Below are 57671 nucleotides of genomic sequence, written 5' to 3'. Positions count from 1 at the left end.
ACGTTGAACGTCGCGCGGTCGTCGATCCGCAATCCGGACCTAGTGAGCGCGGCGAACGCCTCGGTGTCCTCGAAGTGGTACGGCGGCAGCCTCCACACCTCGTTGGACGTGTGCCGGATGATGCGCTCGCTGTCGCGTTCGTAGTCGGTGAAGAACCAGACCACGGAGCAGGAGTCGAGCGCGCCGGCGAGGTCCGGGACGGCGAGTTCGTCGTCCCACAGCGACCCCCGGCTCGCGGCGGTGGTCCCGAGCCCGATGTCGCGGGTCCCGTCGAACGCCTCCGGCCGCACGTCCTTGACGAGCCGCAGCGACGTGGGGTTCCACGCCGGTTTGTCGAACAGCACGCAGTCACCGGGCCGGAGGTGCTGCCCGGCGAAGACGTTGACGGTGCTGAAGTCCATGCCGCTGGGTTTCGCCCACTGCTCGCGCTGGGCGACGTACCCCGGCGACGCGGCGACCGCGAACACGGCCAGCACCGCGGCGGCCTGCCACCATCTCCGGGTCAGCGCGGCCAGGCAGAGTCCGCCGATCAGCGCCACCGCCGGCGTCGTGAACGTGAAGTACCGCGGGAGGTACACCGGGCTGCGCAGCAGCGAATAGGCGAGCAGCAGCGCCATCGGCACCGCGACCCACGGCAGCGCGACGGACAGCACCGGGGGCAGCCGGCGACCGCGCACCAGGGCCGCCGCCCCGGCCGCCACCAGCACGGCGAACAGCACCGCGAACCACGGCGCGCCGACGAACCACTGGTACTCGGCCACGGCCCGCGGCAGGTGGCCGTCGAGCGGCGGGATCCACGCGACCTGGACCGCTTCTCGGCGCACCAGCGCCACGAACGGCGCCGCGACCGCCATCCCCACCGCCACAGCCGACGCCCATCCGAGCCAGGACCGCCGGGCCGCGCGCAGCAGCAGGAGCGTCAGCAGGTGCGCGGGCACCAGCGTGAGGAGGTAGACGAACAACACGATCGACACGGCCAGGCCCGCGGCGTACAGCGCCCACAGCCACCACCGCCGGAGTCTCAGTGCGGCAAGGAGAATCACGGTCAGCCAGACCGCGGCCGCCGCCGTGGCCGCGTACCCGCGGGCCTCCGCGGCCGCCCACGTGACGCTGGGCAGGATCACGAACAGGAGCCCCGACAGCACCGCCACCCGCCGGGTCGAGATCAGCGCACCGAGCACCACCACACCCGCGCCCGCGGCGCCCACGGCCAGGGCGCTCGGGAACCGCGCCGAGAACTCCGAAGCCCCGAACACCGCGAACCAGTACCGCATCGCGACGTAGTACAGGCCGTGCACGGCGTCGATGTGGCCGAGCAGGTTCGACAGGTCCGCCCGGGATCGCTGACTCGAATACAGCGTCGCGACCTCGTCGTACCAGAACGACGGACGCCAACTCCACGCCGCACCGAGCAGCACACCGACAGCGAAGACGAGCAGCGAATCCCGCGACAGCCCACGCACATCGCGGGCCGGCGACGGTCCGGGCAACGTCACTGACCGTACAGGCGAGCCCAGTTCTCCCGGCTGGTGAGCTGCGGCAACGCGTCCCGGTACTGACGCTGCGTCGACGCCGCATCCTCGCGGAACCGTTTCATCAGCTTCGCGGTCCGGGCCGTGAGTTCACGCGCGGTCTCCTTGTCGCGGCGGCGCACCCGCACCCCGGACTGGGAGGCGTCGGTGATGACGGCGGTGTCGAACAGCGACACGTGCCACCAGTGCGCCTCGGCCACAGGGATACTCGCGACACCGTGCTGGGTGCGGCCGAGCCACTGGTACGCCGCACGCTTGGCGAGGACGAGGTCGATCTTGCTCTTGTCCGGCTCGAAACCGGCGTACCGGGTGACGAGGTCGGAGTTGCGGACACCGGGAATGTTCGTCGCGGGATGCTTGACGGTCTCAGGGAACCGCTTGCGCTCCTCCCGGATCGCCGCCAGCACGGCCTGACCGCCGTCCTCGAGGACCTTCGGACCCTCGAGGAAGTCCTCGATGCCGCGAATCATGGTGTACGCCAACCCGTACTGCATCGACACGAGGTACTGGGTGATCTCCCGCGTCATCATCTTGCTCAGCGACTTGGCGTCGAAGTCGCTGTGCAGCGCGGCGGCGATCAGCGAGTTGCGGATGCTGAAGTATTTGGCCCAGTCGTCGCGGTCCTTCCAGTGGAAGTCCGCGTGCCACACACCGGCATTGGGCAGCGTGACCGTGACGAATCCGGCCGCGCGGGCGCGGATACCGTACTCGATGTCGTCCCACTGGAAGAACATCGGCAGCGGGAGCCCGATCTGCGCGACCACCTCGGCGGGGATCAGGCACGACCACCACGCGTTGTAGCCGGCGTCGACGCGCTTGTGCTGCTTCTTCTTCAGCAAGTTGATGTCGTGCCGCGACCCGGCCGCCCAGCGGCCCGCCTTCAGCTTCGACAGGTCCGCTTCCTCCGCGCTGACGTGCAAGTGCTCCGGGTTCATCAGGTACAGCATCTGCGCGCCGACGAGCGTCGGCTCGGTGGTGACGTTGGCGAACGCGTTCATCCGCAGGATCGACTCCGGCTCGCACAAGATGTCGTCGTCCATCAGGATCAGGTTGGCGTGCTCGTTGATGCCCGACACCTCGTACATGCCGCGGGTGAAGCCGCCGGCCCCGCCGAGGTTCGGCTGCCGCAGGTAGACGAGCTTGTCGCCCAGGATCTCGGCGACCTCGGTGAACTTCTCCCGGTCCGACACGTGGTCGCTGCCCTGGTCGACGACGTACACGGCGTCGATGCCGGACGCCATCGTCGGGTCGTTCGCGATGGCGGCGACGGTCTCGGCGCAGTCGTCGGCGCGGTTGAACGTGCAGATCGCGATCGCGGCGGGACGGATCACCGACGGCGCGGCGACGGTCCACTCCAGTTCACTCACGGCGAGGGCGCCGTCGACGGCGGTGAACTCCACCCACAGGGAGCCGCCGTCGAGGTAGGCGTCGAGCTTCGCGGACAGAGTCGCCGTGCCCGTGCCGTCGATCTCCGTCGTCGACAGGATGCGGGAGTTGCCGCCCGAATCGGAGCCGCGCAGCGCCACCACGGCGCGGCCGTCGGCCTCGTGGCGGAAACCGACGGTCACGTCGGTGACCGTGGTCCAGCGCTGGTAGTAGCTGGCCGCGAACCGGCCGAAGTAGGTGTCGGTGTCGACCGTCGCACCCTTCTCGAGGTGCACGACGTGCCGCTCGCGGTGGGCGCGCCCCTTGACGATCCTGGCGTACAGGTCGTCCTTCACCCGGGTGGTCGGTCCCGTGAACAGACCTCGCGCCACCACCAGGCGGTCGGGTGCGCGATGCTCGGTGAGAGCACTCCGGACCGCGGCCGTGCTCCCGTCCACAGGTGCTACCGACGCAGACTCGTTCATAGTGCTCCTACTGTTCCCCGCGAGAGGTGGGCTGGACCGCACCAACGCGACGGCACGATCCTCTTCTCGGTTCGCAGGGTATCAACCTCGCGAAGCGCTCCCCGACCATGCGAGGCGACCTCCGTCCCGGTGACGGGCCCGCAGCCGGAACAGTCCCACCCCCATCGCGAGCACATCGGCCCTGGATATGCGGGTTTCGTGGCTGTCGTGGTCGGCGCTCAGACGCACCGGCACCTCGACCGGGACGAGGCCCGCGCGCTCCGCGAGGTAGACGAGTTCGGTGGTGAACAGGAACCCGGGCTCGACGAGGTCGGGGACCAGGCCGCGAATCAGGTCTCCGTCCATCAGGACGGTGCCCTGGGGGTCGCCGGTGCGCATCCCGAGGACCACCCGCCGCAGCGCCGCGAAACCCCACGTCAGGGTTCCCCGAAGCGCGCCGCGCCGCACCTGCGAGTCGGGGTGGGCCTTGGACCCGATCAGCACTTCGGGCAGCCGGCCGTCGTGGCCGTCGGCGAACTTCTCCGCGCCGTCGAGGTCGTCGAATCCGAACGGCAGGTCGTCGGCGGTCAGCAGGACGTGCGCGCCGCGACTCGCCTCGGCGCCCGCCCGCAACGCGTTGCCCATGCCTTTCTCGCTCCGCAGGACGGTGAGCGTCACGGGCCCGGGCGCCCAGTCCGCGGCGAGGCGGGTGCAGATGTCCACGGTGCCGTCGGTGGAGCCGTTCTCCACGACGATGATCTCGACGTCGTGACCGGCCAGTCGTTCGGCCACCCGGCGGACCGTCTGCTCGATGACGGCGGCGGAATTGTAGGCGGGCACGACCACGGAGAGCGCCTTCGGCGCACGTGCGCCTTTCTGGTCGTGGGAACAACCGAAAAGGCGCACGGGCGCAGCCTAACTCGTAGGCTCGGAGTCCGTGGCACCCTCCGCGTCCGTGTCCTCGACGTTCACCCGATCGATACGCGGCGTCCCCGAATGGGCGGTGGCACTCGCGGTCGCTTTGGCTGCCGCTGCCGTCGCCACGATTCCCCGGATCGTGTACGACCGCTTCTACTACGGCGGCGACATGCTCGAATCGTTCGTGCCGTCCTGGCACCGGATCGGCGGGGAACTGCTCGCCGGGCGGTGGCTCGCCGTCAATCCCGACGCCTGGATCGGCGGCAACTATGCGGGCGAGGCCGCCTACGGTCTCTACAACCCCGTCAACCTCGCCAACTACATGCTGGCCGCGAAGTTCGAGGACCTGTCGGTCGCGTCGTTCGTGATCATGGCCGAGTTCCTCGCGCTGTTCGCCCTCGGGACGTACCTGCTGTGCCGCGAATACGGCGCCCGCCGCGGTCCCGCGGTCCTCGGCGGGCTGACGATTCCGTTCAGCGGTTTCACCCTGTTCTACGAGGCGGCGGGCTGGCCGTCCGGGATGATGGCCGTCGCGTGGGTGACGCTGTTCTGGTGGTCGGCGCTCCGCCTCTCCCGCGGTCGCACGAATCCGCTGATCACGTTCCTGATCGGCGCGCTGACGGTGAGCATGGGCAACCCGTACGCCGCGCTCGGCGCCGTGGTGATCCTCCTCGGCCTCGGGATCGGACTGCTGATCCAGCGGGACTTCTTCCGGTTGCTCGTGCTGGTGATCACCGGCGCGTGCGCGGGCACCGCCGCGCTGGTGACGTACCTGCCGCTGTTCCTCAGCGTCGACGTCACCACCCGCGCCGGCAGCACCGGCATCTTCAACGACACGTTCCTGCAGCCGCAGATCGGCGGCCCCGCGGGAATGAGCAGCCCGTCGTATCTGCCCGTGATCATGACGTTCGGGGGTCCCGTCGAGGTGATCCCGTCGCTGTACCTCGCGTGGTTCGTGCTGCCGCTGCTGCCGTGGTTGCCGTGGGGACGGATCCGCGCACTGTTCGCGTCCCCGGGGTTCCGCCGCGCGCACGGGCGACCGCTCGTCAGCCTGGCGGTCATCACGGTCGTCTACTTCCTCTTCACGTTCGGACCGTCGAACGTCGGGATGTTCCGGTGGCCGATCCGCCTGGTCGAATACCTGTACCTGTGCGTGGTGATCGGGCTATCTCTCGCGCTGTCGCTGGGACTGTCCCGCGACCGGGTGCGCCAGCGGGTGACGGCGTCGGCGGTGCTGATCGCGCTGGGCTTCTACCTGGCGTTCGCGTCCTCCCCGGCCCTGACCGGCAGGCACGCGCTGTTCACGTTGCTCGTCGCGGCGCTGTGCGCGATCGCGTACTTGGCCTGGCGCACCCTGGGCCCGAGCGGTCTCGTCGCCGCACTCGTCGTGGGAACGGTGGCGGTGACCGCCGCGCAGGTCTGGTCCCTCACCCACGACGTCGACCGCGACAGCCGCGTCGACCCGTCCAGCACGTCGCTGCTGTCCACGCAGACCGACCGCTACCAGGGCACCGTCCTGCAACTCGCCGACCTGGCCGACACCTCCCCCGACGACGTCACCGCGGGCCGGATCCTGTTCGGCAACGAGATCATGGCGTCGTCCGCGGAGGGCAGCATCAACGCGTACACCGGCATCGGGTTCACCGAGTTCCAGGAGGCGCTGTGCATGGACTACCGGGGCGCCGTCTGCCCCGGTGTGTACGGGGCGCTGTGGCAGCCGGTGAACGCGGACATTCCGATTCCGCTGATCGACTACCTGCGGGTGTCGACGCTGGTGGTGGAGCACCGCCTCGTGCCCGAGGTGGAGACGGCACCGCCCCCACCCGGCTGGCACGTCACCGAACGCAACGACTCCCGGACGGTACTGCAGCGTGACCGGCCGCTGCCCCTGCCCGGGCGGGTGTCGTTCGCGTCCGACGGCGTCCGGGTGCTCGTCTCCAACACCGACGCGGCGACGGAGACCGTGCGGGTGACGGGCAGCGGCGGCACCGTCTCGTTCGCCCGCCTCGCGTGGCCCGGCTACTCGGCCACCGTGGACGGCGAGCCCGTGGACGCGACCGCGGGCTGGCACGGTCTGCTCGAGGTGTCGGTGCCGCCGGGTGACCACGAACTGGTGGTGACGTTCCGGCCGCCGCGGCAGAACCTGTCCGCCGCGGCGTTCGGCGCCGCGACGGTCGTGGTGCTGATCCTGTCCGTCGTCGACCCGGTGGTGCGCCGCCGGAAGCTCAGCGGGGCGACCACCCGGACGACGTGAACGCCGATACGTCGGTGGAGCCGGATCCCGCGGCCGCCGCGGACGACAACGCGTCGGCGATCAGCTGGTGGCCGATCTGGTTCGGGTGGTCGCCGTCGTCGGCCAGCAGTCCGGTGGGGTCGCCGTCGCCCCACGTCCCCTTGAACGTGCTGAACAGGTCGACGTACGTGGCGCCCTCCGCGCCCGCGACCCCCGAGATGACGTCGTTGGCGCGCAACGTCAGCGCGGCACTGTCCCGGAGGAATTGCGGGCCGTACAAGTCGCGGGCCACGTCGCCGTCCGGGAAGACGTCCCAGTACCCGGTGACCAGCACCGCGGTCGGCTGACCGGCCCGCAGTTCGGCGATGCGGCCGAGCACGGACGTCAACGTGGTCTGCAACTCCGGCAGCACCGGCGCAAAGCAGCCGAGCCCGTCGTCGCCGCCGCAGTCGCCGTCCAGGTAGTCGTCGAGTTCGGTGTAGAAGTCGTTGGCGCCGATCGTGACGGTGACGAGATCGGCGGCACTCACGGCGTCGGCGTCGTATGCGCCGGGTTCGAGGGAATCGAGCAGGTCGGTGCTGGTCCAGCCCCCGACACCCAGGTTCGCCACCTGGACGGGCACGGCGTTTCCGTCCGACAGCTGATCGCCGAACAGCTCCACGAACGGCGTGCATCCGGGGCATCCGTCGCCGGCCGGGATCGAATCGCCCAGGCCCACGAGGGTCGCGACCGCGGGCGACTCCGGCTGTGGCTGCGGTTGCGGCTGCGCCACCGGCGGTGTCGTCGACGTGGAACAGCCGGCGAGGAGCGGAATCAGTACCGCTACGGGAACACCGAGAATCCAGCGTCGCACGGGGCCTCCCCATCACGTCCTGCGCCTCGGAGGTAGCGCTCGTCACCGGTCCGCACGAATTCTACCGACGGTCGGTGCCCTACGCCGTTCCCCGCGGAACGGTCCGCACGTGCGCCCGCTCGCCCTGGGGACCGAACAGGCTGAGGATCTCCACCGGCTGCGGTCCGGGATTGCCGAACCAGTGCGGCACGTGGGTGTCGAATTCCGCGACCTCCCCCGGCGTCAGGATCACGTCGTGTTCGCCGAGCAGCAGTCGTAGCCGGCCGGACAGGACGTACAGCCATTCGTAGCCCTCGTGGACCTGCAGGTTCGGTATTGCGGCCGGGTCGCCCGGCGGGATCACGTGCTTGAACGCCTGGATCCCGCCGGGTCTGCGGGTGAGCGGGATGATCGTCGTGCCGTTGCGGTCGAGGGGCCGCAGGTGAACGCGCGGGTCGCCGGTGGCGGGCGCGTCGACCAGTTCGTCGAGGGGCAGCTGGTGGGCGCGGGCCAGCAGGAGCATCAGTTCGAGGGTGGGTTTGCGCTGGCCGGCCTCCAGCCGCGACAGGGTGCTCACCGAGATCCCGGTGGACTCGGAGAGCTGGGCGAGGGTTGCGCCGCGCTGCTGCCGCAGTGCTTTGAGCCGCGGTCCCACGGCGTCGAGGACGCCGTCCAGATCGGGTAGGTCGTCGTTCACACCACCCATGTTGCCACACCGGCAAACATTCTTGCCAGGATCGCGATATCTCCGGACAGTGGACGTCACGAGGTCGACGAACGAAGGAGAACGCGATGGAAGACAGTTACGACGTGGTGGTCATCGGCGGTGGCGCGGCCGGACTCAGCGGGGCGCTGACCCTGTCGCGGGCCCGCCGATCCGTCCTCGTGATCGACGCGGGCGAACCCCGCAACGCACCGGCCGGGCACATTCACAACTATCTGGGCCGAGAGGGCACCCCTCCCGGTGAACTCCTGGCGATCGGACGCGAGGAGGTCGCCGGATACGGTGGGGAGATCGTGACCGGCACCGTCACGTCCGCCGAGAAGATCCGGGACGGGGAGTTCCGGGTGACGCTCGCCGACGGCCGGACCGTCGGGGCGCGGCGGCTGCTCGTGACCACCGGTCTCGTCGACGTTCTCCCCGACGTCCCCGGGGTGGCCGAACGGTGGGGACGCGACGTACTGCACTGTCCGTACTGCCACGGGTGGGAGATCCGCGACCAGCCGGTGGGCGTCCTGGCCGGCAGTCCTCTGGCGGTGCACCAGGCGCTGATGTGGAGCCAGTGGACCGATCGGGTGACGTTGTTCCTGAACGACGCGAACGAGCCCACCGGCGAGGAGTACGAGCAACTCGCCGCCCGCGGTGTCGCCGTGATCGACGGCGCGGTGGCCGGACTCGAGGTGCGCGGCGACCGGCTGACCGGTGTCCGACTGCGCACGGGCCGGGTCTTCCCCCTCGCCGCCGTGGTGGTCCCGCCGCTGTTCCGGGCCCGCGCCGACTTCCTCACGACCCTCGGCCTCGGCACCACCGAGATGGAGATGGCCGGGCACGTGATCGGCACCGCCGTCGCCGCCGACGCGACCGGCGCCACCGCGGTTCCCGGGGTGTGGGTGGCCGGCAACGTCGCGGACCCGAAGGCGCAGGTGATCGTCGCCGCCGGAGCCGGACTGACCGCCGCCGCCACCCTCAACGCCGACCTCATCGCGGAAGACACCCGCCTGGCCGTCGCCGGAGCGCTCAGCCGGTAGCCGACACGGTCGCCTCGTGGACCACGCGGTGCGCGGGCAGGATCGACTCGCGCTCCGCGTCGGCGTCCCCCTCGCCGCCGACCAGCCCGACGTAATGCGCGAGCTGGGCGGCGAGGGGTTCGTCGCTGTAGCGGATGGTGGGGATCTCGATCACGGTCTGCTGCTTGTACCCGTCGGCGGGCAGGTCGTCGTCGATGTGCCGGTAGATGGTGATGTCGCGGCGAAGGAGGTCGATCTCGATCAGACGGTCCGGCTCCAGCAGCGACAACTGCCGGACCTTCCGCTGACTCACCCGGCTGGCCGAGATGGTGGCCACCGCACCGGATTCGAAACGCAGCACGGCCTCCGCGCAGTCCTCGGCCTCGTTGCGCCGCGAACTGTCGTGGAAGTACCCGAATTCGGCTTTCACCCCGACGGGCGGTGATCCGACGAACCCGATCGCGAGGTCGACGTCGTGGATCAGCAGGTCCGTCGCGACGCCGGTGGGGATGCGGGAGACGAACGGCGAGTGCCGGATTCCGTTGACCTGCCACACGTCACCCGCGAACTCGCGGGCCGTCCGGACCGCCGGGTTGAATCGCTCGAGCAGACCGCACATCAGCGGGACGCCCGTCGCAGCGGCGCGTTTCACCAGATCGGTGCTCTCCTCGTACGTTGCGGCGAGCGGCTTTTCGACGAGCAGCGGCTTCCCGAGATCCAGGACGCGGCCCGCCACCTCGTAGTGTGCGGGGGTCGCCGCCGCGACGACGACGGCGTCGATGCCGTCCAGGTCGTCGAAATCCGCGGCCCACGCGGCGCCGAACCGTGCGGCGACGTCCCGTCCGTGTTCTTCCCGCGGTTCCACGAGCAGCGCCAGGTCGCACAGCGGCGACTGCGCGAGAACGCGGGCGTGCAGCGAACCCATCTTCCCGGATCCGACGAGCGCGATCCGCGGTCGCGTGGACGTCATCACGCCTCCATCGCCTCGCGGACCGCCGCGACGATCCGGTCGACGTCGTCGGTGGAGAGCGCGGCGTGAACGGGGATGCTGAGGCACCGGCGGGCCACCGACGTCGCGATCGGGGTCGGCGAGACGATCACCCGGGGATGCTCGCGGTAGCAGTCGTAGTCGTCGACGGTTCTCGGGTAGTAGACGCCGCTGCCCACACCGCGATCGCCCAGACGCCGGGCGAGGGTGTCGCGGTCGACCGGTGCGTCCGGCGCGAGGACGACGGTGAACTGGTGCCACACGTGCCCGCGGCCCGCGAGTTCCGAAGGCAGAACCAGACCTTCGACGTCCTTCAGCCCGGTCCGCAGCGCCTCCGCGTTGCGCCGGCGCGACTCCACCTGCTGCAGATACGAACCCAGTTGCGGCAACCCGAGACTGGCCTGCAGATCCGTCATCCGGAAGTTCTGGCCCGCCATCTCGTACTCGTAGCGCCTGCGCATGCCCTGATTCCGCAGCACCCGCAACCGGTCGGCCACCGCGTCGTCGTCCGTCGTGACCATCCCGCCCTCGGCGGTGGTGAGATTCTTCGTGGCGTAGAACGAGAAGCAGCCGAGCCCGAAACTGCCCGCGCCCCTGCCGTCGAACGTGGCGCCGTGCGCCTGCGCGGCGTCCTCGACGACGGCCAGTCCCCGGGACTCGGCCAGCGGCATCAGCGCACCCATGTCCGCGGTCTGCCCGTACAGGTGCACCGGCATCAGCACCCGGGTGCGTTCGTTCACGCACTGCTCCGCGACGTCGGGGTCGATCGCGAAGTCGGCCTCCCCGATGTCGGCGAACCGTGCCGTCGCGCCGGCGTCGAGGATCGCGTTGAGCGTGGCCACGAACGTGAACGGGGTGGTGAGCACCTCGTCCCCGGGCTGGAGGTCCAGCACCCGCAGTGCCGCGATCAGCGCGGTGGTCCCGCTGTTGACGGCCACCGCGTGCCGGGTGCCGACGAGTTCGGCGAACCCCTCCTCGAACCTCGCGACCTTCGGTCCCTGCGCGACCATCCCGGATCGCAGGGTGTCGAGGACCTCGCGCTCGACATCCTCTCCGAAGGAAATACTCGAGATCGCGATCACGGTTCCTCCGATAGATTGACGTGCAGTTCACACCGTCTTCACAGATTGCAACCCCTTGAAGGTTCCCACGGTCTGCACGGCTCCTGGAAGGAATCCGAAACTTTCATGACCATCGGTGAAAACTGCGAGATCCACCCGACCGTCGTGATAGGCCACGGCGTCACCGTCGGGGACCGGGTAAGCATCGGACCGTATGCCGTCCTCACCGGCCCCCTCGACATCGGCGACGACTGCTGGATCGGCGCCCACGCGACGCTGGGGGCGCCGCCGGAGTGGATCGGGAAGACGCATCCGCGCACGTGGACGGAGGTGAGCCCGCACCGGGGTGTGGTGATCGGTGCGGGCACCGTGATCCGGGAGATGAGCGCCGTCCAGCAGGGTGCCGAGCGGCCGACGACCATCGGGCGCGGCGGATTCGTCATGAACCACACGTCCGTCGAGCACGACGTCCGGATCGGCGAAGACTGCGTCCTGTCACCGTCGAGCACCCTCGGCGGCCACGTGACCCTCGGCGACGGCGTCAATCTCGGCATGAGCGCGGTGGTGCATCAGCGGCGGGTGATCGGGGCCCGCGCGATGGTCGGAATGGGATCGGTCGTCGCCAAGGACATTCCGCCGTTCGCCACGGTGTTCGGCAACCCCGCCGCCCTGCGCGGCGCCAACCGGGTGGGGATGAGCCGGTCCGGGATCGCCGACCGGGACATCGAGGCGGTGGAGAACCTGTTCGCCTCGGGGCGGCTCGAGGCGGACGCGGAACTCCCGCCATCGCTCGCCGACGCGTTCGCGTGGTGGCGGGAGTTGGCGGTGAAACCGCTCGTTTCCTGATCCTGCGCCCGCCGATTGCTATCGTCGGAACCGAACGCTGCACTGCTGCAGCGCACTGCCGGTGAGGGGGTGGTTCTCGTGGACACCGATCCCGAGATCGTCCCCGACCGCGGCGGCCGCACCGTCCTGATGAACACGCTGCGGATCCTCGTCACTCTCGCGATCGTCGTCGCCGTCGTGTTCGCCGTGAAATCGCAGTGGGCCGAGGTCCGGGACACGATCACCCAGCTGGACTGGTGGGCGCTCGCCGTCTCCGCGGTCTTCGTGTTCCTCGGCATGGGCGCGGCGGTGCGCGCGTGGCAGCACGCGCTCGGCGCCCTCGAACACCCGATTCCCGCCTTCGACGCCGCCCGCTGCTACCTGGTCGGCCAGCTCGGCAAGTACCTACCGGGCAGCGTGTGGGCGTTCGTGCTGCAGACCGAACTCGTCCGCCGGGCCGGGGTGTCGCGTGCCAACGGATTCGTCGCCGTCCTCGTCACCGTCGGGCTGAGCATCACGTCCGCGCTGGTCGTCGGGCTGCTGGCGCTGCCGGCCCTGTTCCACATCAGCAGCGTCGCGGCGGTCGCCGTGATAATCCTCGTCCCCATCGCCCTCGTCTGCTGCTATCCCCCGATCCTCACCCGGCTGGTGAACCTGGCCCTGCGGATCCTGCGGCGCGCCCCGCTGCACCGGCAGTTGACGATGCACAAGATCGGGCGGGCCCTCGGCTGGTGCGCCGTCAGCTGGGTGCTGTACGGCGTGCATCTCTGGTTCCTCGCGTCGAGCACGTCGGGATTCGCTGTGGGCACCCTGGTGCAGTGCATCGGCGCGATCGCCCTCGGCATGTGCGCCGGCGTGCTGGTCGTCGTCGCGCCGTCCGGCATCGGGGTCCGCGAGGCCGTCGTCGTCGCGGCGCTGTCCCCGTTCATGGACAGCGGGGTGGCGCTCGGGCTGGCCCTCGCGTCCCGCCTGGTGTTCACGCTGTGCGAGGTGCTCGCCGGCTTCGTCGCCGCGGTTGCCGGTTCGCGTTCACTGCGCAACGCCCTCGTGCACGAGGATTCCCGGGTGCCGCAGCCGTCGTGAGGAGACCGCGATGACGGACGCCTGGGAGGTCGATCCCGCGTACGAGAACTACATCGGTCGCTGGAGCAGGCTGGTCGCGCCGCAGTTCCTGCGGTGTCTCACCGCGGGTCCGGGCGACGTCTGGTGCGACGTGGGATGCGGGACCGGCGCCCTCGCCCACACCGTTCTCCGCCTCTTCGATCCCGCCGGGGTGGTCGGGGTCGAGCCTTCGGAGCCGTTCGCCGCGGCGGCGCGGGCGGGCGCGGACGATCCCCGCTTCGACGTGCGGCCGGGCACCGCCGAAGCGATCCCCGCCGCGGACGGCGAGTTCGACCGCGTGGTGTCCGGGCTGGTCCTCAACTTCGTGCCGCATCCGGTCGCGGGGCTCGCCGAGATGCGCCGCGTCACCCGGGCGGGCGGGACGGTCGCCGGGTACGTGTGGGACTACGCCGAGGGCATGCAGATGATTCGCGTCTTCTGGGATGCCGCGCGCGAACTCGACGAGGCGGCCGCGACCCTCGACGAGGGGGTCCGCTTCCCGCTCTGCCGGCCGCAGCCGCTCCGCGACGCGCTGGCCACCGCCGGGTTCACCGAGGTGGCCGTGCACCCGCTCGACGTTCCCACCGTGTTCGCCGGCTTCGACGACTTCTGGCGGCCGTTCCTGGGCGGTCAGGGCCCCGCGCCCGGCTACTGCATCTCGCTGCCCGCCGGGCGTCGAACCGCGCTGCGCGACCTGCTCGATACCCGCTTACCGCGCGACGACGCCGGGCGCATCGCACTGACGGCGCGGGTGTGGGCCTTTCGCGGAACCGTCAGCCGATGACGGATTCCGTAGCCGCGTAGGCCTTCTCCGCGGATTCCTTCTGCGCCCGCCACCACGACTCGTTGTCGCGGTACCACCGCACGGTGGCCTCCAGCCCGCTGCGGAAATCCTCGTACTTCGGCGTCCAGCCCAATTCGGTGCGCAGGCGCGTCGAGTCGATCGCGTAACGCAGGTCGTGGCCGGGGCGGTCGGTGACGAAGTCGAGGTCGTTCGTGTCGCGGCCGAACAGTTCGAGCAGCGTCCCGACGACGGTCCGGTTGTCGACCTCGCCGTCCGCGCCGATCAGGTACGTCTGGCCGAGACTGCCCTTCTCCAGAATGGTCCAGACGGCCGCGTTGTGGTCGTCGACGTGAATCCAGTCGCGCACGTTCTTCCCGCTGCCGTACAGGCGGGGCCGCACCCCGTCGATCAGGTTGGTGATCTGGCGCGGAATGAACTTCTCGACGTGCTGGAACGGGCCGTAGTTGTTGGAACAATTCGACAGGGTGGCCCGCACCCCGAACGACCGGGCCCACGCCCGCACCAGCAGGTCGCTCGACGCCTTGGTGGCCGAATACGGGCTCGACGGGTTGTACGGGGTCGACTCGGTGAAGCGCTCGGGGTCGTCCAGCTCGAGGTCGCCGTACACCTCGTCGGTGGAGATGTGGTGATACCGGACGTCGTGGGCGCGGACGGCCTGCAACAGCGAGAACGTGCCCATCACATTCGTCTGCACGAACGGCGTCGGATCGGCCAGCGAATTGTCGTTGTGCGATTCCGCGGCGAAGTGCACCACCGCGTCCGCCTCCGCGACCAGGCGATCCACCAGCGCGAAATCCGCCACATCACCGTGCACGAATGCGATGCGGTCGGCCACCGCGTCGAGCGAGCGCCGGTTGCCGGCGTACGTCAAAGCGTCGAGCACCGTCACCTGCACGTCCGGCCGCTCGGCGACCGTCAGGTGCACGAAATTCGCACCGATGAACCCGGCGCCGCCGGTCACGAGAAGCCTCATGTGCACCCACCCTAGTGGCGAGCCCGAGTTTCTATCCGGCGCGAACACTGGAACACTGCGCACATGCGCGGAATCATCCTGGCAGGCGGCACCGGGTCCCGGTTGCACCCGATCACTCTCGGAGTGAGCAAGCAACTGGTCCCGGTCTACGACAAGCCGATGATCTACTACCCGCTCTCCACCCTGATGCTGGCCAACATCCGGGACATCCTCGTCATCACCACCCCGCACGACGCCGAGCAGTTCCGCCGGCTCCTCGGCGACGGCTCCCAGTTCGGGGTGAACCTCACGTACAAGGTGCAGGAGGAGCCGAACGGCCTGGCGCAGGCGTTCGTCCTCGGCGCCGACCACATCGGCGGCGAATCCGTGTCCCTCGTGCTCGGCGACAACATCTTCTACGGCCCCGGTCTCGGTTCGCGGCTGAACCGCTTCGAGAACATCGACGGCGGCGCCGTGTTCGCCTACTGGGTGTCCGATCCCAGCTCGTACGGTGTGGTCGAGTTCGACGACACCGGCCGCGCCATGTCGATCGAGGAGAAGCCCGCCACCCCGAAGTCGAACTTCTCGATCCCCGGGCTGTACTTCTACGACAACGACGTCGTCTCCATCGCCCGCGACCTGAAACCGTCGGACCGCGGCGAATACGAGATCACCGACGTCAACCAGGCCTACCTGCAGGCCGGACGGTTGCAGGTCGAGGTGCTTCCCCGAGGAACGGCATGGCTCGACACCGGCACCGTCGACTCGCTGCTCGAGGCGGCGAACTTCGTGCGCACGCTCGAACACCGGCAGGGGCTGAAGATCGGCGTCCCGGAAGAGGTCGCGTGGCGCCGCGGGTTCATCACCGACGCCGAACTGTGTTCGCGTGCGGAGACTCTCGGCAAATCGGGGTACGGCGACTATCTTCTCGAACTTCTCGAACGCGGCAAGGACTGGTGACGTGGAGTATCGGGAACTGAAGGTCCCCGGCGCCTGGGAGATCACCCCACGGCAGTTCGGCGACGACCGCGGCGTGTTCCTCGAATGGTTCAAGGGCTCGGAGTTCGAGGCCGCCGTCGGGCATCCTCTCGAACTCGCTCAGGCCAACTGCTCGGTGTCCGCCGCCGGTGTCCTGCGCGGTATCCACTACACCGACAATCCGCCCGGGCAGGCGAAATACGTCACCTGCGTCAATGGCGCGTTCCTCGACGTCATCGTCGATCTCCGGGTGGGGTCGCCGATGTTCGGGCAGTGGGATTCGGTGCTCATCGACGACGTCGACCGCCGCGCCGTCTACCTCCCGGCCGGCGTCGGCCACGCGATCCTGTCCCTCGAGGACGCGTCCACGGTGATGTACCTGTGCTCGATCGAGTACACCCCGGCCCTCGACCACGACCTGCACCCGCTCGACCCCGACCTGGGCATCGACTGGCCCACGACGGGCCGGGACGGCAGCCCGCTGACGTTCCAGCTGTCCGAGAAGGATTCGGCGGCGCCGTCGCTGAAGCAGGCGATCGACGCCGGGCTACTACCCCCCATGTGAGTGTTTTCGTGTGCCCGGGTACACGAAAACACTCACATGGGGGTGACCTTCGTCGTCGTCGACCACCCCCGGCCGGGTATCGCCCTGGTCACGCTCAACCGCCCGGAACGCATGAACGCGATGGCGTTCGACGTGATGATCCCGTTCCGCGACGCGCTGGAGGAGATCAGCAACGACAACTCGGTCCGCGCGGTGGTCGTCACCGGCGCGGGCCGCGGCTTCTGCTCCGGCGCCGACCAGAGATCCGCGGGCCCGCTCCCCCACGTCGACGGTCTCACCCCGCCGACCGTGGCGCTGCGGGCCATGGAGATGCTCGACAACGTGGTGCTCTCGCTCCGCCGAATGCATCAGCCGGCGATCAGCGCCGTCAACGGCGCCGCCATCGGCGGTGGGCTGTGCCTGGCGCTCGCCTCCGACATCCGGATCGCAGCGGAGGACGCGTACTTCCGCGCGGCCGGCATCAACAACGGACTGACGGCCAGCGAACTGGGGCTGAGCTACCTGCTGCCCCGCGCGATCGGTTCGTCCCGGGCCTTCGAGATCATGCTGTCCGGGCGGGACGTGCACGCCGCGGAGGCGGAGCGGATCGGACTCGTGTCGCGGTGCGTGCCCGGCGAGGACCTCCTGGACGAATGCTTCGACCTCGCCGAACGCATGTCGCGCTTCTCCCGCCCGGGCCTGGAGCTGACGAAACGCATGGTCGGGACTCGACGCCGCCTCACTCGAAGCCCACATCCACCAGGAGGGTCTCGGCCAGCTGCTGGTGCGACTGCTGACCGACAACTTCGAGGAGGCCACCGCCGCGCGGAAGGACAGCGCGAACCGCAGTTCCGGGACCGACGCTAGGGAGTATCTTTCGGACATGTCGAAGCCACCTCTGACACCGAAGGCCGCCGAGATGTTCGCCCGGCCCAATTACGCCACCATCGCCTGCGTCCGGCCCGACGGGCAGCCCGTGTCCGTGGCCACCTGGTATCTGTACGAGGACGGCAGGGTGCTGGTCAACATGGACGCCGAGCGCAAGCGCCTCGACTACCTGCGGGGCGATCCCCGGGTCAGCCTCACCGCGATGGATCCCGGCGACTGGATCACCCACGTCAGCGTCCAGGGCCGGGTGGCGGAGTTCGTCGACGACGAAGACCTCGCCGACATCGACCGCCTCGCGACGCATTACAGCGGCAAGCGGTACCCCGTCCGCGACCGGAAGCGGGTCAGCGCGTGGATCGAGATCGACACCTGGCACGGCTGGGGGTCGTTGAAACAGTCCTGACCGAGTCCGCGACGACGACACCCGGGCATGACGACGCCCCGCGCCGCAACGGTCCTCGCCGTGGCCACGGCGGTGATCGGCAGCCTGCTGCTGAGCGCACCGACGGTCCGCGAATCGGGGCCGCCCGCGGCGACGGTGGCGCAGCCCGCCCAGCCCGCCGCGCCTCCGCCACCGCCGCCGGCCGTCCTGCCCCCGGAGGAGGTCGAGGCCAGGGTGATCCCGGCGATCGTCACCCTCGTCGCCGACTCGGGGCTCGTCGAAACCGCGGGGACGGGGATCGTGCTCACCCCGGACGGCGTCGTCCTCACCAATCATCACGTGATCGACGGCGCGCTCGACATCAGCGCGGTGAGCCTCGGTAACGGTGCGGAGTACGTCGCGGACGTGCTCGGTTACGACAGTTCGCGCGACATCGCGGTCCTCCGGCTTCAGGGCGCGGGCGACCTCCCCGCCGCGACCCTCGCGAAGGACACCGCCGTCGGCATCGGCGACCCGGTCACCGCGGTGGGCAACGCCGAAGGGGGCGGAGTCCCGGTGGCGGCGCGGGGTTTCGTCACCGATCTCGGGCAGGCGATCACCGCCCGCAGTTCCACCGACGGTTCCCGGAACCGGCTGAACGGGTTGATCCAGATCGACGCGGCGGTCCGGCCCGGCGACTCCGGTGGCCCGCTCGTGAACACCACCGCCGCCGTCATCGGCGTGAACACCGCGGGCAACGCCGACTCCGATCCCACGAAACCCGCTCCCGCCCAGCCGAGGTCGTATGCGGTGCCCATCGACACCGCGATGACGATCGTCGATCAGGTCCGCGCCGGGACGGCATCCGCCACCGTGCACATCGGCGACACTCCCCTCCTCGGGATCAGCGTCACCGACAACGCCCGCGGCGCCGAGGTCCTCTGGGTCAGCATCGGCACCCCCGCCGACGACGCGGGCATCGAGATCGGGGATGTCGTCACCGAATTCGACGGAATTCCCATCCGCTCCTCGGACGACCTCAGCGGACTCATGATCGCGCGGCACCCCGGCGACGCGGTCGAAGTGCGCTGGCTCGACGAGGCCGGACGTGCGCGGTCGACGAAAATCGTCCTGGAGAAGGGCCCGCCGCGGTAGTCAGGCGGTCTTGTCCCGGGCGACACCGTCGTCCGGCCGCACCCGCGTCGCGACGAACCGCGCGATACGCCGAAGCACCACACGGCTTTCCGGCAGACCGGGCCACAACGCCGGAAACGCATGCACCTGACCGTCCCAGATCTGCAGCGTCGTCGGCACACCCGCAACGCTCAGCCGATGCGCCATCAGCTCCGAATCCGACCGTAGCACCTCGCCTTCCGCGGCGAACAGCAACGACGGCGGCAAGCCCTCGAGCGCGCCGTTCACGGGTGACAGCGCAGGGTCGAGCACGCCGTCCACCTCGCCGCCCAGCTTGCCGATGGTGACGAGCGCCTCCACGGGGGCGAACACGTCGCGGGCGGCGTTGGCGTGCACCAACTTGTCGGCGCAGTCCAGGTCCAGCAGCGGCGACAGCCCGACCAGTCCGGCAGGCAGATCGACGCCCTCCTCGCGGGCCTTCAACACCGTCGCGAACACGAGGAACCCACCCGCCGAATCACCGGCGAACACCGTCCCGTCCGCGCGGGCTCCGTTCTCCAGCAACCACTTGTACGCCGTCAGACAGTCGTCGACGGAACCGCTGATGTTCGTGTCGGGCAGTTGCCGGTAGCCGACATGCATCACCGGCAGTCCGGTCAGCTTCGCGATCGTCGCGACCACCGGCCGGTGCGTGTTCAGCCCGCAGCACAGGAACCCGCCGCCGTGGAGATAGAGGACGACGCCGTCGCTCAGCTCGGGTGAGACGCCCGGGGCGCGCACGATCTCCGCATCGAACCCGGGCAGCCGCACCTTCTGGCGGCGGATACCGGAAGCGGGGCGGATCCCCGCCGCGAGGTCCAGCAGCGCGGCCCTGCGGATCGCCGACTCGTTGATCGGCGCCATCCGCACCACGGGCCGGAGAAACCATCTGCATGCCTGGTAGAGAACCTGGGATTCAATACTCGGACCCGCCAGCCGCGCCCCCGAACGGTATTGGACGGTCGGTGTCCCGTTCCGCTGCTGCGCAGACGGCTTGCGGTCGTTCGGCACAGATTTCATGCCTTCTCCCCTGGTCGCCGATACCCGTCGTCGTTGACGGATACGTAAGTTCAACCTTGGAGTAACCGCCACGCTCGTGTGTCGCTGATGGCGGCTTCGGCCCCAAGTCGTTATGCCCGGTGCCCGAATCGTTACCGGCGGGTCGGCTCAGCCGAAATCGAGGTCGTCCAGCTCCTCCACCACGGTGACCTTGCGTTTGCGGCCACCCCTCATCCGGCCGATGCCGCGGCGGCCGCCGGTGTCCGCGTTGCCGGAGGGCAGGATCCGCTGCGGCGCCACCCGGGGGCGCGGCGCCTGCGCGACCGGAGGCAACACGGGGTCGGACACGACGAGGGGCGCACGGGGCGGCGGTGCCGCGACCACGGGCCGTGGTGCCGCGGCGGGCGGGGCGGCGGCAGGCTTGGCGGGGACCGGGACCGGGGCCGGCGGCGGTGCGATCGGCGCGGCTGTGACCGGCGGGGCGGCGACCCGCACGGAGACCTGTTCGCGGCGGGGCAGGCCGGTGTCCCGCAGATCCACGTCGTCGAGCCCGGTCACCCACCGCAGCCGGTGGTCGAGACCGCGGTCCTGCAGCTCGGCCCAGATCTCGTCGTGCCACGCCCCGGGCTCGCCGCTTCCGAACCCCCGGGAGTTCACGCTGACCCACACCACGTCCTCGGACGGACGGCGGTCCGCGATGTCCAGGACCGTCAGCCAGTTCACCGTGGCCGTGTAGCCGCGCCGCTTCCGGTCCACATACGGGCGGCGGCGCTGCAGTTCACGGGCGGCAACCTCGAGGTGCGAGGTGTACGCCGGCTCGATCACGTCGCAGCCCATCGCCTCCAGCTGCCGGGCGAGCGAGTCGACGTAGCCGTCGGCCTTGGCACGCGCGGCGTCCACGAACGCCGACAGGTCGTCGCGGAGCCCGAGCCGGTCGTACATCCGCGCCTGCACGGTGAGGGCCTCGATCATCGCGACCGACTCCCGCTGGTACCGGTGGGCGACCTCGACGAGGACGAGTCGGGGGACGAGCACACGGCTGCCCCGGTCGAGTGCGTCGCGGACGAACGTCTCGAAGCGCGCGTCTCGCGTGACGGCCGAGGTATCGAGAACAATCAGCATTGATCGATTCTCACCGAACGCGTCGGCAACGCCAGGGAAGTTGCTGAGTCGTTACCGAAACACCAGACCAGTCGGTATCGCAGCACCCGCCGGGGCATTGCCGACCAGTTGCCGGGCCGCCTCAGTGGATCCTGAAGATCACCGCGCGCTGCACCACGAAGTTGATGACCGTCGCCGTGCCCTGCGCGATGACGAACGCGAGCGGCAGACGCCACCATTCGTCGGGGAATGCGTGGTACATCACCCAGTTGAGGCCCACCTGCACCGCGAACGTGACGGCGTACAGGATCACGACGGCGACGAAGCGAGCGCGACTCGGCTCGGCCTTGAACGTCCACCGGCGGTTGATCAGGTACGCGGTGGTGGTGCCCGCGATGAAGCTGATCGACTTCGCCACGTTGACGGGCAGCCCGACCACCTCGAACAGCAGGAAGTACAGGCCGAAGTCGACGACCGCCGACAGTCCACCAGTCAGGACGAAACGGACGATCTGCGTCTTCAGGTCCAGTGCGTCGTCGGCGATGTTCTCGGTGACGGGGATCTCCACCGGCAACGGCACGTGCGGTTCCTGCTGGGAACGCGAGGGGGTATCAGACACGATCACGAGGCTAGCGCCCCGTGAGTACTTCTTAACCGCCCGCGGTTAACAAGTACTCACAGGCGGTAGCCTCTATGCCGATGTCCACGACAGCAGAAGAGACGCCCACCCAGGCGCTCCCCACACAGACCCGCACCCTCACCGGCTGGGGACGCACCGCGCCCACCACCGCGCAGGTGCTGTCCACTCCCGACGTGGAGGTGATCGCGCAAGCGGTCGCCCAGGTCGCGGAGCAGAACGAGTCGAAGCCCGCTCACCTGCAGCGTGGGGTGATCGCCCGTGGCCTCGGCCGCTCGTACGGCGACCCGGCGCAGAACGCCGGTGGCCTGGTCATCGACATGAATGCGCTGAACCGGATCCATCGCATCGACCGCGACACCCACCTCGTGGAGGTCGACGCCGGTGTGAACCTGGATCAGCTGATGAAGGCGGCGCTGCCGTTCGGCCTGTGGGTTCCGGTGCTGCCGGGCACCCGCCAGGTCACCGTCGGCGGGGCCATCGGCTCCGACATCCACGGCAAGAACCATCACAGCGCCGGCAGCTTCGGCAACCATGTGGTGTCGCTGGACCTGCTCACAGCCGACGGCAAGGTGCGGACGCTGACGCCGAAGGGCGGCCGCAACGACCCCAAGGGCGCACTGTTCTGGGCGACGATCGGCGGCATGGGCCTCACGGGCATCATCCTCAAGGCCACCATCAAGATGACGCCGACCGAGACGGCGTATTTCATCGCCGACGGCGACGTCACCCAGACGCTCGACGAGACGATCGCGCTGCACAGCGACGGCAGCGAGGCCAACTACGAGTACTCGAGCGCATGGTTCGACGCCATCGCCGCGCCGCCGAAGCTGGGCCGGGCCGCGATCTCCCGTGGCTCTCTGGCGAAGCTCGACCAGTTGCCCGCGAAGCTGCAGAAGAACCCGCTCGCGTTCGACGCGCCGCAGTTGCTGACATTCCCGGACGTGTTCCCGAACGGCCTCGCCAACAAGTTCAACTTCTCGATGATCGGCGAGCTGTGGTTCCGGAAGTCCGGCACCTACCGCGACAAGGTTCAGAACTTGACGCAGTTCTACCACCCGCTCGACATGTTCGGTGAGTGGAACCGCGCCTACGGGTCGAACGGATTCCTGCAGTACCAGTTCGTGGTGCCGACCACCGCGGTCGAGGAGTTCAAGGCCATCATCCGCGACATCCAGACGTCGGGACACTACTCGTTCCTCAACGTGTTCAAGCTGTTCGGCGAGGGCAACCAGGCGCCGCTGAGCTTCCCGATCCCGGGCTGGAACATCTGCGTCGACTTCCGCATCAAGCCCGGCCTGAACGAGTTCGTCACCGAACTCGACAAGCGGGTCCTGAAGTTCGGCGGCCGTCTCTACACGGCCAAGGACTCGCGGACCACCGCCGAGACGTTCCACGCCATGTACCCGCGGATCGACGAGTGGATCGCCACCCGCCGCAAGTACGACCCCACCAATGTCTTCGCCTCCGATATGTCCAGAAGGTTGGAACTGTAGTGATCAACGCTGTCGGGAACCCCCAGACCCTGCTGCTGCTCGGTGGCACCTCCGAGATCGGTCTCGCGATCTGCGAGGAGTACCTGAAGAAGGCGCCGATGCGAGTGATCCTCGCCGCACTGCCGGGCGACCCCGGGCGCGACGGCGCGGTGGCCCAGCTGAAGGCGGCAGGCGCCAACGCCGTTGACGTCATCGACTTCGACGCCGTCGACACCGAGACCCACCCGAAGGTCATCGACGACGCCTGGGCGAAGGGCGACGTCGACGTTGCCATCGTCGCGTTCGGCCTGCTCGGCGACGCCGAGGAACTGTGGCAGAACCAGCGCAAGGCCGTCCAGATCGCCGAGGTCAACTACACCGCGGCCGTGTCCGTCGGCGTCCTCGTCGGCGAGAAGATGAAGGCACAGGGCTTCGGCCAGATCATCGCCATGTCGTCCGCCGCGGGCGAGCGCGTGCGCCGCTCCAACTTCGTCTACGGCTCCACCAAAGCCGGACTCGACGGCTTCTACCTCGGACTCGGTGAGGCCCTGCGCGAATTCGGTCCGCGCGTCCTCGTCATCCGTCCCGGCCAGGTCCGCACCCGGATGTCCGCGGACGTGAAGGAAGCCCCGCTGACGGTGAACAAGGAAGACGTGGCCAAGCTCGCCGTCACGTCGGCGGAGAAGGGCAAGGATCTCGTCTGGGCGCCCGGCGCATTCCGGTACGTGATGATGATCCTGCGGCACATCCCGCGACCGATCTTCAAGAAGCTGCCCATCTAAGCTTCGCCCTCGTGACGGAAGCAGACGTAGCACCGGCCCGACGGTCCCTGTCGACAGCTGTCGAAATGCTGCTGGGGGCCGTCGTGGCCGCGGTGGTGGCAGCGGTCGGACTGTTCGCGTTCGGGCGGGTGCAGTGGCCGGCGTTCAACTCGTCCAACGTGACCCAGGCCGTCACGACGGTCGGCCAGGTCGTGGCCATCGCGGGGATCGCGGTGTCGGTGCTGCTGGTCCGGATGCACCGGGCCGCGCGGTTCGCCCGACTGCTGTCGTGGGCGAGCCTGTCCGGGTTCGTCACCGTCACGCTCGGTCTGCCGCTCGCCGCGACCAAGCTGTACCTGCACGGCGTTTCCGTCGACCAGGAGTTCCGCACCGAATACCTCACGCGGCTGACCGACTCGGCCGCGCTGCGCGACATGACGTACGCGGACCTGCCGCCGTACTACCCGGCCGGCTGGTTCTGGGCGGGTGGGCGCGTCGCCAACCTCCTCGGCATGGACGGCTGGGAGGCGTTCAAGCCGTACGCCATCGGGTCCCTCGCCGTCGCCGCCGTCGTGGCACTGGTGTTGTGGAGCAACCTGATCCGCCACGACCTCGCCATTGTCGTGTCCCTCGCGACCACGGCCCTCGTCCTGGCCTACGGTTCGCCCGAGCCGTACGGCGCCGTCATCACGCTGCTGATCGGTCCCGCGCTCGTCCTCGCCTGGGGCGGGCTGAATCGTGTCGACGGCCGCGGCGGCTGGGGCGCCGTGATCGGCACAGGCCTGTTCCTCGGCCTCGCCGCCACGTTCTACACGCTGTACCTCGGACTCGCCGCCTTCGCGATCACCCTGCTCGCACTGCTGGCGGCGGCGCTGCGCGTGCGCGACCGGAAGTCCTGGCGGGCGGCGATCGACCCGATGGTCCGGCTGATCGTGATCGCCGCCGTGTCCGGGCTCCTCGCACTGACCGTGTGGCTGCCGTATCTGCTGAAGGTCGTGGGCGGTTCGCCCGCCGCGTCGGGAACCGCGCTGCACTACCTGCCCGAGGCGGGCGCACAACTGCCGCTGCCGATGATCCACTTCTCCCTCACCGGGGCGCTGTGCCTGCTCGGCACCGTCTGGCTCGTCGCCCGCGCGTCGACGTCACGGCGCGCGCAGGCCCTCGGCGTCGGAGTGGTGGCCGTCTATCTGTGGTCGCTGCTGTCGATGGCGTTCACGGTGCTCGGCAGCACCCTGCTCTCGTTCCGGCTCGAGCCCGTGCTGATCGTCCTGCTCGGCGCCGCAGGCGTCTTCGGCTTCGTCGAATTCGCGGGGTGGCTCGTGCTCGCGACCAGCGACAACCCGCGGGTCAAGGGGGCGGTCCTGGTGATCGGCGTGCTGGGTGCGCTGTCGTTCGTCCAGAACATCCCGAAGTTCCTCGACTCCGACATCGCCGTCGCCTACACCGACACCGACGGCAACGGCGAACGCGCCGACCAGCGTCCGCCCGGTGCCGCCGCCCACTACGCGGCAGTCGACGAGCTGATCCGGGCGCAGGTTCCCCGCGACCGCGACGACACGGTGGTCCTCACCGCCGACACCAGCTTCCTCAGCTTCTACCCCTACCTCGGGTTCCAGGCGCTGACGTCGCACTACTCGAATCCTTTGGCGGACTTCGCCGGACGCGCGCGGACCATCGCGGAGTGGAGCGAGCTCGAGACGCCCGACCAGCTGGTGGCCGCACTCGCCGCGGCGCCGTGGCGGGCGCCCGACGCGTTCGTGTTCCGGCAGGGCCCCGACGGCTACACGCTGCGGCTCGCCGAGGACGTGTATCCCAACGACCCCAACGTGCGCCGCTACACCGTCACGTTCCCGAAGGAACTGTTCGACGACCCGCGATTCACGGTGTCGGAGACCGGGCCGTTCGTCGTGGTCACAAGAAACTGATCGGTCTGTTCGCGTTTATCTCGCCGCGACGCGGGAACACCGCAGCCAATCAGGGAAGCGGGTATTTTCCGCGCCCTGAGGGGAAATGTCGGGTCGTCGCGAGGAGCGGTCATGCCGGATGCAGTGGAGCCTCGACGCGCCGGTAGCGGTGCCGAAGACTACCTTCTCGGCACCGCTCCCGGTGAGGTGATCGTGCATGCCGGACTAGCCGCGACGATCGGAGCGATCATCGGTGTCTACGTCGGGCACTGGGCGCTTTTCGTGATCGCACTGCTCGGCGCCGCCGTGTTCGTCGCCGGCGACGTCGTCGTCCACATGAGCCGACAAAGGTCGCCGGACCTCGGTCCGGCGACCCGTGTCAGGCACCCTGTCGGGCGGGCTGCCTAGTTGAGCTTCTGCGGCACACCGTAAGTCATCACGGTGTCACCGTTCTCCGTCACCGCCATGGCGTACGGACGGATGGTGACCGGCCCGATAGCACCGGAGATGGAGCCGTGAACTCCCTGCATCCTGACCACAGCCGCCGATCCGTCGAACTCCTGACCCTCCAGGATCGGAACCGTGGTGATTCCACCCGGCTCCAGGTCGATGTCGAGTTCCTGCGACGGAATGATGTCACCGGCGAGTTCCGCGTTGGTCCCTGCGTTCAGGTCCAGCGTGAAGTCGGGGACGAGTCCCAGGTTGATTCCATTACTCGACCCGATCGCGAACCCGAGCCCGGGCGTGTTCAACACGATCGTCGCGCCTGCCAACGAGACCGGGTAACCGATCTGATAGCCGACGGTGAGCTGCGTTCCCTTGAACTCCTCCGAGTTCGGGCCGGTGATGGCGACCCCCGCGTAACCGTTGTGGAAGAACTCCACGCTGGTAGGTACGCCATCGAGCGGCGGTACGGTCTGATACTGCGTGTCGCCCTGGACGACTTCGATGCGATTTCCTCGTGAATCGATCACGGAGCTGGAATTGTCCACGCCGGCCGACGCCGAGCCGTTGCCTATTACCATGGCAAGCGCTGCGATGCCTGCGACTGCAACCGTCCGTGTGAAGCGTTTGTACCCAAATCGAGATGTGCTGATGTCCGTCATGCCGACCCCATTCAGAATGCACTGCAACCGATACGGAAAAGCATGCTGAGCGTAACCAGTGGGGCAGAAGAATATCCCTGTATTGATCAGAAGTTCACAAATCAACTTGATGTGATACACGCAACAATTACCCGATCGCAACCCAGGAAGCTCTCAGCGACCTCCGGTACCCTCGACCGATTGACATCGACCCGAGAACCGGAGGCGCTGCTGCGTGACTGAGATACTCACCCCGGTCGAGACGACTCGGCCCGCCGAGAGCACCAGCACCACCGCTCGCCCCGTCCGCTCGCGTTTCCGGCCGCACCCGGCCGATGTCGCAGTGGTCGCCTTCTACGTCGGCCTGGCCGCATTCGTGTTGGCCCGCCAGTGGAAACACCTCGGCAGCGGCTATCTGGTGCGCAGCGGCCAGGACCAGACCATGTGGGAGTGGTTCTTCGCGGTCGCCGCACGTTCGCTGGTCCATCTGGAGAACCCGCTGTCCAGCGACCTGCAGAACTACCCGCTGGGCGTCAACCTCATGGGCAACACGGCGATGTTCGGCATCAGCATTCCGCTGGCGCCCGTCACGCTGTTGTTCGGACCGAACGTCACCTTCACTTTGGCACTCACACTTGGCCTGTCGGGCACGGCAATTGCCTGGTATTGGGTCTTCTCACGGCACGTCGTCTCCTCGCGACTCGCAGCGGCCGTCGGCGGCGGCCTGTGCGGTTTCGCACCCGCCCTGATCTCGCACACCAACGGTCATCCCAACTTCGTCGCCCTGTTCCTGCTGCCCTTCATCGCGCTGGCCGTGATCAGGCTGGGCAGCGGCGCGCGACCCGTGCGCGACGGCATCGTGCTGGGCCTGCTGATCGCATACCAGATCTTCCTCGGCGAGGAACCGCTGCTGATCTACGCGCTGGCGTTCACGGTCTTCGGAGTCGCCTACGCGGCTTCCCGCCCGCGCACCGCATACGCCGCAGTCCGGCACAGCATCAAGGGTTTTGCGATCGCGGGCGGCGTCGCGCTGGCCATCGCCGCCGTTCCCCTGTGGTGGCAGTTCTTCGGACCCGACAGCTACCGGGCGATCGAGCACGGCCCGGTCGGCAACGACACCGAATCGTTCACCAGTTTCCCGACGTCCTCCCTGGCCGGCGAGCCGGGGTCCGCCGAGTTCAGCATGAACGCGACCGAGGAGAACGCGTATTTCGGCTGGCCCCTGCTGATTCTCCTCGGCCTGTCCGCCCTGTGGCTGTGGCGGATGCCGCTCGCGCGCGCCGCGGCCGCGACGGTCGCCGTGATGGGCGTCCTGTCGCTCGGGACGTCGCTGACGATCGGCGGCTGGGACACCGGAATTCCCTTGCCGTGGAAGCTGATCTCACACCTGCCGCTCCTCGAGTCCGTCCTCGAATCGCGCTTCGCGATGGGCTGCCTGCCTGCCGCCGCCCTGCTGCTCGCACTGGGCACCGACCGCGCCCTGGCGTCCGCCCGCGAGGGCCAGCGGACCACCACCCTGCTGTGGGTCGGATGGCTCGCGGTGGCACTTCTTCCGCTGACGCCGACACCACTGGCAGTCGTGCAGCGTGACACCGCGCCGAACTTCTTCGCCGACGGCACGTGGCGGGAGTACGTCACCGACGGTTCCGTCGTCACGGTGCCGCTGCCCTCCCCGGAGAACGCCCGGATGCTGCGCTGGCAGACCGAGCAGGATCTCGCATTCCCCATTGCCGGTGGATATTTCGTCGGGCCGGCCGGCAGCGAGCAGCGGGGCAAGTACGGGCCCGACGACCGCCCGACCGCGTTGCTGCTCGCGTCCGCGCAGTCGTCCGGCCAGGTGCCGGCCATCGACGACGCGAAAAGGGCTCAGGCGCTGACCGACCTGAAGTTCTGGAACGCCGACGTCCTGGTCCTGCCGCACACCCAGAACGATCGCGTCCTGCGCGAGACGGTCCGGCAACTCGTCGGGGTGCCCGCGAAGCCGGTCGACGGCGTGTGGGTGTGGGACGTCCGGGAGTGGCCTTCGGCCCCGTGAGTACTTATTAACCGCCGGACGTTAATAAGTACTCACGGGTGACTAACATCGTGCTGTGCCACAACCGCCGCTGCCCGACGTTCGGAGCATCCGCACTTCCCGGCTCATCGCGATCGTCACCGGCCTGATCGGTTTCGTTCTCGCGCTGGCCACCCCGTTCCTGCCGGTGAAGCAGGACGCCGCAACGATCGACTGGCCGCAGGGCGGCACCGTCGCCAGTGTCGAGGCGCCACTCGTCTCGTACACGCCGCTGGCCATGCAGGTGAACGTGCCCTGCTCGGTGTTCACGCAACTCGGATCCGACGGCGGCACCGTCGTCTCGACCCTCCCGAACCGGGCGCCCGATTTCGAGAAGAACGGCCTCGTCGTGAAGGCGGGCGCCGACGGCACGGTCGACGTCATCCTGCGCGGCAGGTCCCTGATCTCGGCGGGAACGGCGGACCTGCAGGGCTGCACCGGACTCACCGTCACGTCCGACCATCAGCGAACGTCGGCCGAGATCACGGGCACCGCCGAACCGCTCGCCGGTTCCGTCGACGGCGACCAGCGACCGCAGATGGTCGGCCTTTTCACCGACCTGCAGGGGGCGGCGCCCGCCGACCTGACCGTGCACGTCGACCTCGACTCCCGGTTCTCGTCCAGCCCGACGCTGCTCAAACTGCTGGCGATGATCGTGTGCGTTCTCGCGACGCTGACGTCGCTGTACGCGTTGCACCGGGTGGACGGCATCGACGGCAGGCGCGCCCGACGTTTCCTGCCTGCGCACTGGTGGAAGTTCACCGGCGTCGACGCCGTCGTGATCGGGACGCTGCTGCTGTGGCACGTGGTCGGCGCAAACACGTCCGACGACGGCTATCTCCTGGGCATGGCGCGGGTGTCGGAGCATTCCGGATACATGGCCAACTACTTCCGCTGGTTCGGCGTCCCCGAGGCGCCGTTCGGCTGGTCGTACGAACTGCTCGCGGCGCTGGCGAAGGTGAGCACGGCGAGCATGTGGATGCGACTGCCGACGCTGCTCGCGGCGCTGCTCTGCTGGATGGTGATCAGCCGGGAGGTCATTCCCCGCCTCGGTGTGGCGGTGCGCCGCAACAGGACTGCCCTGTGGACCGGTGGCCTGGTCTTCCTGGCGTTCTGGTTGCCGTACGACAACGGGTTGCGTCCCGAACCGGTCATCGCGCTCGGTGCCCTCCTCACGTGGTGTTCGATCGAGCGGGCCATCGCCACCGGACGACTGCTTCCCGGTGCCGTCGCCGTGCTGATCGCCGCGTTCTCGCTCGCCGCCGGACCGTCCGGGCTGATCTGTATCGCGGCCCTGATCGCGGGTGCGCGGCCGATCCTGCAGATCATCATCGCGCGTGGCCATCGGGTGGGATTCGCGTCTCAGATCCTGCCGATCCTCGCCGCGGGAACGGTCGTGATGGTGGCCGTCTTCGCGGATCAGACACTTGCGACGGTGCTCGAGTCGACGCGCGTCCGCACCGCACTCGGCCCCAACGTGGCCTGGTTCGACGAGCGGTTGCGCTGGGATTCCCTGATGGGGATCTCCCCGGACGGCTCGCTGGCCCGCCGTTTCGGTGTGTTCGTGATGCTGCTGTGCGTCGTGGTCTGCGTGATGCTGATCCTGCGCAAGGGGAAGGTGCCCGGGACCGCGATCGGACCGTCGCGCCGCATCCTCGGCATCGTGTTCGCGTCGCTGCTTCTGATGATGTTCACGCCCACCAAATGGACCCACCACTTCGGGGTGTACGCGGGGCTCGCGGGTTCGGTCGCGGTGCTCGCCGCGGTCGGGGTGGGGGCGGCGAGTATCCGCTCGAAACGCAACCGCACGCTGTTCGCCGCGGGTGTCCTGTTCATCCTCGCCGTCGCGTTCACCAGTTCCAACGGCTGGTGGTATGTCTCCAGCTACGGCGTTCCGTGGTGGGACAAGCCGCCGATGATCGCGGGCAAGGGCTTCTCCACGCTGTTCCTCGGACTCACGGTCCTGACACTGCTCCTCGCCGCCTGGTACCACGTCCGCGAGCCGTACGAGGCGGGCAAGAAGCCCAACGGGAAGCGCGCCCGGATGCTCGCGCCGTCGCCGCTGACCGTCGCGGCCGGTGCCGTCGTCCTGTTCGAGGTGCTGTCGCTGCTGAAGGGCGCGGTCGCGCAGTACCCCGGGTACTCCATCGCGAAGGCCAACATCGAGTCGGTCACCGGCGGCACGTGTGCGCTCGCCGACGAGGTCCTCGTCGAAACCGACCCGACCGCCGCGCTGCTGCAGCCGCTCACCCCGGTCACCGACCAGAGCGGTGCGGGCGCGTTCGGCGCGACGTCCGCGGAGGGCTTCACCCCCAACGGCATCGCCGACGACCTCACCGCCGACTCCGAGAAGATCGCCACCGGCGGCGCCAACACCGTCGACACCGAGACCGACGAGACGACCACCGGCACCAGTTCCGGCACCGGCGGCGGCACCGAGGCCACCGCCGGAGTCAACGGCAGCACCGTGACGCTGCCGTTCGGTCTCGACCCCGCCCGAACCCCGGTCCTCGGCAGCTACCAGCAGGGCGGGGAGCAGAAACCCGCCGCCCTCACCACCGGCTGGTACGGGTTGCCCGACCGCAGCGACGACGCACCGATCCTCACGATCTCGGCGGCCGGACGCATCCGCTCGGTCGACGCGGACGGCGTCGTCACTCCCGGTCAGAGTCTGAAGGTCGAGTACGGGGTGGCCGGTCCCGACGGGTCCGTCACCGCGCTCGGCACCGTCGACCCGATCGACATCGGACCGTCGCCGTCGTGGCGCAACCTCCGGGTGCCGCTCGATCAGCTCCCCGCCGAGGCGAACACCGTGAGGCTCGTCGCGGACGACCCGGACACCGACCCCGGCCAGTGGCTGGCGGTCACCCCGCCCCGGGTGCCGAAGATGCAGACCCTGCAGACCGTCGTCGGGTCCAGCGACCCCGTGCTCCTCGACTGGGCCGTCGGGCTCGCGTTCCCCTGCCAGCGCCCGTTCGACCACCGGTACGGGGTCGCCGAGGTCCCGCAGTGGCGGGTCCTGCCCGACCGCATCGGCGCGGAGTCCACGAATGCCTGGCAGGACAAGTTCGGCGGCGGACCGCTCGGCTGGACCGACCAGTTGCTGTCGGCGAGCACACTGGCGACCTACCTGTCGAACGACTGGGACCGCGACTGGGGTTCGCTCGAGCGGTACACACCGCTGGACGAGTCGGCGACGCCGGCCCAGGTCGAATCCAAACAGGTGACCAGGTCGGGTACCTGGTCGGCCGGACCGGTGCGCTACTACTAGAAGCGCCCCTACCCTCTGGTAGGCGGCAATATGCCTCCTCAGGTTCCTGACATACCATCGACAACCGTGCCCGATGCTCTGACAACTTCCGTCTCCGATCCCGAAGCCTCTTCGCCGCCTGCTCGCCAGGACCGGCGGAGTGAGTACCGGACCGCTCGTCTGATCGCCATCGTCACCGGCCTCATCGGGTTCGTGCTGGCAGTGGCCACGCCGTTCATGCCGGTGCAGCAGACGACCGCAGCGGTGAACTGGCCGGAGAACGGCGTCGTCGGCGACCTCGAGGCACCGCTGGTGTCGCAGGTCCCGATCGACCTGGCGGCGACGATCCCGTGTTCGGCGGTGGCCGGGCTGCCCGCGCAGGGCGGGATCCTGCTGGCCACAGCGCCAGCGCAGGGCGAGGGTGCGGCGCTGAACGCGATGTTCGTGCGGGTGTCGGACAAGTCCGTGGACGTGCTCGACCGCAACGTCACCATCGCGACGGCGCCGCGCGCGCAGGTGCAGTCGGGCGCCTGCAGCGAGATCCGCATCACATCGAACATCGACGCGACGTCCGCCGAGTTCGTGGGCCTGACGACCCCGACCGGCGACCCGATCGCCGGTTCCCTCACCGGCGACCTCCGCCCGCAGGTGGTGGGCGTGTTCAGCGACCTCCGCGACGGGGCGGCGCCTGCCGGTCTGTCGTTCACGATGAACGTGGACTCCCGGTTCTCGTCGAGCCCCACGCTGATCAAGCTCGTCGCGATGATCGTGGCCCTCCTCGCAACGGCGATCGCCCTGGTCGCCCTCGGCCGCCTCGACGGCACGGACGGGCGCGGGCACCGCAACTTCCTGCCGTCGCACTGGTGGAAGTTCACCGGCCTCGACACGATCGTCGTGGGCACGCTGGTGCTATGGCACTTCATCGGCGCGAACACGTCCGACGACGGCTACCTGCTCACCATGGCCCGGGTCTCCGACCACGCCGGCTACATGGCCAACTACTTCCGCTGGTTCGGTGTCCCCGAGGCGCCGTTCGGCTGGTATTACGACGTCCTCGCCGCGATGGCCAAGATCTCGACGGCCAGCCCGTTCATGCGACTGCCCGCCCTCATCGCCGGCGTCCTGTGCTGGATGGTGATCAGCCGGGAGGTCGCTCCGCGCCTCGGCCGGTCGGTCCGGCGCAACAAGGTGGCGCTGTGGACCGGCGGACTCGTGTTCCTCGCGTTCTGGCTGCCCTACAACAACGGTCTGCGGCCCGAGCCCATCGTGGCGCTCGGCGCCCTGCTCACGTGGTGCTCCATCGAGCGTTCCATCGCGACCGGACGTCTCCTCCCCGCGGCCGTCGCCGTCCTGATCGGCGCGTTCACTCTCGCGGCCGCTCCGACCGGCCTGATGTGTGTGGCCGCCCTGCTCGCCGGCGCCCGTCCGCTCGTCCGGATCATCGTCAAACGTCACCGCCAGGTGGGGACTCTGCCGCTCCTCGCGCCGATCGCGGCGGCGGGCACGATCGTCCTCGTGGTCGTGTTCGCCGACCAGACCGTCGCCGCGGTGATGGAGGCCACCCGGGTCCGCACCCTGATCGGCCCGAACCTCGAGTGGTACAAGGACTTCCTGCGCTACTACTACCTGTTCGTCCCGACCGTCGACGGTTCCGTGGCCCGCCGCTTCGCGTTCCTGACGATGATCCTGTGCCTGCTGACGACACTGTTCATCCTGTTGCGCCGCAAGCGGATTCCCGGTGCCGCCACCGGACCGTCGTGGCGCCTGCTCGGTGTCGTGTTCGGCACGATCTTCTTCATGATGTTCAACCCCACCAAGTGGACCCACCACTTCGGGGCGTACGCGGGCATCGCCGGTTCGCTGGCCGCGCTCACCGCCGTCGCGGTGTCGGCGTCCGCGCTGCGCTCGCGGCGCAACCGGACGATCTTCCTGGCCGGACTGCTGCTCATGCTGGCGTTGACGTTCGCGGGCATCAACGGCTACTGGTACGTCTCGAGCTACGGCGTGCCGTGGTTCGACAAGACCGTCTCCATCGGCGGCCGCCAGTCCAACACGTTCTTCCTCATCCTGTTCGTGCTGGCCGTCGCCCTGGCCGCCTGGCAGTACCTGCGTGAGGGATTCGCCGCACCACCCGTCCGCGCGAACACCGAGAAGGGCAGGCGGATCAGGAAATTCGCGGCCGCCCCGCTCACGGTCGTCGCCGGCATCATGGTGCTGTTCGAGGTCCTCTCCCTCCTCAAGGGCGCCGTCTCCCAGTACCCGGCGTACTCGCTGGCCCGCTCCAACTTCGACTCCCTCACCGGGCAGACGTGCGGGCTCGCCGAGGACGTCCTCGTCGAAGGCGACACCAACGCCGGAAACCTCACGCCCATCAACGATCCCGCGCAGCCGCTCGCGAACCCCGCCGACCCGCTCGGTGGAGCGAACCCCGTCGGCTTCTCCCCCAACGGGGTCCCGTCCGACCTGACCGCCGACTACGTCGAGGTCAAGCAGGGCATGGGCAACACCGACAATCAGAGCGTCGGCCCCAGCTTCGAGACCGGATCGAGCGCCGGAACCTCCGGCGGCACCGGAAATGTCGGCGTCAACGGCAGCACCGCCAAGCTGCCGTTCGGGCTCAACCCGGCCACGACACCCGTCATGGGCAGCTACCAGGAAGGCGTGCAGGAACCGGCGACGCTGTCGTCCAGCTGGTACGCCCTCCCCGAACGCAGCGACGACACCCCGCTGATCGTCATGTCCGCCGCGGGCCGCATCTGGTCGGTCGACGCGACCGGCGCCCTCACCTACGGTCAGTCGCTGCTGCTCGAATACGGCAAGCGTCAGCCCGACGGCACCGTCCAGGCCCAGGGCACCTACCTGCCCAAGGACATCGGGCCCGCACCGTCGTGGCGCAACCTGCGCGTGCCGATCAGTGAACTGTCCCCCGACGCCGACTCCGTGCGGATCGTCGCCAACGACCCCAACCTCACCGGCGACCAGTGGCTGGCGTTCACCCCGCCGCGGGTTCCGAAGCTCGAGACCCTCAACTCGACGATCGGCAGTTCGCAGCCCGTGCTGCTGGACTGGGCCGTCGGACTGCAGTTCCCGTGCCAGCGCCCGTTCGACCACCAGTACGGCGTCGCGGAGATGCCGAACTACCGCATCCTCCCCGACCGCCCGCTGGCCGTCAGCTCCACCGACACCTGGCAGTCCGCGGAGAACGGTGGCCCGCTCGGCTTCACCGAACTGCTCGCCAGCGCCACCGCCATCCCCACGTACATGCGGGACGACTGGGGACGCGACTGGGGCTCCCTGGAGCGCTTCGACCGGTACTACCCGGACGCCACCGCGGCCACCGTCGACACCGAGACCGCCACCCGGTCCGGGCTGTGGAAGCCGGGCACCCTGCGGGTGTACCCCACCCCGTAGCGGTCTCGGGGAGGCGGAGTTGTCCACAACTTTCCGTCCATCCACAGGCCAATTTCCGACCTGGGCTTTTCGGCCGCGGACCGCTGCGCCCAGGGCAGGCTCGGACCCATGCGAACCGAAAGCTGGGCCGAAGACCTCCCCGGGACAGCCGCTGCCGGCCGCGACGGAGTGGTCCGCGTTGCTGCCCTGGAGCGGCTGGGCGTCTCGAGGGCCACCATCGCCGCGCGCTGCCGTGACGGTGGTCCCTGGCAGCGGATCCTCCCCGGCATCGTCCTCCTGCACGACGGGCCACCGACGACGCTGCAGCGCAACCTGGCGGCGCTCGAATACGGCGGCCCGGACGCGCTCCTGTCGGGGCACGCCGCACTGGCCGCGCTCGGCTACCCGACGTCACCGCCCCGGAACGACGTGCTGCTGCTCATCCCGTCCACCCGGCATCGCCGGGACTGGTCGTATGTGAAGGTCGAGCGGACGCGGCACCTGCCCGCACCCGTCCACCGGGGGCTCCTGCGCCTCGCTCCGCCGCCGCGCTGCCTTCTGGACGCCGGACGTCGCACGCTCACGGCTGAGGCCTGTCACGCGCTCCTGACCGAGGGAATCCGGCGCGGCGACGTGACGATCGACGAACTTGCCCGCGAACTCGCACACGGCAGCGACCGCGGAAACAACCTGCCCCGGGCCGTCCTGCGTGAACTGACCGAAGACGCGCATTCCGTCGCCCGGGTCCACGCGCAGAATCTGTATGCGACGAGCGGGCTTCCGCCGATGCGGCACGACGTCGACGTGCTGTCCGCCGCCGGGCTGTGGGTCGCCCGACCCGACGGCTGGCTCGACGACGTCGCTGTCGCCTGGGAGATCGACTCGCCGAAGTACCACTTCTCGCCCGAACTACACGAGGCGACGAGGACGCGGCGGGCACGGATGCAGCGTGAGGGAATCGTCGTCGTGACGCACCTGCCGGAGCAGATCCGGGCCGACCCGTCGACCGTGCTCGCCGACCTGCGCGCCGCGCACACGCTGGCCGCGTCGCGTCCCCGGCCGCCGGTATTCGTGCACACCGAAATGCACCTGCGGTCGGCATGACCGCCGACCGCAGGTGCGGAAACGAACTACAGCGGCATCAGGTCGTGCTTGCGCGGGTTGCGCTGCACCGTCTTGTCGCGCAGCATCGTCAGCGCCTTGCGGATCTCGAGCCGGGTGGTGGCGGGCTCGATGACGGCGTCGATGTATCCGCGCTCCGCGGCGATGTACGGCGTCGCGATGTTCTCGTTGTAGAAGTTGATCAACTGCCGGCGGACGGCGGGCGCGTTCTCGCCCGCGGCCTCGATCTGCCTGCGACCGATGAGATCGACAGCTCCCTCGGCGCCCATCACCGCGATGCGGGCCGTCGGCCACGCGAAGTTGATGTCGGCGCCCAACTGCTTCGAGCCCATGACGGCGTAGGCGCCGCCGTAGGCCTTGCGGATCACGACGGTCACCTTCGGCACCGTGGCCGTCACGAACGCGAAGATGAACCGGCCACCGCGCTTGATGACACCGATCCGCTCCTGCTCGAGTCCCGGAAGGAATCCCGGGGTATCGACCGCGAACACCAGCGGGATGTCGAAGGCGTCACAGATGCGGATGAAATGCGCGGCCTTGTCCGACGACTGCGCGTCCAGCGCACCCGCCGCCACCAGCGGCTGGTTCGCGATCACGCCGACCGTACGGCCGTCGACGCGGGCGAAGCCGGTGATGATGTTCAGCGCCACCTGCCCGCCGATCTCGTGGAACTCGCCGTCGTCGAAGATCCGCAGCAGGATGTCGTGCATGTCGTAGCCGGCGTTGTCGGCGTCCGGGATGAACGTGTCCAGATCACGGTCGGAGTCCGTGATCTCCGGCTCGAGACCCGGATTGACGACCGGCGGCTTCTCCATGCAACTCGACGGCAGGAAGCTGAGGTACTTGCGCACCCACTCGAACGCGGCCTTCTCGTCGGGCGCCACATGATGCAGGTTGCCGTACTGGGCCTGGTTCCGGGCACCACCGAGTTCGTCGAGGCTGACGTCCTCGCCGGTGATCTTCCGGACCACCTCGGGCCCGGTGACGAACATGTACGACTCCTCGGTGGCCACCAGCACGTCGGTGTTGATCGGCGCGTACACCGCACCGCCCGCGCACTTGCCGAGAATCATCGAGATCTGCGGGCACATGCCCGACAGCGGTTCCTGCCGACGGCCCAGCTCCGCGTACCAGGCGAGCGACGTCACCGCGTCCTGCACGCGGGCTCCACCGGAGTCGTTGATGCCGACGCAGGGGCAGCCGATCTTCGCGGCGAACTCCATGATCGCGGCGACCTTGCGGCCGAACATCTCGCCGACCGAACCACCGAACACGGTCTGATCGTGCGAGAACACCGCGACTGGGCGTCCCTCGACGGTCCCGTGGCCGGTGACGACGCCGTCGCTGTACAGCGCGTTCGGGTCACCGGGCTGGCGCATCAGACCGCCGACCTCGATGAAACTTCCCGGGTCGAGCAGCATGTCGATGCGTTCACGCGCGCTCGGAATGCCCTTCTTCGCGCGTTTGGCAATAGCCTGCTCGCCCGCGGGTTCCTTCGCCGTTTCCAGCTTTTCGCGCAGTTCGGCAAGCTTCTCTGCGGTCGTGGTGGTCACTGATGCGCTCCGGTTCCGGCGGCCTGGATCGCCGCCAGCTTCTTGGTGAGGTCGGCACCGACCTTCGCGATGTACGGCTCGTCGACGATCTGGATGTGATCGCCGCCCACGTGGATGATCTCCAGGTTCTTCACCGCGTCGCCCCAGCCGCCGTCCGGCTTCCGGGTCTTGAACGCGGGCTCCAGATTCATCACGTCGTCGTGGTAGCGGTCGGCCATGTACAGGACGACGTCGCCGTCGTACTGCTCGAGTTCGGCGGTCTGGATGGCCCGGTTGTCGAGCCACGACGTGCGCTGGTGCTCGATGATTCCGCCCGGAATCTTGGTGCCACTCAGCTTGAGCAGTTCCGTCAGGATCTTGATCTGCTCTTCGTCGCTCTCCGCCGCCGCGAGCTTGTCGTACGGCAGCGGGTAGTCCACGTTGTACGTCTTCTTCGCGAACGCCGCGTACCGCTGCCACCGCTTACGGATCTCGTCGGGAGTGTCCTCGACCTTCTCCCCGGCCATGACCGTGTCGATCAGGCCGACGATCCGGACGTCCGCGCCCGACTCGCGCAGCAGCTTCGCCACCGCGTACGCCAGCACACCGCCCAGCGACCAGCCGTACAGCACGTACGGTCCGTCGCCCTGGATCTCGCGGATCAACGGCAGGTACTCCGCCGCCCGCACGTCGATCGAACCCTCGGTGCGCTCGAACCCGTACATCGGCGTGCCCTCGGGCAGACGCTTCAGCAGCGGCTCGTACGCGACCGTCGACCCACCGGCCGGGTGGAACACGAACACGGGGACGGCGTCGGATCCCTCCGGGCGAGCCCGAAGCGCGCGGACCAGCCCGTCGATCTTGCCGGAATCCTCGAGGAAGCCGCGCACCACATTGGCCAGTTCCTCGATGGTGGTGGAATCGAGAACGTCGTCGAACGTGATCTCCCCGTTCGCGCGCTCCGACAACCGGGCCGCCAGCTTCTCCGCCGTGTCGTCGTTCAGGATCGGCAGCGTGTTGAAGATGCCCTTGGCGGACTCGCCGGTGACGACCGCCCACGTGGCGAACGTCAGGCGCTCGGCGGCGTCACGCGGCGGAACGTCCGTGCCGGTCGCCTCGGCGAACGCTTCCTTGCTTTCCACGGCGGCTTCCTCGGGCGCAGCCTGCGGGACATCGGGAGCAGCCTCCGGCTGCGGCACCGGGGTGGCCGCGATGATCGCCTCGGCCTCCGCCTCCACGGACGTGTCCTCGGCGTCGAGCGGAGCCCCGGCCTCCGAAGCTTCTGCAGCTTCCTCCGCTTCCTTCTCGGCCTTCTGCTTGTCCGCGAGCGCCTGCACCTCTTCGCGGTTCTCGACCGCGTAGCGCAGGTACTTGCCGACCTCCATCAGGTTCGCGTCGCGGACCGCCTGCAGCTGCAACTGCGGGATGTCGAACTCGTACTCGACGCGGTTCTTGATGCGGACGGCCATCAGCGAATCGAGGCCCAGCTCGATCAGCGGGATCTCGGCGGGCAGGTCCTCGGGGGCGTAACCCATCGACTCGGCGACGATCAGCGCGAGACGGTCTTCGAGCGTCTGCGAACCGTTCGGGTCCCACTTCTCGCCGATGTCCTCGACGACCTCGGGCAGCTCCTCCACCGGCGACGCCGCCTGCACCGGCGCCGCGACTACGGGCTCGGGAAGTGCGTCCCCGGACGTGACGGCGGCGTCGAACAGCAGCGTGAAGTTCGCACCGGTCTTCGCGTGCACCTGCAGCGACGCGCCACCCGGATGCGGGTTGAGCGTGGTGGTGAGCGTTCCCTCGGCGGGCGCGTGCGCGTGCAGGACGGACGCGGCGAGCGTCACGTCCGACAGCACCTGCGCCGCGGCGGCGGTGACCAGTGCGGGCAGGTCGGTGACCGCGCCGGCCTGGACCTCCCACACGTGGCGGCCGTCGGGCAGCGACACGTGCGCACCCGGGACCCGGGTGTTGCCGCCCCCGTCGATCCGGGTCTCCACCCAGTACGGCTTGCGGATCCACGCGGTGCGCGGAACGGCCGCGAAGTCGCCCTCGGGCAGCAACGAGGACAGGTCGACGGCATGCCCGTGGACGTACAGCTGCGCGAGCGCGGCGAGGACACCGAGCGGCTCGTCCTCCTTGCGCTTGAGCGTCTGGATGAGCTGCATGTCGTGCAGGCCGGCGTCGAACGCGGTGGCGGCCACGGACATCAGGGCCACCGGGTTGGGTGCCAGCTCCACGAACGTGGTGTGTCCGCTGCCGACGGCGAGGCGGACGGCGTTGGTGAAGTACACGCTGTGGCGCAGACCCTTGGTCCAGTACTCCTCGCGGTGGATCGGCTCGTGGCCTGCGCGGTAGTAGGTGTCCTGGTCGACGGACGAGTACACGCCCAGCTTCAACTTGGTCGGCTCGATGCCCGCCAGTTCCGCGGCCAGTTCGCCCAGCAGCGGGTCGACCTGCGAGGTGTGGCTGGCGCCCTTCGTCTTGAGGACGCGGGCCATCTTCTCCTCGCCCTCGGCCCGCGCGACGATGGCGTTGACCTCGGGCTCGGGGCCGCCGATGACGGTGTGCGTCGGGGCCGCGTACACGCAGACCTCGAGGTGCGGGAAATCGGTGAGCACGGTCTCGATCTCGGAGGCGCTGTACTCGACGAGCGCCATCAGGCGGATGTCGTCGCCCTCGAGCGTGGCCTCGGCCTCACCCATGAGGCGGGACCGGGCGCAGATCACCCGGACCGCGTCCTCGAGCGGCAGACCACCCGAGATGTACGCGGCGGCAGCCTCGCCCATGGAGTGGCCGACGACGGCCTCGGGCTCGGCGCCGTGGTGACGCAGCAGCGCCGCCAGACCGATCTGGATGGTGAAGATGCCGACCTGCGAGGTCTCGACGTCGTAGTCGATCGCGTCGTCGAGGAACTTCTCCTTCATGGAGTAGCCGGCCTCGTCCTCGATCAGCGCGTCGACCTCGTCGATGGCCGCGGCGAACACCGGGTTCTCCAGGTACAGCTGCTTGGCCATCTTGCGGTGCTGCGAACCGAAGCCCGACAGAACCCAGACGGCGCCCTTCGACGACGGCGAATCCGCGGTGAACACACCCTGCCCGGGCTTGCCTGCGGCGACGGCGCGCAGACCGGTGACGGCCTCGGACGTGGTCTTCGCCAGGACGACGGCACGCGAGCGACCGTGGTTGCGGCGCGCGAGGGCTCGAGCGACGTCGGCGAGCGGGGTGGTGCTGCCCTCTTCCGTTTCCAGCCAGTCGGCCAGATCCGCGGCGGCCCGGCGGCGACGCGACGGCAGCGCACCGGACACCGCGAGAACGACCGTCGGCTCGGTCTCGGCCACCGCCACCTCGGCGGGGGCGACCGTGTCGGCGGGCTCGGCGGTGTCGTCGACGGCAGGCCCGGTGTATTCGCGCACCACGACGTGGGCGTTGGTGCCACCGAACCCGAATCCGGACACACCGGCGACGGCCGCGCCCGTGTAGCGCGGCCACGCCGCACCCTCGGGAATGACCTGCAGGTGCGCCTTGTCGAACGCGATGTACGGGTTGGGTCCGGCGAAGTTCAGCGTCGGGGGAAGCGTGTCCTCCCGCATCGACAGCACGACCTTGATCAGACCCGCGGCGCCCGCGGCGGCCTCGAGGTGACCGAAGTTGGTCTTGGCCGAACCGAGCAGCGCGGGCTTGTCGTCGGCGCGTCCACGACCGACGACGCGTCCGAGCGCGTCCGCCTCGATGGGATCGCCGAGGATGGTGCCGGTGCCGTGCGCCTCGATGTAGTCGACTCCGGCCGGGTTGATGCCCGCGTCCCGGTAGGCGTGCCGCAGGACGTCGGCCTGCGCGTCGGGGTTCGGGGCGGCCAGCCCGTTGGAGCGGCCGTCCTGGTTGACGGCGCTGCCGGCGATGACGGCGAAGATCTCGTCGCCGTCGCGCTCGGCGTCCTCGAGACGCTTGAGGACGACGAGACCGCCGCCCTCCGCACGGATCATGCCGTCGGCGTCGGCGGAGAACGCCTTGATGCGGCCGTTGGGGGCCATCACACCCAGTTGGTCGAAGCCCAGCGTGGCGGGCGGCGCGACGAGCATGTTGACGCCGCCGGCGAGCGCGAGATCCGACTCACCGGACCGCAGTGAGCGCACCGCCTGGTGCACCGCGACGAGCGAGGAAGAGCACGCCGTGTCGAGCGCGATGGACGGTCCGCGGAAGTCGTAGAAGTACGAGACACGGTTGGCGACGATGGACGTCGACGTGCCGGTCAGCGCGTACGGGTGCGCGTGGACGGGGTCGCTGACGGCGAGCAACTGGTAGTCGTTGGCCGAGCTGCCGATGAACACACCGACCTGCTCCCCCTTGAGGTCGCTGGCCGGGATGCGGGCGTGCTCGAGCGCCTCCCACGTCAGTTCCATCGCGAGACGCTGCTGCGGGTCGACGTTCGCGACCTCCAGCGGGGACATCGCGAAGAACTCCGCGTCGAACGTCTTCACGTCGTCGAGGTAGCCGCCCTGCGTGTTGGCCTTCTCCACGGCGGCCTTGATCTGCGGGTCGGAGGTGAACTCCTCCCAGCGGCCCGCGGGCAGGTCGGAGATGCCGTCACGGCCCTCCGCGAGCATCTGCCACATCTCGGCGGGAGTCGTGCCCGCGCCCGGGAAGCGTGAGGCCAGGCCCACGATCGCGATGTCGTGCGCGTCCGACGTCGGCGCCGACGCGTAGTACGCGGCGTCGGCCGAGTCGTCGGGCTGCTCGGGTTCGCCCTCGATGATGCGGGTGGCCAGCGACGCGATGGTGGGGTGCTGGTAGGCGACCGTCGCGGTGAGCGTGACTCCGACCAGTTCCTCGATCTCGCCGCTGAGTGCGACGGCGTCGCGGGACGACAGACCGAACTCTTCCATCGGGCGGTCGTCGGTGATCTGACCGACCGGTTGCCCGGTTGCGTCGGCAATCCAGTTGCGCAGCCAGTCGCGCAGCTGCGCGACCGTCATGTCACCCGTGCTGCTGGTGACATTCCCCGTCGCTTCGCTCGCCCCGACCACATTCCCCGTCGCTTCGCTCGCCCCGACCCGGTCATCATCTTTTTCAGCCATCAACTCACCAAGCTACCCGTCAGGAAGTGGACTATTCGGAAACGCTGTCGGGGAAGGCCGTCTGCGTGTATCCGCCGCGCAGGGTCCCCTCGATGTAGCTCGCCTTGCACGCGCGGCGGGCGATCTTGCCGCTCGACGTTCGAGGAATCGAGCCCGCGGGCACCAGCAGGATGTCGCGCGCGGTGACCCCGTGCCTGGTCGACAGCGCGGCCCGCACCGTGTCGGCGACGGGCTGCGGGTCGGCCTTGCCGGCACCCGGTGCGCGCTCGGCGACGATCACCAACTGCTCCGAGGAGTCGTCCGCGTCGTAGTTCAGACCCGAGTGCGTGTTCTCGAACACGACGGCGGGCAGCTGGTTGGCCGGGACGGCGAACGCGGCCACGAAGCCGGGGCGCAGCGCGGTGCTGGCCTCCTGCGCCGAGAACTCGAGGTCCTGCGGGTAGTGGTTGCGGCCGTCGACGATCACGAGGTCCTTGACGCGGCCCGTGATGAACAGCTCGCCGTCGATGTACACGCCGTAGTCGCCGGTGCGCATCCAGTTGGCGTCCTCGGACGTACCCTCCGCGTGGCTGCCCTCGGCGAGCCGGTTGGTGAGCTTGTTGTGGAACGTCTCTGCGGTCTCGTCGGTGCGTCCCCAGTAGCCGATGCCGATGTTCTCGCCGTGCAGCCAGATCTCACCGACGCGGTCGTCGGGCTGCTCGATGCGCGACTCGGGGTCGACGATGGCCGCCCACTGGCTGCGCGCGACGTAGCCGCAGGACACCTGCGGGATGGCGTTCTCGGCGTCCTGGTCCACCTTCACGACGCGACCGGCGTTGAGCTCGTCGCGATCGACGTAGATGACGCGGGCCTCGTCCGAGTGCCGGGTGGAGGACACGAACAGCGTGGCCTCGGCCATGCCGTACGAGGGCTTGATCGCCGTCTTCGGCAGGCCGTACGGCGCGAACGCCTCGTTGAACTTGCGCATCGACGACGTGGTGACCGGCTCGCTGCCGTTGATGAGGCCGATCACGTTGCTCAGGTCGAGGCTCTCGCCGCTCTTCGGCAGGCCGCGGGCGGCCGCGTGCTCGAACGCGAAGTTGGGTGCGGCCGCGAACGTGCCCGCACCGTCCGACACCGCGGCCAGTTCCTTGATCCACCGGTACGGCCGCTGCACGAACGCGCGCGGACTCATGATGGTGATGTACTTGCCGCCGAGGGCGGGCAGGATGACGGTCAGCAGGCCCATGTCGTGGAACAGCGGCAGCCAGGTGACGCCGCGCGAGTTCTCGTTGAGTTCGATGGAGTCGACCATCTGCAGCGCGTTGGTGCCGACGGCGCGGTGCGTGATCTCCACACCGGCGGGCACCCGCGTCGAGCCGGACGTGTACTGCAGGTACGCGATGTCGTCGAGATCGATCTCGGGGCGCACCCAGGACTCGCCGACGCTGTCTGGGATGGCGTCGACGGCGATGATCCGGGGTCGCTCGGCGGCGGGGAGAGACCGGAAGAACTGTCGAACACCCGCGGCGGAGGAGGTGGCCGTGAGGATGGCGGCAGGCTTGCAGTCACCGAGGACGGCGTGCAGACGGTCGGTGTGGCCGGGTTCGTCGGGGTCGAACAGCGGCACCGAAATCGCTCCGGCGTGGATGGCGGCGAAGAAGGAGATGACGTAGTCGAGACCCTGCGGCGCCAGGACCGCGACACGGTCGCCGGGTTTGGTGACCTGCTGGAGGCGAGCCGCGACGGCGCGCAGCCGGTGGCCGAACTGTTCCCAGGTCAGCTCCTGCGCTTCGCCGTCTCTGTCCCGCGAATAGTCGATGTAGCGGTATGCCAGCTCGTCCGAGTTCTCCCGGGTGTGCCGCTGGACGTAGTCGACCAGCGTGCTTCCCGAGTCGAGCCTGATGTGGCCCTTCTCGTCGATAAAATCATCGAACTTCGCGTTCATTCCATCTCCTCCGAAGCGATCACACAGGCATGCCACCGGCATGACTGCGCCCCAGACTTCCTTCGCCGAATCGGATCTTGTAAAACTCGTGGGAAACGACGTAACACGCCACTCACCTGAATAAGTTCATCGATTCCAAACCATCGATATGTTACAGATTGGCATCGCCGCCCTCGGTCCGCTGCGTCTACTCGCCCTTCAGTTGCGAGATGATCGGCGCGAACGCATCCATCTGTGTGGGGAACACACCGACGTAGGACATTGTCGTCTTTTCTCGCACCATACGGATCTGATCGGCGATCTCCTCGAAGCTTCCGATCGCCAGATACGGCGAGCTCAGGATGTCTTCGACGGACAGCTTCACGTCGGCCTCGATGTTGGGCGGGAAGCCCTGGTCGATGGCGGCGAGCGCCATCTCGGCGGTCTGCTCACGGTCGTCGGTGATGACGATGGTGGTGATCGTCCAGTTCAGTTCGATGTCGTCGAACCGGTCACCGGCAGCTTCCCGGATCCGGTCGACGCGCTCCATCGTCTTCTCGAGCGTGACACCCGACAGGAGGAGCTTGCCTTCCTTGCTGGTCGGCGTCGCCACGGAGATGATGTCGGCGTACTTGGCGGCGAGCGCCAGCATCTTGGGGCCGCCGCCGCCGACGGCGATCGGCGGACGCGGACCCTGCCGCGGCCGCGGGCTGCCCGTCAGCCCCTTGATCTGGTAGTACTTGCCGTCGAAGTTGCACTCCTGACCGCGCAGCAGCACATCGAGAATCTGCAGAGTCTCCTCGAGCTTGGCGATCCGGACGCCCGGGCGCTCGTAGTCGATGCCGCCCTTGTCGAACTCTTCCTTCATCCAGCCCGCGCCGATGCCGAGTTCGAGGCGGCCACCCGACAGCACGTCGATGGTGGCGGCGTCCTTGGCAAGGATCGCCGGGTGCCGGAAGCCGTTGGCGAGGACGGCGGTGCCGAGGCGGATCTTGTCCGTCGCGATCGCGAGCGCGCCCAGCGCGGCGATCGGTCCGACCTGGTTACCCAGGTGGTCGGGGATCATGAAGCTGTCGAACCCGAGTTCCTCGGCCTTCTGCGCAAGCTTGACGAACCGACGCGCGCCGCCCTCGTCCGCGTTGCCCTCTCCGCCTGCGGCGAATCGGAACTTACGCAACGAGCTGGCGTCGGAACTCATGAATAGCTTCTCCTGTGGTGAAACGCCCCCGTTCAGGACGTGAACATCGGTGGGTCGGGCACGGGTGGTGCAGCAACAGTGCAGCACTCTACCGGTGCCGGGAAACGCACACTACCGGCGAGTACGCGTCGTGCCTATCTGTTCGGGACGATTCACGGCTCACCGACCACGGTGAACCCACCCGCCACAAAATCAACTGTGGGCCGGGGTCGGGGCGGCCTCTATCTTCTCGGCTGCCCATCCGGCGATCCACTGCGTGGCCGTCGTGCCGGAGTCGTCGACGACGTACGAGTTGTACATCGCGTGGACCGGGTTGTTGTTGTACTCGAGAAGACGCAACCCGCTGCCGATCCAGTTGCTCGGCTTCAGCGCCTGCGCCGGCGCGTCACAGATCCCGTCCGTGGGGGCGCAGATCTCGACCGCCCGGTCGGCGAGTTCACCGAATCCGCCGGGCCGCTGACCGGTCATCGTGATTCCCGGGATCTGCAGACCGGCCAGAGACAGTTCGGCTCCGACACCGGCGACCGGCTGCCCGACGTTCGTCGCCGCGGCCGGGTCGCGTCGACCGTCCGCGATGAGCCCGACACCCAGCACCAGATCCGCCGGAACAGGACCGTCACCTGCACCGATGCTCGACGCGACGTCGCCGGCGATGACGGCGCCCTGGGAGAAGCCGGTGAGCAGGAAACTGGTCAGCGGGCACTCGGCGTGCCGGCGGATCAGGATGTCGTTGGTGGCGGCGGTGCCCGCGCCGCGGCTGTTGTTGTACGACTGCTGCCCGTCCGGCGGGAAGGCGACCGGGTTCGAGAACTGCGCGACGTACGGAACCGTGTACACGTCGGCGCGCGAAGACTCGAACTGCTGCTGCAGCGGCCGCGACACGTTGAGCATCAGCGACGCGGGGTTGGCCGTCGGGTTGTACGGGTCGTCGGTGGCGCTGGACTCCCACGTGCCCGGGACGACGACCACCTGGACGTCGGGGCAACTCGCCGGCTGGGCGTTGGGACGCTCGGGACCGGGCGGGGTCGGGATCGGTTTGGGCAGCCGCCCGGCGAGCAGATACCAGAGCGCGATCACTGCGACGAGAATCACCAGCAGGACCACGACCAGCACCAGCAGTTTGCGCAGGAGGCTGCTCTTCTTCTTCCGCGTTCCGCGCCCGGTCACCGACATCGGCGTCTACTTGCAGTAGGTCGCGTGGGCGACGTCCATGTAGGTCGTGGCGTTGGCCGTCGCCTGCTCCTGGGTCAGTTCCTTCCCCGCAGCGGACGCCTCGGTGCCGACCATCGCTGTGACGAACACCATCGTCTCGGGGTCGCTCTTTCCTTCGGCCTTGGCCTGGCAGATGAAGTCGGCGGTACTGACGGCCATGGTGCCGTCGGCGGCGGGCTCGATGCCCTTGGCCTTCAGCGCGTCGAGGAACTTCTGGCCGTCGGCGCTGACCGGAACCTCGCTGGGGCCGGGGAAGTCGCCCGGAACTTCCTCGGGCTGCGCGGGCGGTGCGGTGGCAGCTTCGCCGGGGCTCGTCACCGGCGCGGAGGCCGAAGCGGACGCGCTCGCGCTGGGCGCGGCGGACGCCGAACTCTCGGCGGAACTGGACGCGGCCGCGGACGTCGTGGGCGCGCTGGTGGACGGGTTGGACGTTGCCGTGGAGTCGTCGCTACCGCACCCGACCAACAATCCGCTCGCTGCGACGGCGAGCGCGCCTACCGCGATCGACCGTCGGAAGGTGGTGCTGATACGTGAGTGCTGCGGCATCTATTTCCGTCCTTGCTTTCCAAGTCGTTGTCTCTCGACAGGGTACAGACGCAGTTCGGGCGGAAACCTGGTCCGCCGGACCCGGCCCCGCCCGCTGCGTGTGAGATTTCTAGTACGGTCCGGCCATCAGTGAATCTCGGCCTTGTTGTCGATCACTGTGACGAATCCGGTCTGGAAGTTCTGCTGGACGCCACCGGGAATGGCGAATTTGTCGCTGATCGGGAAGCCGAGACGGCCACCCTCGTAGCCTGCGCTCTTCCAGGCGTCGAAGATCGGCCCGTTCTCGACGGCCCAGGCGCCCGACAGCGGACTCCAGTAGATGTTGCCGCCCTCGAACTGGTTGAACCGGCCACCGTCCTTGACGGGGATCTCGCTGGTCTTCGGGAATCCGAGCCAGCCGCCCTCGTAACCGAGTTCGGCGTACTTGCCCATGATCATTCCCTGCACGCGGTGGGTTCCGTTGGCGGGACTGAAGTACATGGCGCCGATCTCGAAGCCCTGCACCGCGCCGTCCTTGCCGGGCGTGGGAACTTCCTCGGCCACCGGGTATCCGAGCGGCCCACTCTCCCAGCCCTGACGTGCCCACTCGTCACGAATCGCGCCGCGGACGGCATGCGCCCCGGTCTGCGGCGACCAGTAGACGGACCCGTGCTCGAAGTGGGTGAAGCGGCCGCGCCCGTCGGGGGTGGCCAGTTCGGGCGTCGTCGGGTAGCCGAGCGGCCCGCCGGGACCACCGGTCGCCTGGTAGACGCCGCCGATGGCGCCGGCCACCGGTTGTGCGCCGGTGTCGGACTTGGCGAAGATCCGGCCGTTGCGGAAGTCCTGGACCGTTCCGCCCGCGAGGCTGTACTCGGGGGTCAGGCAGTCGCCGATCCACGGGTTCGCGCCTGCGACACCGGCGATGGACCCACCGGTGGTGCACACCGGCTTCTCGGGTTCGACATCGACGGCGCTCGCGAGCTGCGGCCACAGCTGGTGCAGTTCGAATTGCCAGTACGGCCACGAGTGCGTGCCGGACGGCCGGTAGTTGACCTGGGCGGGGATGCCCAGCTTGTTGAGTTTGGTCGCGAACGTCTGGGACGTCAGTCGCGAGAGGATCTCGAGCCCCATGCCCGCGTAATTGGTGCTGACGCCGGGGATTCCGGACGGCTGGTCGTACGGGCCCGTCGTGCCGCTGCCGCTGGAGATGTACAGGCTGACGCCCTTGAGCTTGTCGGCCAGCAGGTACGGATCGTGTTCCTCCCACGCTGAACTGGTCGGCGGACCCCACATCGCGTCCGCGTCGAAACCGCCGGCGTCGCTCATCGCGTATGCGACGGCCTGCGGCATGCCGAGCGCCGTGGTGGTGAGCATGCCCGACAGCGACGCGGCGAACTTGAAGAATCCCTGGTTGCGGGCCGCGAGGAACATCGCGGACGTGCCGCCCATCGACAGTCCGACGACGCCGCGTGTCTGCGTGGTGCGCCAGTCGCTTTCGAGGATCGGGGGCAGTTCCTTCGTGAGGAACGTCTCCCACTGGTAGTTCTGGCCGTTGTCCTGGGCCACCCAGTCGGAGTAGAAGCTGGACTGGCCGCCGACCGGGAGGACGACGTTGATGTTCTTGTCCGCGAAGAATGATTCGGCGTCGGTCTCGAGTGTCCAGCCGTTTTCGTTGTCCTGCGCGCGGAGTCCGTCGAGCATGTAGACGGACGGGAACTTCTCCGTCGGCTTCGAGTTCCAGTCCCGCGCCAGCAGCATCTGCACCTGGATCGGCACACCCATCGACGGAGAGTTGATCCAGATCGCCACGCGACGGTCGGTGAGCCAGTCGACGTGATGGATGGTCGCGCCGCCCGGGGCCTGGGTGGCCACCGGAGCCTGCGCGGCGACGGGCGCAGCCGAGACGGTGGCGGTCTGGGTGAACCCGACCGCCACCGGCACCACGAGCACAGCGGCAAGCGAGGCGAGCGCGCGCCTTCGAACGTTTCCGGTCGACGAACGCTGACGTTCTGCCCTGAACAGGCCTACTCGCATGACGTTCACTCTCTCTCTGCGCGTCGAGGCCAACACGGAGCACGGCCTCGCGTTCCGGTTCTTTCTACACGCAAACGACAGACGAGTGGGAGTGCCGCGCTGTTACAGCTGGTGCAATTGTTACTTCCGAGCTACCCGATCGTGTTGCCGAGGTCGCCTGCCAGATCGTGGATCTGCTGCTGCCAGTAGCGCCACGTGTGGATGCCACGCGGCGGGAAGCTGTAGGTGACGTTCTGCGCGCCGAGGGTCGCCATCTTGACCTGGAAGGCACGGGTGTTCGCCAGCGACAGCGCCTCGAGGCTCGCACCGGTGGTCGCGTTGAACACGTCCATGGGTCCGGTCGGTGCGGCTCCGCCGGGGGCGGGGATGCCGTTGGCGGCCGACACCCACAGGCGGGTGTTGTTGTCGCGAAGCTTGTTCGCGAAGACGAACGGGTCGTTGCGCAGCCACGCCGGGTTCCACGGCGGGCCCCACATGGCGTCGACGTTGTAGCGGCCGGCGTCGAGCATCGCGATGCGGATCGCCTCACGCATGCCGGGCGCCGAGATGTTCAGGTACCCGGACAGCGAGCCCGCGTAGTTGAACTGCTCCGGGTGGTAGGCGGCGAGCGTCAGGGCGGCGCTGCCACCCATCGACAGGCCGATGACGCCGTTGCGGGTGGACTGGAAACCGAGGCGGTTCGCCAGTGCGTCACGCAGTTCCTCGGTGAGGAACGTCTCCCACTTGTACGGGGTCTTCTGCCCGTTGAGGTTCGAGTTCGACAACCAGTCGGAGTAGAAGCTGGACTGCCCGCCGACCGGCTGGACGACGTTGATGTTCTGCGAGGCGAGGAACGGGCCCGCGTCGGTGTTGACTTCCCAGCCGCTCAGGTCGTCCTGCGCGCGCAGACCGTCGAGCAGGTAGACGACACGGTTGGTGTTGCCGTCAGCGGCCCGCCAGATGCGGCTCTTGATCGGACCCATGGAGGAGTCGACCCAGAAGTCCTGCGCTGCGGGGTCGAAGGCTGCGGATGCGGTTGCGCCGCCGCCCACCATGGTCACGCCCAGTGGCAGTGCGACCGCCAGAGCAATTGCGGCGGCGGTACGCCTGGCCCATCCGCTTGTTCTCGTCGAACCCCCAACTCGCATGAACTCGTCTTCCCTCCGCTTGATGCGTCTCGCGCCGCGGCCGCGGCAACCTCTTGATAACTCTCGTGAAAATCTCACGTACAGACGCCACCCGCGCAGCGCTCGCTGCGCGGGTGGCGTCTCGACGGGATCACCTTACTGACAAAAGGACCCGTTGTGCACTCCCGGGGGCAACGGATTCCGAGGTTTTCCTCTCACCGCCCGATCCGGGACCGTGCACTTCAGAACGCACGAGCGCCGCCCCGCCGGTGAGGCGGGGCGGCATTCGCCACGAACGTGGTGGCGTCTAGATCACCAGGCGCCGAGCGTGTCCAGGATCTGGCCGCGAGCCTTCCACAGCTCCGAACCCCAGTACGGCCACGAGTGCGTGCCGTTGGCGGGGAAGTCGAACGTGGCCGGCACACCGAGGCTGGCCAGACGCACCTGGAAGGCGCGGGTGTTGGCCAGGGCGAGGGCCTCGAGGCCCATGCCGTTCGCGGTGTTGTAATAGTCGATCGGCGCACGCGGGTGGTCGAATTCACCGGGCAGACCGCTGGCGGCCGAGATGAACATCGACAGGCCCTGCAGCCGTGGGGCGAAGACGAACGGGTCGTTGCGCAGCCACGCCGGGTTCCACGGCGGGCCCCACATCGAGTCGACGTTGAAGCGGCCGGCGTCGAGCATCGCGACGCGGATCGCCTCACGCATGCCGGGCGCCGAGATATTCAGGTAGCCGGACAGCGAACCGGCGAACTTGAACTGGTCGCGGTGGTACGCGGCGAGCGTCAGAGCGGCGCTGCCACCCATCGACAGGCCGAGGACGGCGTTGTTGGTGCGCGAGACACCGTAATTGGCGAGGAAGTCGGGCAGTTCCTGGGTCAGGAACGTCTCCCACTTGTACGTGACGGGCTGACCGTTGAAGTTACTCGCCGAGTACCAGTCCGAGTAGAAGCTGGACTCGCCGCCGACAGGCATGACGAGCGTCACGTTGTCGTTGCGGTACTGGTCGAACGCGTTGGTCTCGAAACTCCATGCGTTGCGGTCGTTGCGGGCCCGGAGTCCGTCGAGCAGGTACAGCGCGGAGCTACCGCCGCGGGCCGCCCACTGGACCTGGACCTTGATCGGTCCCATGGAAGAGGGAACCCACAGTTCCTCGTAGCCACCGGCCGGCGCGGTCTTGGCGGGCCCCGCATGCGTCGGTGCTGCTGCAGCAACGGCTCCACCAGCGATTCCTGCGCCTACAGGCAGTACCAGTGCGACGGCACCGATGGCCATCGCACGCTGCTTGAGGCGCTGAGACAACCTCGGTCTGGCAAAACGCATGAATACTGCTCACTCTCTTCGTCTGCGGACTCCGCCAACTGGGCGGCTCCGGCGGATTCCGTCGGGGAACAGGCGACCTGCCGACCGCGGCACGAGGCCGGGTCGGCAGCGGACCTCTTCCAAGTCACACTGCGCTTGGTGGACTGTATGTCACACGAACTTCCCTGACAAACGCTCGCGGAGCGCTTTTCGGGGAACTTCCAGACCACCGTCACGATGACTCATCATCGACGTACATCGTCGCCGACAGTTCCAGCGTTACACAAACGAGATCTGATGTTCCGACATCGAGATCTGCCCGGGACGCCCCGGTGACACAGACTCCGCCCGGTACGCCCTATTTGGCCGGTTCCGGGAACGGCGGCTCGAGATTGCACCGCTGAATTTCATATGCGGGAACGCGCTCGAATCGATAACTCGCGAAATGCAGCGCATCCTTGAAATTCTGTTTGAAACGCGGCCACGTCAGTTCCGAACGGTACGACGTCAGCAGGTCCTGCGTCTCCGGACAGGTGAGCGCGACCCGCGCCTCGGTCACCCATTCCTCGTCGAGGAATCCGGGCATCCAGGGGTGCTTGTCGATCATTCCGGTGTCCACCACGACCCAGTCGGGGTAGAGGGCTTTGTCGTGCCCGATACGGCCGTCGTCCAGCCGCTCGGTGTGCGCCGCAAGCGGGTACGCCAGACCCATCTGGTCCAGCACCCGCACGTCGAGACCGACGTTCATGCTCGTCATGCCGAGGTTCAGGAAGTACACGGTGTGGCCTGCGCCGTCCTCCGGGATCGGAAGGGGCGGTGGGACGACGAACCAGTACGTGTAGTCGGCGGACGGGATCAACAGGCCGCCGTCGGGGGTGTCCGCGATGGTCTGGACCATGGCGCGCATCCGCGGGTAGTCGAGGTAGTCGTCCGCACGAATCGGGTGCGCATGACCGGTGTTGAGAACGTAGAACGCGCGTTCGTCGACAATTCCGGAACGTCCGATTACGACACCTTCCGGCATTCCCGTCGTGTTCGAGGCGAAAAACGCCCACACGACCGTGCCGGCCCACAGGAAAGCCATTGCCAGGAAAATCGACGATTCCCTGTTACGACCCCATGATGCGCGGTCCGGAATTCGCACCGGAATTACCGCGACGGGGACGATGAAACAGAACAGAACGGGAAGAAGAACGCGGCCGTGCATGAAGTCGCCACCGACGCGCAACGAGTACAGACCGAGGATCAGGCCGCTCGCGAGGACGAAGACGACGACGGCATTCTGCGTGCGCAGCCATCCGCGCAGGCGCGTCAGCCGACTCCCCTCGGTGTGACGAACACCATGCTCGATGTCCTTGTCCCGGCCGCGCCAGGCGATCACGACGCCGGCGAACAGGAAGACCAGCGGCAGCCACAGCAGGTACGGGCCGAGCAGGTTCCACAGGTAGGCGAAACCCTGCGACCACTTCGCGCCGCCTGCGTCCTTCGACACCGCGGTGTTGGGGTACGGGAGGGCGTAGTAGCCCATGCGCCAGATCTGGTAGCCCACCGGGACGATGCCGGCGACGAACACCATCGCGACCCGCACCACCCACGAGAGGCCGGGCGCCAGGAAGATCATGGCCAGCGACAGCACACCCAGGATCGCCAGTTCGGGGCGCACCAGCGGGCCCATGCCTGCGATGAACGCGAGCGTCAGCACCGACGTCGTGGACGGGGTGGCCGCCTGGCTCCACCGGACCAGCAGCAGCCACAGCAGCGCGATCCAGAAGATGACGAGGCAGCTTTCGAGGCCCGACGTCGCGAAGTCGCGGGCCGGGGGCACCGCGATGTAGACGAGCACACCGGCGGGCATCAGGAGCAGCGTGCCGCCGCCGGCGAAGGATCCACCGCGGTACAGCCGCGCGGTGCCGAACATGGCGAGCACGATGGCCGCCGTGGACAGGATCAGCGCGATCGTCAGAACCACGTATTCGAGCCGGGCCTGGGACAGCCAGCTGAACGCGTAGACGATGTACGTCCACGCGGTGCTGGTGTTGGCCTCGACCCGCTCGCCCGAGTTGAAGACCGGACCGTTGCCCGCGAGCAGGTTCCGGACCGTGCGCAGCACGATCAGACCGTCGTCGGCAATCCATCGCCGTTCCCACGCACCCCAGAACATCAGGAGAGCTGAGATGGCCACACCCCCCAGGAAGACCACCCTCGAGAGGATGGCCTTCCGGTGGCGTTCGGTGGTCCGCTCCGCGGCGGCGCCCGATTCCTCGGCGTCGCCTACCAAGTCAGACGAGGTAGACAGCGACACCCACCACTCCGATCCAGGCAATCGCGAGAAGTTGGAGCACGCGGTCGCCCAGCGCGATCTCCTCGGGCTCCCCCGCCTCGCCGCCGTCGACGTCCACGGCGTACCGCAGGATCGCGATCGTGAACGGCACCATGGAGATGGCGTACCAGTTGGTGCCCTTCAGGTCGTCCTGCTGAAACGCCCACAGCCCGTAGCAGAGCACGACCGCGGTGGCGCTCAGCGTCCAGACGAACCGCAGGTACGTGGTGGTGTAGTTCTCGAGGGACTTGCGGATCTTCGCGCCGGTGCGCTCGGCGAGCTGCAGTTCGGCGTACCGCTTACCGGCCGCCATGAACAGCGAACCGAATGCCATGACGAGCAGGAACCACTGCGACAGCGCGATCTCGGCGGCCACACCGCCGGCGATGGCGCGCAGCAGGAACCCGGACGAGACGATGCAGATGTCGAGGACGGCCTGGTGTTTGAGGCCGAAGCAGTACGCCAGCTGGATGCCGATGTAGACGGCCATCACGACCGCCAGCTGCCAGTTCGCGAGGAACGACAGGGCGATCGAGCCGCCGAGCAGCACGACGGCCATCGCGAACGCCAGGTTGACGGGCAGCACACCGGCCGCGATGGGGCGGAATCGCTTGGTGGGGTGCGCACGATCCGCTTCGACGTCCATCGCGTCGTTGACGAGGTAGATGCCGGACGCTGCCATGCAGAACACCACGAAGGCGAGCGCGACGGGAAGCAGGACGGCGGATTCCGTCGCCGTGCCCGCGGCGACGGGAGCTGCGAGGACCAGGACGTTCTTGACCCACTGACGCGGGCGGACGGCCTTGACGATGCCAGCCGCCAGGGATGTCGGGGGTCCGGTGACGACAGCCGGTTCCTCGCTCATTTTTCTCCAAACTTCTGCTCGGCCTTCAGCACCGCGACCGCGGAGGCGGCCCCCAGGGCAGATCCGGCGAGCACATCGGTCGGGTAGTGCACTCCCAGAACGAGCCGGGAAAGCAGCATCGGCGGTACCAACAACGCAGGCAAGGGTAGCCCGGTGAGTCGGCCGAGCAGCACGGCAGCCGCTGTGGTGGATGTCGCATGCGAGGACGGGAAGCTCAATTTGCTGGGCGTCGACACGTTGACCTGGATCGACGGGTCGTTCGGCCGCGGGCGGCGGACGATGCGTTTGATCACGATCGAGGCCGCGTGGGCGCCGACGGCACCGACGGCGACGCCCGCCCACTGCCGGCGGCGGGGCTTGTCGAGTGCCGCGCCGATGCCGGCGACGGCCACCCATCCGAGGGCGTGCTCACCGAAGTGGGACATGCCCCGTGCGGTCGAGACGACCCCGGGACGGCTCGCGATCGTCGACTGGACGGTCTGCAGGATCTGGATCTCACTGGATGCCGAAGACACGTTCCCACCTCTCCTTGCTGGTCAGGGCAGGAACGGCGTCCTGGTACTCGCGCTTGAGTTCGGGGAATCGCTGGGCCAGTTCGCGGCGCAGCCGGATCGCTTCCTTCAGCAGCGCGAGCGCGAGCTTGGGGTTGCGCTTGCGGTAGACGACTCCACGGCCGTCCGCGGTCGTGACGGTGACACCGTCCACCTGGGACAGCAGGAACCACCGCGCGTCGAGGGTGGGCACGTTGAGCTGGGGACGCTCGTGGTGTTCCTCGTGGGCCGGCTTGACGTTGTGGACGAGGCCCTTGCCGAGTCGCACGATCTTCGCGAGCGGGTTGCGGGGCTCACCGACGGCGCCGACCTCGGCGCCCGAGGGCAGCGGCAGGTCCGTCGACGACGGCACGACCACGGCGTCCGGGTACTCCTTGCGCATCGCGTGGACGTTGCCGAGCGCGGTGGGGAGCAGTTCGAAGATGTGCTCGGGGCCCTGCAGGAAGTCGGCGATCGCCTGGTTCTGGATCGCGACCGTCGAGTATTCGAGGCACAGCAGGTGCTTGATCGTGGCCTTGACCGTGTTGATCACGAGGCCGCGGCCGTTGCCGGGCATGTGCAGGGACGCGACGACGAGACGGTTCCGCAGGTGGAAGTACGCCTGCCAGTCGATGGCGTCGTCCTTGTCGCTCCACGCCATGTGCCAGATCGCGGCACCGGGCATGGTGACGGTCGGGTAGCCGGCGGCGCGGGCGCGCAGGCCGTATTCGGCGTCGTCCCATTTGATGAACAGCGGCAGCGGCTGACCGAGTTCCTCGGCGGCCTGCCGCGGGATCATGCACATCCACCAGCCGTTGTAGTCGACGTCGATGCGGCGGTGCAGCAGGCGGGAGTTCTCGCGGTCGCTCAGCGGGTAGCGGGAGAAGTCGTGGTCGTACTCGACGTTCGGGGCGGCCGTCCACATGAAGATGCTGCGGTCGACGACCTCGCCCATCGAGTGCAGGTGGCTGCGCTCCTGGAGGTTCAGCATCTGCCCGCCGACGAGCATCGGCGACTTCGCGAACCGGGACATGGCCAACGCGCGGAGGATCGAGTCGGGCTCGATCTCGATGTCGTCGTCCATGAACAGGATGTGCTGGCAGTCGGTGGTCTTCAGCGCCTCGTACATGATGCGGCTGTAGCCGCCGGACCCGCCGAGGTTCGCCTGGTCGTGCATGGCCAGCCGGTCGCCGAGTGCCTCCGCGGCCTCCGTGAAGCCGGGCTCGTCCTTGACCTTGCGGGTGCCCTGGTCCGGGATGATGACGGCCTTGACGACGTCCATGACGAGTTCGTCGGACGCGAGCGCCGTCAGCGCCTTGACGCAGTCGGTGGGCCGGTTGAACGTGGGGATGCCGACGGCGACGGTGGCCTCACCGGGGGCGTCGACCGGCGCATACCAGCCTGCGCTCTCCAGCACGACCTCGGTGTCGCTGGTGATGTCGAACCAGATCCAGCCGCCGTCCTCGAACGGCGCCAACTCGATCTCGAACTCCAGGGCGGCGTCGCCGTCCTGGAACTCGCGGCCCTCGACGTGGATGCGC

Annotated in this window: 43 protein-coding genes and 1 pseudogene (3 of these 44 cut by a window edge); 19 read left to right on the top strand and 25 right to left on the bottom strand. The window is 68.5% G+C overall.

The annotated features are described in order from the left end of the window. A protein-coding gene (locus I1A62_RS29550) for a class I SAM-dependent methyltransferase (RefSeq protein ID WP_219455800.1) crosses the window boundary here: on the top strand, window position 1 shows a 1-nt sliver of it. Its footprint begins 875 nt before the window's first position; only 1 of the gene's 876 nt is visible here; its start codon lies off the left edge, out of view; only part of the stop codon is in view: it crosses the left edge, with 1 base visible at window position 1. On the opposite strand, the gene I1A62_RS29545 is transcribed toward I1A62_RS29550, so the two are convergent. From I1A62_RS29545 to I1A62_RS29535, 3 genes are all read right to left on the bottom strand, one after another. Beyond that, window positions 1-1496, bottom strand: partial view of a mannosyltransferase gene (locus tag I1A62_RS29545; RefSeq protein ID WP_219455798.1) — the 5' portion only. The gene continues 28 nt to the left of window position 1, outside the view; 1496 of the gene's 1524 nt are visible here — the first part of the coding sequence; the start codon lies at window positions 1494-1496; the stop codon falls past the left edge of the window. The genes I1A62_RS29550 and I1A62_RS29545 overlap by 29 nt on opposite strands. Then, window positions 1493-3382, bottom strand: a complete 1890-nt coding sequence (locus I1A62_RS29540; RefSeq protein WP_087561242.1) for a glycosyltransferase — start codon at window positions 3380-3382, stop codon at window positions 1493-1495. The genes I1A62_RS29545 and I1A62_RS29540 overlap by 4 nt, the downstream gene beginning before the upstream one ends. Before the next feature lie 81 nt (window positions 3383-3463). Next, a complete protein-coding gene (locus tag I1A62_RS29535; protein WP_219455796.1) occupies window positions 3464-4267 on the bottom strand; it encodes a glycosyltransferase in 804 nt (267 codons plus the stop codon). A 49-nt stretch (window positions 4268-4316) separates the two neighbouring features. Here I1A62_RS29535 and I1A62_RS29530 point away from each other — a divergent pair, with 49 nt between their 5' ends. Continuing rightward, window positions 4317-6533 (top strand): YfhO family protein, encoded by a 2217-nt coding sequence (locus tag I1A62_RS29530; protein WP_219461504.1) that lies wholly within the window; start codon window positions 4317-4319, stop codon window positions 6531-6533. On the opposite strand, the gene I1A62_RS29525 is transcribed toward I1A62_RS29530, so the two are convergent. Together I1A62_RS29525 and I1A62_RS29520 are read right to left on the bottom strand one after the other, a co-directional pair. After that, on the bottom strand, window positions 6505-7365 hold the full coding sequence (locus I1A62_RS29525) for an SGNH/GDSL hydrolase family protein (RefSeq protein WP_219455795.1): 861 nt from the start codon (window positions 7363-7365) through the stop codon (window positions 6505-6507). The genes I1A62_RS29530 and I1A62_RS29525 overlap by 29 nt on opposite strands. A 79-nt stretch (window positions 7366-7444) precedes the next feature. Then, window positions 7445-8050: a helix-turn-helix domain-containing protein gene (locus I1A62_RS29520; protein WP_219455793.1), complete on the bottom strand. Its 606-nt coding sequence runs from the start codon at window positions 8048-8050 to the stop codon at window positions 7445-7447. Between the two features lie 86 nt (window positions 8051-8136). On the opposite strand from I1A62_RS29520, the gene I1A62_RS29515 reads away from it, so the two are divergent. Beyond that, the gene (locus I1A62_RS29515) at window positions 8137-9093 is read left to right on the top strand and encodes an NAD(P)/FAD-dependent oxidoreductase (RefSeq protein ID WP_219455792.1); all 957 of its coding nucleotides are present in this window, start codon (window positions 8137-8139) and stop codon (window positions 9091-9093) included. Here I1A62_RS29515 and I1A62_RS29510 read toward each other — a convergent pair. Together I1A62_RS29510 and I1A62_RS29505 are read right to left on the bottom strand one after the other, a co-directional pair. After that, on the bottom strand, window positions 9083-10042 hold the full coding sequence (locus I1A62_RS29510) for a Gfo/Idh/MocA family protein (protein WP_219455790.1): 960 nt from the start codon (window positions 10040-10042) through the stop codon (window positions 9083-9085). The genes I1A62_RS29515 and I1A62_RS29510 overlap by 11 nt on opposite strands. After that, window positions 10042-11142, bottom strand: coding sequence for a DegT/DnrJ/EryC1/StrS aminotransferase family protein (locus tag I1A62_RS29505; protein ID WP_219455788.1), 1101 nt, complete (start codon window positions 11140-11142; stop codon window positions 10042-10044). The genes I1A62_RS29510 and I1A62_RS29505 overlap by 1 nt, the downstream gene beginning before the upstream one ends. Before the next feature lie 105 nt (window positions 11143-11247). Here I1A62_RS29505 and I1A62_RS29500 point away from each other — a divergent pair, with 105 nt between their 5' ends. From I1A62_RS29500 to I1A62_RS29490, 3 genes are all read left to right on the top strand, one after another. Beyond that, a complete protein-coding gene (locus I1A62_RS29500) occupies window positions 11248-11967 on the top strand; it encodes a DapH/DapD/GlmU-related protein (RefSeq protein ID WP_219455786.1) in 720 nt (239 codons plus the stop codon). A 69-nt stretch (window positions 11968-12036) separates the two neighbouring features. After that, window positions 12037-13029, top strand: a complete 993-nt coding sequence (locus I1A62_RS29495) for a lysylphosphatidylglycerol synthase transmembrane domain-containing protein (protein WP_219455785.1) — start codon at window positions 12037-12039, stop codon at window positions 13027-13029. Between the two features lie 10 nt (window positions 13030-13039). Then, the gene (locus I1A62_RS29490; RefSeq protein WP_219455783.1) at window positions 13040-13831 is read left to right on the top strand and encodes a class I SAM-dependent methyltransferase; all 792 of its coding nucleotides are present in this window, start codon (window positions 13040-13042) and stop codon (window positions 13829-13831) included. Here the strand turns inward: I1A62_RS29490 and rfbB are convergent. Continuing rightward, window positions 13821-14825 carry a dTDP-glucose 4,6-dehydratase gene (gene rfbB / locus I1A62_RS29485; RefSeq protein ID WP_219455781.1) on the bottom strand — a complete coding sequence of 335 codons (1005 nt, stop codon included), beginning with the start codon at window positions 14823-14825 and terminating at the stop codon, window positions 13821-13823. The two genes, I1A62_RS29490 and rfbB, sit on opposite strands and share 11 nt — an antisense overlap. Window positions 14826-14888: 63 nt before the next feature. Between rfbB and rfbA the strand changes: the two genes are divergently transcribed. The 5 genes and pseudogenes from rfbA to I1A62_RS29460 all read left to right on the top strand — a co-directional run bounded on the left by rfbA (window position 14889) and on the right by I1A62_RS29460 (window position 18730). Then, on the top strand, window positions 14889-15764 hold the full coding sequence (gene rfbA, locus I1A62_RS29480) for a glucose-1-phosphate thymidylyltransferase RfbA (protein WP_219455779.1): 876 nt from the start codon (window positions 14889-14891) through the stop codon (window positions 15762-15764). 1 nt (window position 15765) lies between these two features. Beyond that, window positions 15766-16347, top strand: a complete 582-nt coding sequence (locus I1A62_RS29475) for a dTDP-4-dehydrorhamnose 3,5-epimerase family protein (RefSeq protein ID WP_219455778.1) — start codon at window positions 15766-15768, stop codon at window positions 16345-16347. A 42-nt stretch (window positions 16348-16389) separates the two neighbouring features. Next, window positions 16390-17193, top strand: a pseudogene (locus I1A62_RS29470) (enoyl-CoA hydratase). A 16-nt stretch (window positions 17194-17209) separates the two neighbouring features. Continuing rightward, window positions 17210-17617 carry a TIGR03618 family F420-dependent PPOX class oxidoreductase gene (locus I1A62_RS29465; protein ID WP_124394213.1) on the top strand — a complete coding sequence of 136 codons (408 nt, stop codon included), beginning with the start codon at window positions 17210-17212 and terminating at the stop codon, window positions 17615-17617. Window positions 17618-17644: 27 nt separating this feature from the next. Next, window positions 17645-18730 carry a S1C family serine protease gene (locus tag I1A62_RS29460; protein ID WP_219455776.1) on the top strand — a complete coding sequence of 362 codons (1086 nt, stop codon included), beginning with the start codon at window positions 17645-17647 and terminating at the stop codon, window positions 18728-18730. On the opposite strand, the gene I1A62_RS29455 is transcribed toward I1A62_RS29460, so the two are convergent. The 3 genes from I1A62_RS29455 to I1A62_RS29445 form a co-directional block, all read right to left on the bottom strand. Continuing rightward, window positions 18731-19768 carry an alpha/beta hydrolase gene (locus I1A62_RS29455; protein WP_219455774.1) on the bottom strand — a complete coding sequence of 346 codons (1038 nt, stop codon included), beginning with the start codon at window positions 19766-19768 and terminating at the stop codon, window positions 18731-18733. A 147-nt stretch (window positions 19769-19915) separates the two neighbouring features. Then, window positions 19916-20869, bottom strand: coding sequence for a PIN domain-containing protein (locus tag I1A62_RS29450; protein ID WP_219455772.1), 954 nt, complete (start codon window positions 20867-20869; stop codon window positions 19916-19918). 121 nt (window positions 20870-20990) lie between these two features. Further along, window positions 20991-21467, bottom strand: a complete 477-nt coding sequence (locus I1A62_RS29445; protein ID WP_124394209.1) for a GtrA family protein — start codon at window positions 21465-21467, stop codon at window positions 20991-20993. Between the two features lie 80 nt (window positions 21468-21547). Here I1A62_RS29445 and I1A62_RS29440 point away from each other — a divergent pair, with 80 nt between their 5' ends. The 4 genes from I1A62_RS29440 to I1A62_RS29425 all read left to right on the top strand — a co-directional run bounded on the left by I1A62_RS29440 (window position 21548) and on the right by I1A62_RS29425 (window position 26033). Beyond that, window positions 21548-22981 (top strand): FAD-binding oxidoreductase, encoded by a 1434-nt coding sequence (locus I1A62_RS29440; protein ID WP_087561249.1) that lies wholly within the window; start codon window positions 21548-21550, stop codon window positions 22979-22981. Continuing rightward, window positions 22981-23742, top strand: coding sequence for a decaprenylphospho-beta-D-erythro-pentofuranosid-2-ulose 2-reductase (locus tag I1A62_RS29435; RefSeq protein WP_087561224.1), 762 nt, complete (start codon window positions 22981-22983; stop codon window positions 23740-23742). The genes I1A62_RS29440 and I1A62_RS29435 overlap by 1 nt, the downstream gene beginning before the upstream one ends. Window positions 23743-23753: 11 nt before the next feature. Further along, complete coding sequence (locus tag I1A62_RS29430) at window positions 23754-25646, top strand: galactan 5-O-arabinofuranosyltransferase (protein ID WP_219455770.1); 1893 nt, start codon at window positions 23754-23756, stop codon at window positions 25644-25646. Window positions 25647-25757: 111 nt separating this feature from the next. Further along, entirely contained in the window at window positions 25758-26033 is a 276-nt protein-coding gene (locus tag I1A62_RS29425; RefSeq protein ID WP_124390688.1) for a hypothetical protein, read from the top strand. Here I1A62_RS29425 and I1A62_RS29420 read toward each other — a convergent pair. Beyond that, window positions 26030-26731 carry an MspA family porin gene (locus tag I1A62_RS29420; RefSeq protein WP_219461502.1) on the bottom strand — a complete coding sequence of 234 codons (702 nt, stop codon included), beginning with the start codon at window positions 26729-26731 and terminating at the stop codon, window positions 26030-26032. The two genes, I1A62_RS29425 and I1A62_RS29420, sit on opposite strands and share 4 nt — an antisense overlap. Window positions 26732-26945: 214 nt before the next feature. Here I1A62_RS29420 and I1A62_RS29415 point away from each other — a divergent pair, with 214 nt between their 5' ends. The 4 genes from I1A62_RS29415 (at window position 26946) to I1A62_RS29400 (ending at window position 36507) form a co-directional block, all read left to right on the top strand. Further along, window positions 26946-28745 carry a glycosyl transferase gene (locus tag I1A62_RS29415; RefSeq protein ID WP_219455768.1) on the top strand — a complete coding sequence of 600 codons (1800 nt, stop codon included), beginning with the start codon at window positions 26946-26948 and terminating at the stop codon, window positions 28743-28745. Window positions 28746-28800: 55 nt separating this feature from the next. Continuing rightward, on the top strand, window positions 28801-32034 hold the full coding sequence (locus I1A62_RS29410; protein WP_219455767.1) for an arabinosyltransferase domain-containing protein: 3234 nt from the start codon (window positions 28801-28803) through the stop codon (window positions 32032-32034). A 66-nt stretch (window positions 32035-32100) separates the two neighbouring features. Beyond that, window positions 32101-35424 carry an arabinosyltransferase domain-containing protein gene (locus tag I1A62_RS29405; RefSeq protein WP_219455765.1) on the top strand — a complete coding sequence of 1108 codons (3324 nt, stop codon included), beginning with the start codon at window positions 32101-32103 and terminating at the stop codon, window positions 35422-35424. A gap of 108 nt (window positions 35425-35532) precedes the next feature. Continuing rightward, entirely contained in the window at window positions 35533-36507 is a 975-nt protein-coding gene (locus I1A62_RS29400) for a hypothetical protein (protein WP_219455763.1), read from the top strand. Between the two features lie 26 nt (window positions 36508-36533). Here the strand turns inward: I1A62_RS29400 and I1A62_RS29395 are convergent, their stop codons facing one another. The 13 genes from I1A62_RS29395 to I1A62_RS29335 all read right to left on the bottom strand — a co-directional run. Then, on the bottom strand, window positions 36534-38078 hold the full coding sequence (locus I1A62_RS29395) for an acyl-CoA carboxylase subunit beta (protein ID WP_124390693.1): 1545 nt from the start codon (window positions 38076-38078) through the stop codon (window positions 36534-36536). Continuing rightward, window positions 38075-43030 (bottom strand): polyketide synthase Pks13, encoded by a 4956-nt coding sequence (pks13, locus tag I1A62_RS29390; RefSeq protein WP_219461501.1) that lies wholly within the window; start codon window positions 43028-43030, stop codon window positions 38075-38077. Before pks13 ends, I1A62_RS29395 begins: the two co-directional genes overlap by 4 nt. A gap of 133 nt (window positions 43031-43163) precedes the next feature. Next, window positions 43164-45059 (bottom strand): long-chain-fatty-acid--AMP ligase FadD32, encoded by a 1896-nt coding sequence (gene fadD32, locus I1A62_RS29385; protein WP_124390695.1) that lies wholly within the window; start codon window positions 45057-45059, stop codon window positions 43164-43166. A gap of 187 nt (window positions 45060-45246) precedes the next feature. Beyond that, a complete protein-coding gene (locus I1A62_RS29380) occupies window positions 45247-46236 on the bottom strand; it encodes an LLM class F420-dependent oxidoreductase (protein WP_087561213.1) in 990 nt (329 codons plus the stop codon). Window positions 46237-46428: 192 nt separating this feature from the next. Next, complete coding sequence (locus I1A62_RS29375; protein WP_219455761.1) at window positions 46429-47409, bottom strand: cutinase family protein; 981 nt, start codon at window positions 47407-47409, stop codon at window positions 46429-46431. A 6-nt stretch (window positions 47410-47415) separates the two neighbouring features. Continuing rightward, window positions 47416-47994: a DUF732 domain-containing protein gene (locus tag I1A62_RS29370; protein ID WP_124390697.1), complete on the bottom strand. Its 579-nt coding sequence runs from the start codon at window positions 47992-47994 to the stop codon at window positions 47416-47418. A gap of 126 nt (window positions 47995-48120) precedes the next feature. Then, window positions 48121-50007 carry an alpha/beta hydrolase-fold protein gene (locus tag I1A62_RS29365; protein WP_124390698.1) on the bottom strand — a complete coding sequence of 629 codons (1887 nt, stop codon included), beginning with the start codon at window positions 50005-50007 and terminating at the stop codon, window positions 48121-48123. A gap of 131 nt (window positions 50008-50138) precedes the next feature. Then, the gene (locus I1A62_RS29360; protein ID WP_124390699.1) at window positions 50139-51134 is read right to left on the bottom strand and encodes an alpha/beta hydrolase family protein; all 996 of its coding nucleotides are present in this window, start codon (window positions 51132-51134) and stop codon (window positions 50139-50141) included. A 291-nt stretch (window positions 51135-51425) separates the two neighbouring features. Then, window positions 51426-52436, bottom strand: a complete 1011-nt coding sequence (locus I1A62_RS29355; protein WP_124390700.1) for an alpha/beta hydrolase family protein — start codon at window positions 52434-52436, stop codon at window positions 51426-51428. Window positions 52437-52773: 337 nt separating this feature from the next. Further along, on the bottom strand, window positions 52774-54693 hold the full coding sequence (gene zomB, locus I1A62_RS29350; RefSeq protein WP_124390729.1) for a flagellar motor control protein ZomB: 1920 nt from the start codon (window positions 54691-54693) through the stop codon (window positions 52774-52776). Between the two features lies 1 nt (window position 54694). Beyond that, window positions 54695-55600, bottom strand: coding sequence for a decaprenyl-phosphate phosphoribosyltransferase (locus tag I1A62_RS29345; protein ID WP_072938605.1), 906 nt, complete (start codon window positions 55598-55600; stop codon window positions 54695-54697). Next, entirely contained in the window at window positions 55597-56115 is a 519-nt protein-coding gene (locus I1A62_RS29340) for a phosphatase PAP2 family protein (RefSeq protein WP_012691118.1), read from the bottom strand. The genes I1A62_RS29345 and I1A62_RS29340 overlap by 4 nt, the downstream gene beginning before the upstream one ends. Further along, on the bottom strand, window positions 56096-57671 hold the 3' portion of the coding sequence (locus I1A62_RS29335) for a glycosyltransferase (RefSeq protein ID WP_219455759.1). It continues 341 nt past the right edge of the window; only the last 1576 of its 1917 coding nucleotides appear in the window; its start codon lies off the right edge, out of view; it ends in the stop codon at window positions 56096-56098. Before I1A62_RS29335 ends, I1A62_RS29340 begins: the two co-directional genes overlap by 20 nt.

The organism is Rhodococcus sp. USK10 (genome assembly GCF_019378875.1).
GTDB classification, from domain to species: Bacteria; Actinomycetota; Actinomycetes; order Mycobacteriales; family Mycobacteriaceae; genus Rhodococcus_F; species Rhodococcus_F pseudokoreensis.
Note: the sequence above shows the minus strand (reverse complement) of the source record. Positions and strands in the feature narration are given on the sequence as shown.

Bases quoted from the DNA above. Each gene is read 5' to 3' on its own strand.
- I1A62_RS29540 (WP_087561242.1), bottom strand. From the start codon at position 3,382: ATGAACGAGTCTGCGTCGGTAGCACCTGTGGACGGGAGCACGGCCGCG.
- I1A62_RS29520 (WP_219455793.1), bottom strand. From the start codon at position 8,050: ATGGGTGGTGTGAACGACGACCTACCCGATCTGGACGGCGTCCTCGAC.
- I1A62_RS29515 (WP_219455792.1), top strand. From the start codon at position 8,137: ATGGAAGACAGTTACGACGTGGTGGTCATCGGCGGTGGCGCGGCCGGA.
- I1A62_RS29510 (WP_219455790.1), bottom strand. From the start codon at position 10,042: ATGACGTCCACGCGACCGCGGATCGCGCTCGTCGGATCCGGGAAGATG.
- I1A62_RS29500 (WP_219455786.1), top strand. From the start codon at position 11,248: ATGACCATCGGTGAAAACTGCGAGATCCACCCGACCGTCGTGATAGGC.
- I1A62_RS29490 (WP_219455783.1), top strand. From the start codon at position 13,040: ATGACGGACGCCTGGGAGGTCGATCCCGCGTACGAGAACTACATCGGT.
- rfbB (WP_219455781.1), bottom strand. From the start codon at position 14,825: ATGAGGCTTCTCGTGACCGGCGGCGCCGGGTTCATCGGTGCGAATTTC.
- rfbA (WP_219455779.1), top strand. From the start codon at position 14,889: ATGCGCGGAATCATCCTGGCAGGCGGCACCGGGTCCCGGTTGCACCCG.
- I1A62_RS29465 (WP_124394213.1), top strand. From the start codon at position 17,210: ATGTCGAAGCCACCTCTGACACCGAAGGCCGCCGAGATGTTCGCCCGG.
- I1A62_RS29460 (WP_219455776.1), top strand. From the start codon at position 17,645: ATGACGACGCCCCGCGCCGCAACGGTCCTCGCCGTGGCCACGGCGGTG.
- I1A62_RS29455 (WP_219455774.1), bottom strand. From the start codon at position 19,768: ATGAAATCTGTGCCGAACGACCGCAAGCCGTCTGCGCAGCAGCGGAAC.
- I1A62_RS29450 (WP_219455772.1), bottom strand. From the start codon at position 20,869: ATGCTGATTGTTCTCGATACCTCGGCCGTCACGCGAGACGCGCGCTTC.
- I1A62_RS29440 (WP_087561249.1), top strand. From the start codon at position 21,548: ATGTCCACGACAGCAGAAGAGACGCCCACCCAGGCGCTCCCCACACAG.
- I1A62_RS29425 (WP_124390688.1), top strand. From the start codon at position 25,758: ATGCCGGATGCAGTGGAGCCTCGACGCGCCGGTAGCGGTGCCGAAGAC.
- I1A62_RS29420 (WP_219461502.1), bottom strand. From the start codon at position 26,731: ATGACGGACATCAGCACATCTCGATTTGGGTACAAACGCTTCACACGG.
- I1A62_RS29400 (WP_219455763.1), top strand. From the start codon at position 35,533: ATGCGAACCGAAAGCTGGGCCGAAGACCTCCCCGGGACAGCCGCTGCC.
- pks13 (WP_219461501.1), bottom strand. From the start codon at position 43,030: ATGACGGTCGCGCAGCTGCGCGACTGGCTGCGCAACTGGATTGCCGAC.
- fadD32 (WP_124390695.1), bottom strand. From the start codon at position 45,059: ATGAACGCGAAGTTCGATGATTTTATCGACGAGAAGGGCCACATCAGG.
- I1A62_RS29380 (WP_087561213.1), bottom strand. From the start codon at position 46,236: ATGAGTTCCGACGCCAGCTCGTTGCGTAAGTTCCGATTCGCCGCAGGC.
- I1A62_RS29375 (WP_219455761.1), bottom strand. From the start codon at position 47,409: ATGTCGGTGACCGGGCGCGGAACGCGGAAGAAGAAGAGCAGCCTCCTG.
- I1A62_RS29370 (WP_124390697.1), bottom strand. From the start codon at position 47,994: ATGCCGCAGCACTCACGTATCAGCACCACCTTCCGACGGTCGATCGCG.
- I1A62_RS29365 (WP_124390698.1), bottom strand. From the start codon at position 50,007: ATGCGAGTAGGCCTGTTCAGGGCAGAACGTCAGCGTTCGTCGACCGGA.
- I1A62_RS29360 (WP_124390699.1), bottom strand. From the start codon at position 51,134: ATGCGAGTTGGGGGTTCGACGAGAACAAGCGGATGGGCCAGGCGTACC.
- I1A62_RS29355 (WP_124390700.1), bottom strand. From the start codon at position 52,436: ATGCGTTTTGCCAGACCGAGGTTGTCTCAGCGCCTCAAGCAGCGTGCG.
- I1A62_RS29345 (WP_072938605.1), bottom strand. From the start codon at position 55,600: ATGAGCGAGGAACCGGCTGTCGTCACCGGACCCCCGACATCCCTGGCG.